The following is a 57671-nucleotide window of genomic DNA, read 5'->3' as shown; positions in this document are numbered from 1 at the left end:
CTTCTTGGCACTCTGGATAATGCATAGTCATCGTACTTTTCTCCGATTGTCAATTCTTCTTCCTTTTTCACGCCTTTCTCCACCCTTCTTTTTTAGTTGTAAATATCAGGCTTTCTATCCCGCAAATAAGAAATTTGGGTTCTAAATGTATTGATTTCATCCAAATCAATTGTTACTACCTCCACAGCCTCCTCGCCTTCAGGAAGCTGCGCTATCACTTTCCCCCTTGGGTTACACACCTTGCTGCCGCCAAATAAATGCAAATCCCCTTCGTGCCCGAAACGGTTTACGCCGATAGTGAAAAAAATATTTTCCAATGCGCGTTGAGGGACATTTAATTCCCACATATCTTTATCTTGGACTCTCCATGCTGATGGCATAAACACAAACTCGGCTCCATTCAGGCATAAGGAGCGACAAGCTTCAGGAAAACCAATATCATAACAAATGGCGATTCCAAATTTTCCATATTTTGTGTCAAAAACTGGGTAATCCGAGCCTTCTTTAAAATACAGCCTTTCCTTCGCCCATAAATGTGTTTTGGCAAAGCTTCCAATCAAATTTCCTTCATCATCAAAAACGAGAGCTGAATTATATAAAATCCCTTCCAAATCCCGCTTTTCTCCAAAAGGAGCAATCACATACACTTTATTTTCCCGAGCTGCTTCCGCCATCTTTTCCACAGTATAGTCATAGAAATTAAGTGCCAATAAGCTTATATCATCTCCGAGCAGGTCAAAATTATAGCCTGTGGAAAAAAGCTCAGGAAGACAAACAATATTGGCTCCCTTTTCAGCCGCCAGCTTGATTTTCCCAGCTGCTTTTTTTACATTGAACTCAACGTCACCAAGCTTACTGTCAAACTGGATGATACCGATATTGACTCTTCTGTTGTTCACTTTTTTCAGGCTCCTTTCAACTTGTTCGAGATCCACCAAGGGTCTGCAGTTTTTTCATTGAACCATATAGTTCTTTCAGCTTTACAAACTCGTCCTTGTTATAAAATTCGCATTTTCCTCTCGTATATTCTTTGGCAACCTCGATGGCAAAACGAACTGCCTCAGCGATATCAACCTCGCGACTCGCTCCTGTTCCACATCCCGGCACTGCCGATTTAGCTGTTATGGCTACTCCGACCACCGGGACATCCGTCGCCACAGAGGGTTGTAAAATACTGTTTAAATGGTATAGTCCATTCCCGTAAGGAGTAATATCCTGCATTGTCACGCCAAAGGTTACCGGAAAATCCCCCGTCGTCATTTCCATGATTCGCAGAAGATCATCACTAAAACGCAATATATAACCTTCTTTTACAGTAGGAGAAATGGCTATTCCCAAATGGTTTATGATTTTATTTCCTTTAGTTGTATCAATCGATAGAATGGCTTCCATTTCCTCGAGTACTTCATGACGGTTCATCTCCATCATGTCAACGGGTGAGCCCATAAAATCAACCGGTTCATGCGGTTCAATCGGAGCATCAGGACAAATATGTGTCGTTACATACACATCCCCAGGAAGACGGTCCCCGTTCGAAGCCATATTCACAAGTTTGAATGCAGCAGTAATGGCAGCGATCGCACCATCCCCGTCAGAAACGGATCCAATCCTAGATGGACGGGCTCCAAGTCCCCCAAGTCTCCCAACAATCCCCATTGTTGGCGCTGATCCACCATCACTTTTTCCATTAGTTCCTTTGATTAAAATTTTGATAAAATCAGTCGAAGCCCCGGTCGCTCCAACAACGGTTTCAAAGGATGATTCACAATGCGGCAAACCTTTAAAAATATTGACAACCTTCTGCCCGTTTATATAAGCTTCATCCAGCAACTCCATCATTTCCATTGTATATTTCAAAGACATCAGACATCTTCATCCATCTAAATATTCTGTCTATTTATTTGTGTGCTATTTAAAAAAATTATAAATTTTATGGATTGTGCTGTATATGTCCAAAGTGGGAAAACATACACACATCTTCCTTCCCATCATGTGCACATAAGAAAAGCGAAAGGAGGGACATCCTGTCGCTTCGCTTGCACTAGTACTTCCTGTACGTCGCAGCTAGACATATAAAATCTTAATTCGAACAAAATATTTCATCTGACTTTATACTTTCTTTTCAAAAAAAAAGGATAAACAAGCCTATTGCTCGTTAACCCTTTTTATTTTAAGACAGAATTGCAATATAAATATATGGTTGGAGTTATCCAAATCCATGTTCAAAAGCGACTTTATTTTTAACAGCCGATTTGTCATCGTTCTCCGATGAATATATAATTTTTCAGCTGCCCTGGACGCATTTCCATTTTCTTGTAGATACATGATCAGCGTTTCCAGCAGCTCCGGATCCCCCTCGCTTTCAAGCGGTCCTAGTATTTGCTGAGCGTATTCCCTTGCTGAGGAATCCTGGCTTAATTTGATAAAAAATTCGTAAATGCCTAGTTGATAATAGGAATATATTTTATTGTCGGGATAATATTCACGACCGAAATCCATCATATTTGTAACGGCCTTCACTTTTGCATCCAATTCGTTAAAATGGTAGAAAACCGGGCTGATTCCTACATATATGTCAGGCACAGGGAAATGATCAGCAATGTTGGATACATCTTCTACTATCTCCTCCATCGACCTTAATTCCGAGAGAATCAGGAGAACATACATGTCTTCTTTTTCAAAAATAAAGGATTGCTCCACATTTGGTATCTGGTCTAGCAAGTCCAACCATTTTTTTTGAAGCATACAATCATAATCAACAACCCTGGAGGATCCTAAAGGGAGTTTTTGATTTTCCTTAAAATAAAGAATTACTTTTGCTTTTAGATTGGAATGGTTTGAAATAGCTCTTTTGAACTCATCCACTCGCGACATGCAATGCTTTTGCATTTCAACCAACTCAGACATGACTGTTTCGTAGAGTTTATGCTGAATCGCTTCAATAGATTTTTTACTCAATGAATTCATCAAGGTCTGGTTATGAAATGGCAAATGAATAAAAGCAAATATTTCCTGCCTTGTATAGAGCGGAATGATCAACCGGCTTAACTTCCCCGGCAAGTATATGTAGAAATGGTCATCCCTCAAGATACGATCTTTCCATCTTCTTAAGTTGTCTTGATACTCAGAATGAGTTGGCGGGGAAAAAACCATGCCCGTTTTTCTCCATGGATCACGATAAAACCGGCCACTTGAATATAAAAGAAGCCCTTGCACATCTTCTATATAAACAGATCCGCCATTCAGGGTCGCAGACAGATACTCCAACGCTTCCTCTACACTATTAAATATCATGTCCTTAAATGAATGAAGAGCATTGTTATCTGCAGAGGCATCTCCTTCCTGGCGCAGTAATCCATAAAGCGGTGTAAGCAGATCAATGTAAGCGACCCATTTGGGAATTGTAATGATTGGAAAATCATGTCTATCAGCCAACTCGATCAATTCATTTGGCAGTTTTTCAACAAATCTTCCGACTTTAATCACTATTCCAGCAGCTTTTTTTTCAATTAAACCCGAGATAATGTCCAACCACCTCTCCGGGTTATCCTTTACTGAGTAAAAATTAGTTATAACAAGCAGCCCTTCTGTAGCCCACTCCTCTACTTCAGGAACTTCCATCACTTCGATAAAGCGAACTTCTTGCTCTAAACCATGGTTTCCTGCTGATAAGCTGCCATCTAATGCTTGTGCAATTTCCAATACATCCCATACTTTCACCGCAATTCTCCTTTTCATTACTGTTTCCACCATTATACAAAATCTAAACAAAAGCCGTTTCATCTACACGACTGAAGTCACGAAGATTCTCGGTTGAATGATATACAAATCACTTTCGATCACAAGTTCATTCGATATCAATGGGGAGTAGCTGTTGGTTTTATTATTTATTATGTCCAGGCCACTTTTAAAACAGAAACCCCTTTTACGATGTCAGCTGTGGATAAATTGCTAAAGCCCAGCTTTAATAGGGGTTCGCTAGGATATTCGGCAATAAAATGAGGCAAGGTCGAGTAGATTTTAACACCTTGTTTTTGAGCCTGTTCTATCAACCAATTTTCTGATTTGCCGAGGTGAACTTGAATCAATAGGTACAGCCCCGATTGCTCACCAATAACAGTTATTTTATCTTCGAACGCCCTGCGGAGCTCTGATGCCATTAATTTCATTTTACGTTGGTAAATTAGCCGCATCCTTTTAATGTGACGAATCCATTCCCCCTCTTGCATCAATTTAGCCATTGTGAGTTGATGAAGTTTTGAAGCTGTATGTTGAAACATACCAAAGGTTTTTTTATATTGGCTTAATATAGGTTCAGGCAATACCATATAGCACATCCGAAGTCCAGGAAGAAAGGCTTTTGAGAAATTCCCAATATATAGGACCCTCGTTGCATCAATGGATGAGAGCGCCGGAAATGGCTTCTGCGTATATCGAAACTCACTATCATAATCATCTTCAATAATATAGCCGTCACGGTTGTTTGCCCATTGAATTAGTGCCTGCCTTTGTTGAATCGGCATCGTGACACCCAACGGACATTGATGCGATGGAGTAACGTAAATAAGTTTCGATTGTAGCTGGTCCAAATGTGAAAAGTCAGCACCACTTTTTTGAATTGGGAGGGTTTCAAGCTGGAACCTATGCAAGCGAAATACCTCACGGGCACCATCGTAACCTGGGTTTTCAACAATAATACTATTGTATTTCGGCTTTAATATATGACCAATATTAAGAAGCATCTGTTGAGTGTTGCTGCCAATAATGACAGCGTCCGAATTCGTCTCGACACCTCGTGATTGAAATAAATATCGGACAATCTCTAATCGAAGTAGCTCTTCTCCAAAAGGATCGCCATAAGTATAGCTTGCTGACATCGCTAATGTTTGATTAGCCATTTTTCTCCATATTTTCACTGGGAAATGTGAGGAATCCACTGCACCTGCTCGGAAGTCCACAAGTATTTCAGGTGAGGTTTGCGAAACCTCTTCCCTCATTTCTGTAAAGGGATTGTTTAACAGTAGAGGTTCTAAGTGATTAACGAAATACCCTCTTCTTCCTTCTCCACGAATATAGCCTTCTGCTACAAGTTGTTCATAGGCCGTAAGTGTTGTATTTCGACTCACTCCCAGTGATTCAGCCAGCCTCCTGATGGATGGCAGTTGTTCATTTGTCTGAATATCTCCTTGTTCAATATATAATTTTAACTTTTCATAGATTTGTTTATATTTAGGCCGCTTATCATTCAAAGCAAAAATAATTTCTTTCATTTTTCCCACTCCTTTGACATGTAAAAAAGATTAAAATTGTATCTTTTAACATGTCAGAACTTACATTACTATAGTATTGCAAAGGCAATGAATTTAACAAATAATCACTAAAAGTACAACTCAACAAAACGAATAAAAAATTTTTCTCCATATCCAAAAAACAAGCTATATCTTGATGAAAGGGGAATGGATATGTACATACCTAAACATTTCAAAATAACCGATAAAGCGGAGACATTCGAGGTAATGAGAAATCATAGCTTTGCAACACTGTTTTCCACGCACCAAGGTTTACCTTTTGCAACGCACCTGCCTTTAATATTGAGTGAAGATGGCAGTCATTTGTCAGGGCATTTCGCCCGACAGAATCCACAATGGACAGACATTGAAAATCAAACAGTATTGGCGGTATTCCAAGGTCCTCATAGCTATATTTCTCCATCTTGGTACGAAACAAATCAAACCGTTCCGACTTGGAATTACGTCGCAGTTCATGTATATGGTGAAATGAAGCTAATCGATAATGAAGAGGAGATAATGTCTGATTTTCGTCAAATGATAGATATATATGAATCAAAAGAGGGCCAGTATCAAATGGAAGATGTAGATCCCAAAATCATTTCCAACTTGAATAAGGGTGTTCAAGCGTTTAAAATCCATATTTCACATATAGAAGGAAAAGCAAAATTAAGTCAAAATCATTCATTTGAAAGACAAAATCGAGTTATTTCTCAGTTGTTTAAAGGGAGTAATGAAAATGACCAGCAGATTGCCAGGTTGATGAAAAAGAATCTGGACATTGATTAAAGAAAGTTAAATGGATTTCTCTGTAAAAAGATCTCTTATTGAATGGGGACCTTATAGATATTTTAGGAAATTTCCGCTGTTTTAAAAGAAAAACTGGCAAAACCCGTTTAGAGGTAAGCCAGTCTTTCTGTTTTAACAAATATAAGTCTTAGATTAGTCAGACTTTGTCGTGTTCCAAAAAACAGGACCCTGGAACCACTCAAAATTTTCCACGTTTGTGCGGGTAGCGGCAACCCTATCATAATTTCCAAATTTAACTGCCGGCAAGTAGTTCCAATATTCATTTTGCAGTTCTCCGAATATCTCTTTAGCCTCTTCATCGGAAGGAGCAACCATCAATTGATCCAACAATTGATCAATTTCCGGGCTATTTGACCAACCTGTATAATTAATTCTGGAGTCCAAAAAATTAATTTGGGTTGGATCAGTAACTGGTATGTTGCCCATTGTCAATAAATCATAAAAGTTATCATCTTCTCTGACTTCCATTAATGTCGCCCAGTCATATATCTGTAAATCAGTCTTAACCCCTATCTTTTTCAGGTTGTCCTGAATAACAACTGCAGTTTGATAATGGGATTCATACTCCCTGGTAGTTAATATTTTCAGTTCCTCTCCGTCATATCCAGCTTCTTTAAGCAACTTTTTAGCAGCTTCCGGGTCATATGCATCATATTTTTCTTTACCCTGTTGGCTATACCAGCTTACATATTCCTTCGATAATAATCCATGTTCTTGCGAAAAAAATTTTTCATCAGTGTATGCGGCCAGCATAACCTCTTTTTTATCAACTGCCAGGTTTAATGCTTGTCTAGCTTTTTCATTGGAAAATAACCCGTTACGCTTGTTAAATATAACCGTGCTGAAACCCTCCGGATGGACAATAGCTTCTAAGTTCCCGTCACTTTCAATTGTAGGCACATTATCGTAAGGGATTTGAAGTGCTATATCATACTCCCCTGTTTGTAAACCGGTGGTTCGCGTAGATGCATCAGGAACCATACGGAAAACCAATTTATCCACCATCGGGTCCTTTTTGCCAACCAACCCATCAGGTTCTTTTCGCGGCGATTGATAATCTCTGTTTTTAACCAGTTTAATAAATTGATCCTTTTTCCATTCTTCAAGCTTGAACGGGCCTGTTCCTATGTACTCCTTAACTCCTGCCTTTGGTGCATTTTCAATCACTTCTTTTGGCATAATTGCCGGGAAGTTAATGTTTGTAGCTAATATATATTTGGCTATTGTAAATGGCTTATCCATTTTTAAAACAACCGTATAATCATCTTCTTTTACAAATTCAGATTTTGAGAAATAGGTGTTCGCCTTGCCATTTAACTGTCTCCACCGCTCCATAGAGGCTACCACATCATCTGCCGTCATTTCTTTTCCGTTATGGAATTTAACGCCTTCTCTTAATTTAAAAGTAATGCTTCTAAGATCTTTACTGGACTCAAATGACTCTGCGAGCAATGGGGAAGCTTCGTTTCTTTCATTGAAGGCCAAAAGTGTTTCAAAAATGTTGCGCCCAATATCAGTTGTAGGTACCGCAACAGTCACATGCGGATCCAAGGTAGGCGGCTGTGCTGGATAGGCGACAGTCAGCGTGCCGCCTCCTTTACCACTATTTCCACTCTTGCCAGCATCTTCAGATGACGAAGCACAGCCAACCAACATAAGGACGATCAAAAAAGATATGAGTATTTTTTTCATGGACTTTCCTCCGGTGTATTTTTTATGATTTTCCACTTATAATAATTACAATGTTACCGCCCTCATACTATCTATTTCTTCAAATGCTCCTTCCTGACCTACACGTAATAATGCTCTTCTTTCCGATAGATTCATAATAATAGAGAAAATTGTTTCTACCTTTCGATATTCTGGTGCGTTTTCATTTTCAAAATGATTAATGGAGCATGGTTTATTCAACGTATCCGATAACCATCTCTCAAACGTTTGTTCATTAATTGGCTCTTTAGCAGCTATGCTTGCTTTAATAAGTTGATCAGCCCTTTTCTTTCGAAGGATTGAATCTTCAAACCGAACATCATTCACATCATTTACATATTGCTTTATGACATTGGAGCAAATATGATTTGTGTGGGTCAACCATCCATCGTCTCCACCTACATAATCAATCCCAAAAGGAGAGACCTCCAGATTCACTGTCATTCCATTTCCATCGCCATCATCATAGCCAATTAAAAAATTTCCGGAAGCAGCTATTTGCCCATTTGATATCTTGGAAATTGCTTCGGCTTGGGAATATGAGTTTAATACGGCTCGATATCCAAGATGCAACGGTACTTTGTTTGTCCCTTTATCTGTAACTAAAGCATTTAGACAAAAACCTACTCCTGCTGAGTTAAAACCAATTTTCCCTATGATCCCTCCTTCGGTTACCATTGTTATGCGTGGGGTATTCTTAGCTTGTATATCAAGTAATAGCAAACTGTTTTTTTGTGATGCCGTCCAATCCCAGGTTTGGCCGATGATCGTGTCTTTAATGATTGGGCTGGAAACCGCCATGGACGTGCAACCATCCGAAAAAACTTCCCCTATATTCGTCAAGGCTATTTCACTTCGGGCGTTTAATGCCAAGATATCTTGAAAATCTACTCCCGCTCCCTCTGCAATCCCTTCCATTTCTTCAATCATCCGCAGATCATATTTCTCAATCGCGTTTAAATGAAGCAAAGCGTGCTCCCTTGCCTCTTGCCAACTCATTTTTTTGGCTACGTAAAATAGCCTTTCATACGCTTCCAGACTATTCATCACTTCTTGCTTCCCTTGGCTCCCATGCTGGAATCCTATTTCCTTTGCAGAGCCTTGGAGATGTAATCTTTTAACCATGAAGTGCATTCCTCCCTAAAAACTAAATATACAAGTGGCAAACTGCCTGGTGCCATTTGCTTTTTGACTGATATGAACACTATAGATGAATGATAAGCACAGCCTGATGGCACATTGTAAATGTTAGATGCAAAATGACAGCCCTTACATTTTGCGTTTCATTCATTTACAAAGCTTGTTTTCACTTCCCTTCATCCTGTTAACTCATTATAAAAAATCTCCTAACAATAAAGTTGCACTATTGTTGGCGCTTTTTTAACTTTTTTGACATCTTTTTACTCAATTTTCATTACCACTGTAACCGTTACCTATTTGATGAAAAGTAAAAAAACAGCGTCCCCCCACTAAGCTTGCTTAGCGGAGGGACGCCTTTTATCATGTAATTGTGGAACCTTTTTCCGTGAATGGATCCGAATTATATTCAGTCGGCCAATAGGGTAGATTAGTCAGACTTTGTAGTGTTCCAAAAAACAGGTCCATGAAACCACTCAAAATCTTTTAGATTTGTACGTATAGCTGCAACTCCATCATAATCACCAAATTTAATGGCAGGTAAGTAGTTCCAAGATTCATTTTGAAGCTTCCCAAATATCTCTTTTGCATCTTCATCTGAAGGAGCAACCATTAATTCATCAAGTAGTTTATCAATCTCTGGGCTATTGGACCAACCGGTATAATTAATCCTGGAATCCAAAAAGTTAATTTGCGTCGGATCAGTTACCGGGTTATATCCCATTGGCATTAGATCATAAAATTTCTTATCTTCTCTCACTTCCATTAATGTTGCCCAGTCATATACCTCTAATTTAGTTTTTACACCAATCTTTTTAAGGTTTTCCTGGATAACAACTGCTATTTGATATTGATCCTCGTAATCCCTAGTGGTCAAAATGGTTAGTTCTTCACCATTATATCCAGCCTCTTTAAACAGCTTTTTAGCGGCTTCGGGATCATGAGCCTCGTACTTATCTTTCCCTTGTTCATTATACCAGCTTACATACTCTTTCGTTAACAACCCATGTTCCTGTGTATAAAACTTTTCATCCGCAAATGCCGCCATCATAACTTCCTTTTTATCGACTGCAAGATTTAACGCTTGCCGAGCCTTTTCGTTGGAGAATATCCCATTTTGTTTATTAAATACAACTGTACTGAATCCTTCTGGATGCGTAATGGCTTCCAAATTTCCATCACTCTCTATTGCAGGAACATTATCGTAAGGAATTTGAAGCGCTACATCATACTCTCCTGTTTGAATCCCAGCCGTTCGGGTAGATGCATCCGGAACCATGCGGAAATACAATTCATCAATCATTGGCTCTTTTTTACCGACTAATCCATCGGGTTCGCTTCGTGGTGATTGATATTCTTCATTTTTTACAAGCTTAATATATTGGTCTTTTTTCCATTCCTCAAGCTTAAAAGGCCCAGTTCCAACGTACTCTTTAACCCCAGACTTTGGTGCATTTTCAATGATTTCTTTTGGCATAATAGCCGCGAAATTGATATTAGTAGCCAGTATATATTTAGCAATTGTAAATGGTTTGTCCATTTTTAATACAACAGTATAATCATCTTCTTTTACAAATTCAGACTTAGAAAAGTAGGTGTTTGCTTTACCGTTTAATTCCTTCCAACGCTCCATAGATGCAACTACATCATCTGCAGTCATTTCCTTCCCATTATGGAACTTCACTCCTTTTCTTAATTTGAAAGTAATACTTTTGAGATCTTCACTTGATTCAAATGTCTCTGCAAGTAGGGGCGCAGCTTCATTCCTTTCGTTAAAGGCCAAAAGAGTCTCAAAAATATTGCGGCCAATATCAGTTGTAGCAACAGAAACAGTGGCATGTGGATCTAAGGTAGGCGGTTGTGCCATATATGCAACATTCAATGTCCCGCCTTTTTCATTGCTGCCTCCACTTTTTCCTGCGTCGTCAGATGACGAAGCACAGCCTACTAGTAAAAAAACGATCAAAAAAGATATTAGTATTTTCCTCATTATGTTACCCCCATTGTATTTTTGTGCTTTTCCAATTACAATGCTGTCTCGGTGATTGTATCTATCTCCTCAAATTCTCCTTCTTGACCTATTCGCAATAATGCTTTCCTCTTAGATAAATTGATAATTATGGAGAAAATTGTTTCCATTTTCCGATGTTCAGGAGCATGTTCGTTTTGAAAATGATTAATAGAGCTTGGTTTATTAAATGTATCGGATAGCCATCTCTCAAATGTTTTCTCATCGATTGGTTTCTTAGCAGCGATGCTTGATTTAATTAGCTGATCAGCTCTTTTCTTTCTAAGAATGGAGTCTTCAAATCTAAGTTCGTTCAAGTCCTTTAACTTCTTTTTTAGAATATCGGAACAGATATGATTTGTATGAGCCAGCCATCCTTCATCACCGCCTACATAATCAATTCCAAAAGGAGAAACCTCCGGATTTACTGCCATCCCGTTTCCATTACCGTCATCGTACCCAATTAAAAAGCTGGCAGAGGCAGCTATTTGCCCGTTCGCAATCTTAGAGATTGCTTCAGCTTGTGAATATGAATTTAAGACGGCCCTAGTTCCAAGATGAAGAGGTATTTCGTTGGTCCTCTTGTCAGTAATCAAAGCATTAAAACATAGACCGACTCCAGCTGAATTGAAGCCAATTTTCCCTATGATTCCCCCTTCTGTCACCATTGTAATACGTGGTTTGGATTTAGCTTGTATATCAAGTAATAGCAAACTATTTTTTTGTGATGGCGTCCAATCCCAAGTTTGACCAATGATCGTGTCGTTTATAATAGGGCTGGTAATAGCCATGGTCGTACAACCATCTGAATATATTTCACCTTTATTCGTCAAAGCGATTTCACTTCGCGCATTTAAAGTCAAAATGTCTTCAAACTCTACTCCAGCACCTTTCGCAACTCCTTCCATTTCTTCAACCATCTGCATGTCATATTTTTCAATAGCATGTAAATGGAGCAATGCGAGGTCCTTGGCTTCAGACCACTTAATATTCTTAAACCCATAGAAAAGCCTTTCATATGTTTCAAGACTATTTACTACTTCTTGCTTTCCTTTGCTGCCATGCTCAAATCCAATTTCAAATGCAGTTCCCTGAAGGTGCAGCTTCTTAATCATAAGACCTACTCCTCTCTATTTATTCTTCACGCCTTGGCGTATTTGCGCCCAGAATTTATCGAGCTTTAGCTCGATAAATTTCCTCTGAAAATCTGTGGCATCCGCCTGAGGCTTTGACTTTATTCAGCCGGGGGTTTGAACCCCCACTGAATGGAATACCAATATACATTCATCTCACCACTTACAGAAGTGGGAGACTTATGCTGAATGAAGTTAAAATAAGCCTAATCATATAAATGGCAAGCAACCTGATGCCTATTAGCTCCTTGGGTTACCGTTGGAACTTCGGTTTTACAACGTTCCATTGCATGTGGACACCGAGTATGAAAAACACATCCTGAAGGCAGATTTGTCGGAGAGGGCACATCTCCTTTTATTACAATTCTTTCTTTTTTTCTATGAGGGTTGGCAATCGGAATGGCAGACAACAATGCTTGAGTATAAGGATGCAACGGATTTTTAAAGAGCTCATCAGTTGGCGCTAATTCTACTATACTGCCAAGATACATAACTCCGATTCGATCAGAGATATGGCGGACAACACTTAAATCATGTGCTATAAATAAATAAGCCTGTTCAAATTCATCCTGTAACTCTTGCAACAGATTGATTACCTGCGATTGTATAGAGACATCTAAAGCAGAAACCGGTTCATCACATATAATGACTTTCGGAGTGACAGCCAATGCCCGCGCGAGGCCAATCCGTTGTCTTTGTCCTCCTGAAAACTCATGAGGATACCGATAGTATTGATCACTCCGCAATCCAACCTTATTTAATAGATCCATCGCCTTTTCCATTCTTTCAGCCTTGGTTCCGATACCTTGAATCTTCATTGGCTCCTCAACACTGTATCCTATTCTTTTTTTAGGATTAAGCGAAGAATGCGGATCTTGAAAAACCATTTGCATTTCTTTTCTAAATGGCATAAATTCCTTGTCTTTTAATTTGAAAATATCCTTACCCTTGTATAATGCAGTTCCGGAAGTAGGCTCCGTCAATCGTAATATCGTTCTGCCAGTTGTACTTTTTCCACAGCCCGATTCTCCAACAAGCCCTAATGTTTCCTTCTCGTATAAATCGAACGTTACATTATTAACGGCTTTTACCTGACCCGTTACCTTACCAAGCGGATTCGTTATCGGAAAATGTTTCTGTAGGTTTTTTACCTGCAGGAGAGGTTCTTGGTTCTCATACGGTTGTTGCATGATGTTTATGACCCTCCTTTTTTAAGAACTCATCAGCTTTCCAACATCTAACCTTTTGTGTTGTGTCAATTTCCGTTAAATCAGGTGCTTGGCCAGTGCACTGTTCATCAGCAAATTCGCATCTCGGTGCAAAACGGCAACCAGTTGGAACAGCAGTTAGAGGAGGGACAACTCCCTTAATTACATGTAGTTTTTCCGTACGGTCTCCGTCAAGCTGTGGAATCGATTTCAACAGCCCTCTCGTATAAGGATGAAGCGGGCGGGAAAACAGCGTTCCAACCTCCCCTTCTTCAATCACTTGTCCAAGGTACATAACCACCACTCTCTGACAAACTTCGGCTACAACACCAAGATCGTGAGTGATCATCATAACGCCCATTTCCAACTCTGATTTCAAATGATCAATAAGGTCTAAAATTTGAGCTTGAATGGTGACATCAAGAGCGGTAGTCGGCTCATCTGCAATAAGTACTTTAGGTCTACAGGCTAAAGCCATAGCAATAAAAACTCTTTGTCTCATTCCTCCAGATAGTTCATGAGGATATTCATGTATCCTTTTTTCCGGTGCAGGTATGCCTGTGAGTCTTAACATTTCTTCAGCTTTTTTATATGCCTCGCGTTTATTAACTTTTTGATGGATAACAATTGCTTCAGCTATTTGATCCCCGATCGTTTGCACCGGATTCAACGAAGTCATAGGATCTTGAAAAACCATCGAAATTTTATTCCCACGAATTTCCCGCATTTCTGCTTTGCTTAGTTGCAGTAAATTTTCTCCTTCAAAAAGAACCTCACCCTCATATTTTGTTGTCTTTTCATTTAGCAATCTCATGATTGATTCGGAGGTTACGCTTTTTCCACATCCAGACTCCCCTACAACTCCAATGGTTTCCCCTTTATTCACTGTAAAGCTAACATCATCAACAGCTGTGACTGCTCCCTCTTCAGTAGCGAAAGTTGTTCTTAAATGATTAACCTTTAAAAGTGACTGATTGGACATCTTGCTATCCTCCTCGTTCTTCATTCAATCGTGGGCCTTTTCGTTATTTTTTTGCTTTATTTGACTGAGGGTCTATCAAGTCACGTATCCCATCTCCAAGCAGATTGGAGCCTAAAACAGCCAATAAAAGAAACATTCCCGGAAATACGGTCATCCACCAAGCCGTCTGAATGACACTTTTCCCATCAAATAAAATATTACCCCAGCTCGGTTCGGGTGCCGGTATTCCAGCTCCTAAAAAGCTTAAAGCTGCCTCTATAATCATAGAAACTGAAAAAACGTAAGTAATTTGAACAATAAGTGGAGTTAGAACATTGGGCGCAATATGTGACCAAATAATCTTCCGTGAACTTGCTCCTTGAGCCCTCGCAGCCTCAATATATGTCTGTTCTTTCACTACTAATGCTGCGGAGCGAACAATTCTTGCCACTCCAGGTGTTTCAACAATGACAATGGCAATCACTACATTTATTGGTTTTGGCCCCATAACTGCCATAATGGCAATAGCCAGTAGAATTGAAGGAAATGCCATTAACCCATCAGCAATTCTCATCAAAATATGATCTAGTACCCGATAGTAAGAAGAATACATGCCAATAAATAGACCAAGGAAACCAGTAATGATTGCTACGGAAAGCCCTACAGCCAAAGACACTCTAGCTCCATAAACCACACGGCTGAAAATATCTCGGCCAAAGTTATCTGTACCAAACCAATGCGTTGCATTAGGTGGTTTTAAACGGTTTACAGCCTCCAAATCATATGGGGTAAATTGGGCAATAAGTGGAGCAATAAGTGCTAATAAGGTGATGAGAAAAATAATCCCCCCGCCAATTACAACCATTTTATTAGCCCAAACTCGTCTGAGAAATAAAGCTCGCCTTTCTTTTGTAATTTCTCTTTTTCGCCCTTCCACATTCTGTTCTATTGCGTTTGAAATCATATCCTCACCCCCTACTTTTTATTTAGCCGAACCCTCGGATCTACGACTCCATATAATAAGTCAACTAATAGATTAATGAATACATAAGTTGCCGCGATTAATAGAACCGTACCTTGAATCAAAACGTAATCTCTGCGTTGTATAGCGTTTACAATAAGTTGTCCTATTCCTGGTATATTGAAAACGACCTCCGTAACTACCGCTCCGGCTACTAAAGTGCCAAAAGCCTGGCCAACCACAGTTAAGATTGGGATCAGCGCATTTCTAAAAGCATGTTTGTAAATGATGACTCTTTCTTTCAATCCTTTTGCATGAGCTGTTTTAATATAATTCATGCTTAATATATCCAGCATGGAGGATCTGGTCATACGGGCAATTAATGCGGCTTGAATAGCTCCAAGGGTAATTGCTGGTAAAATAAGAAACCTCAAGTGATTCCATAATCCTGCACTTAACGGTTGATATCCCGCAGCCGGAAGCCAATGCAGTTCTACTGCAAATAAAAGGATTAGCAGAAGTCCAAGCAAAAAACTAGGGATAGAGATGCCAAGTAATGCGAATACCATGAAAAACTGATCAACTGCAGTCCCTCTCTTCGTGGCTGCCATAATTCCGAATGGAATAGCTATTATGATTGAGATTAACTGTGCCAAAATAGCCAGGGATAAAGTAGGACCTAAATGACTTGCGAACGCTGTCAAAACTGGCATATCCAGATAAAGGGAGTCCCCTAAATCACCCACCAAAATTCCGCTAAACCAATTGAGGAACTGTTGATAAATCGGTAAGTCTAAACCAAGCTCCGCCTGCAGCGCTTTAATATCTTCCGGCAATGCTTCGGGACCCAGAATGATTGATGCCGGATCACCAGGTGTCAGGTGTATTAAGAAAAAAACAACAATTGCCACTACAAGCATTACCGGTATAAGAGAGAGTAATCTCTGTGCTATATAAATTCTCAAATTCATTCCCCTCCTCTTTGTCCATCATCTTTTGTTTTGATAGCTAGAATGATAACCCTTTCATCATCATCTACAACTTGTAATTGCCTCTCATGAACCTATTGTTTGTATTATAAAAAAAGTCCTAACAATAATTTTGCATTATTGTTAGGACTTTTTTAACTTTATTGACATCCTTCTTTGCAGACTACTAATTATTTGCATGATAATCGCTGCTATTACGAGGAGGCTAATTAAACAGCCAAAAAACACATAAATAAAAAGGAGGCTATAATGAAAAAAAATAGTAACTGTTAGAAAAGTGGCTACTAAAATGAACATAAAAGAACTGCTAAAAAATGGCTTTCCTTTTCTTTCATTTACAATTGAAGGAAGCGCATCAATTAATATGATTAGAGTGCTGAAATAAAGGACCATACAAAAAACTTTAAAGATTATTGACGGAGAAAGCTTTTCCACAAGTAAGATGAATAATTCATTCGCTTGACTGTAGTCTAAATTTTGAGTGATAGCAACAACATTCATTGTCGCAAAAGCTAATATAAAAGTGCAATAGATAAAAATTGCCATTAGCAATTTAAAAGTTACTTTATAAAAACTTTGGGCGGTGTACTTATCAATGACTTCTTGTTGAAGCAACAGCTTTGAAAAAAAAGTAATAAAGGCAATCAACAATAACAACCACAGACTTCTTGAATCGTGATTTAGGACATGGGGCTGATAGTACAAAAGGTTATGGTATAAAGACTCCAGGCCTTTTTGCAAATAAATATATGTTGGAAGAAGTATCGCTAGGCCACTAATCAATATAAATCTTATGTCTTTTATACTTTGTCTGAATTTCTTCCCTTTCGGAAGATAAATAGCACATATAAATAATATAAAAGAAGTGGAAAAAACCGAAATGTAAATATTTACGTTAAACGCGGTATGGAAAACCAATCCACAGATAAAAAGATGAAGAATATAAATTTCAAGGAATCTTATTGTTGTAATACATTTTCCCAATAAGGAGCTTTTCTTCAATCTGAATGATGACCTTTGTAAGGCAAAAAAAACTGCAAAGGCTAATAAAAAAGCAGAAACAATCACTAAACTAGAAAAAACACCAAATCGAGTGACGACTTCTCCAATGATAAATATCATGCTGATGGATACCCAGCTTGAAATTAAATAGGTGATGTTTAAAGGTTTTAAGGGTTTCATCTTGAGCTTAAACCACTTTCCTGTTTCGATATTCTTTTGGCGTACATCTGACAATCTTTTTAAAAGCATTACTAAAATAGTGCTGGCTGTTAAAGCCGCATTCTTCCGCTACCCGAAGTATGGACCAATTTCTATTTTGGATCAGCAGTTTTTTTGCATTTTCAATTCGATAATTCAGCAAAAAGTCAGAGAAGTTAACACCTACCTCTTCTCTAAAAAGCCGGCTTAGGTAACTTACATTAATATGAAAGCTTTCTGCGATCAAAGCTAGTCTCAGAGGTTCTTTATATTGCTCCTTTACGACCTGAATGACTGATCGGACAACTTCTGTGTAATTCTCGTACTCAGGACGTGTTTTCAGAAAGGTTTGCAAAGCTTCCACTAACTCTCTTTCAATAACCGGTTTAACGAGATAATCTAAAACTTTTAAATGTATAGACTGCTTAGCATAATCAAAGTTTTGAAATGCTGAAATGATAATAATTTCTAAATCAGGCATTAAAGACTTCATTTTTGCTGCCACTTCTAAGCCGTTTCTTCCAGGGAGTTTTATGTCCATAAGTGCCAACTGAAAAGAGTCCTTTTCAAGCATACTTTGGGCTAATTCGATTGCCTCTGTACCGTAAATGGCTTTATAAATTTTCCAAGTAGGAAAATGCAAATGCACCAGAAATTCTAATTGCTCTAATTCTAAAGGTTCATCATCTAATATTAGAATGTTCATTCATTTCACCTCCAAGTTCATCCATATCCATCACCTTCGGCATTGACACAATCACTTTTCCTCCTCGTTCTTCGTGTTGATGATCCAGAGAAAATGTCATCTGCGCCTCTTCGCCAAACAATAGATGCAATCGTGTAGAGATATTTTTTAATCCAATACCTACCCCGGATTTTTCTTCTAATGGATTTAAAGCAAAGCCCGGTCCATTATCCTTAACAGTGATAAAAAGCCGTTGTTCGGTTGCTTGTATAATGATCTTAACAACTCCCGGTCCTTCAAGGTTTTCAATTCCATGCTTAAATGCATTTTCAACAAGTGTCTGTATTAAATAAGGAATAACGAGTGTTTCCTCCGTCCCCTCTTCAACGTGCCATTCTACACGCAGTCGATTACCAAATCGAAGCTGCTGTATAGCTAAAAAATGATTCGTATACTCAATCTCTTCTTTTAATAAATGAAGCGTTTGTTCCTGATCATATTTTGAACGCAAATAAAGGACCATATGTTCAAATACTTCTGCTAAATGATCATACCTTTTTAACCGTATTAAACTGAACATGGAATTCAAGGCATTAAATAAAAAATGAGGTTGTATCTGTTGATTAAGCCTAACATACTTGGTAGTTTCCAGTTCTTTTTCCAAAAGAACCTTCGAGTTCTCCACCTCCAGCAAATATATTTGTTTTTCAAACGCATTAAATATGATTAAGATAAGTACACCAATCAGAGGCCCTAAAATACTGATTAAGATAAATAAGAAAAAATTTTCATATGAAACCATATCGCTCTCCATAAAAGTGCGCGTTCAAAAAATTCGCCAAATTAGAAGCAAAAGGTCGAGGCGGCTTGTTTTACGCAGCGGAAATGTATGCTATTAGATACATGAGCAGCACAGTAACAAGCCAACGAAGAGATTTTCCGCTTATAATTTGATGGCTTTTTGAACCTCCTCTAAAAATATTTTTTTACCATCATACTAAAACACTGCATTTTTGACTAGCCACAATAAGAAAAGCGAAAGGCCGCAGCCTTAGGCGACAAACACAAGGCGAATTTTGATGAGGAGGTTCCTCAACCACCACAGCAAAGCTGCTCATTTCAATTACATCGTGAAAAGCTTCCTCGAGTATGCTTCATGCAGCTTTCCGACGAGGGAAACTTATGCTTCCTTGAATAAGCTGTGCCGCAGGAGCACATTCTTCCTGAATAAACTTCCGCGTGACTTGATTCTTGCGCCGATGGCGCCTAGCCACCTCAGACCGCCACATCCTGTGGCTTCGGTGGCACTAGTACTTCCTGTACGGCGGCTGGCTCAGGCGCGACGTCCTGTCGCTTCGCTTGCACTTGTACGTCCTGTACGGCGTAGCTAGACACAGAAAAACTTAATTCGAATTAAATATTTCATCTGATTTTATACTTTCTTTACTCAAAATAGGAAGAACAGCTATTTTCAGCTGTTCCTCCTGTTTAATATCCTTATTCAACTACTTGTTTCATCCCATTATTTGATCAGCTTCGTCCACTCCAAGATCAGTAATATCTTTCTTGAATACCTTGGACATGATGAACATGTAAATGACCCCGATGATTACCCATACAATACCTCCGATGAATGCATCGGCATGCAAGTGAGCCCATAAAACCCCTGTAAAAGCTGCACCAAGCGTAGGCATGACAATGTATGAGAATACTTGCTTTGGAGTTTGGTATTGTTTCTTTTTAAATACAAAGTATGCGATAACAGATAAATTAACGAATGTGAACGCTATCAAAGCACCGAAGTTAATAACAGCGGAGATTAGCTCGAGACTCGGCCCCATCGCCAGCAGACTGACAATCCCTACGAAAATAACATTGAAAAATGGCGTTCTGAATTTCGGATGTACATATCCAAACAGTCTTTTAGGCAAGACGCCATTTCTTCCCATAACGAACAGAAGTCTAGAAACACTTGAGTGTGAAGCCAGTCCAGACGCGATAGTCGCAGCAAATGCTCCGGATAGGAAGATCAATTGGAATACAACTCCGCCGACATATAACGCAATTTCAGGGAGCGTATCATCAACGACATTAAAAACTGAGACGTCTGGGAATAATGTTTGTGCAAAGTATGCACCTACGAAGAAGACAGCTCCTCCGATCAGGACAGTGAAAGCAATTGCTTTTGGCATGATATTAATATCCTTAGCTTCTTCCGTGTACATGGTAATCGCATCAAAACCGATGAAGGAGAAACATACCACAGTTGCCCCGGTTAAAACAGCTGTAATATGCATATTCGCCTGGAACAATGGTTGGATCGTCAATAAAGTTCCTGTTCCCATTCCTTTATATAGCTGGATTGAACCTAATACAACGAATGCAGCCATTAAAACCAAAGTGAAAACAACTAAAATGACGTTGACACCTGATGTTGATTTCATACTGATTGCATTGATGACTGTTACAAAGGCGACATATATCAACACCCATATCCACGCAGATGTGTCTGGGAAAAGCGATTCCATATACAGCCTGATGATGACAGCGTTTACAAGAGGCAGAAGTAAATAGTCAAGCAGTGAAGCCCAGCCGACAAGAAATCCTAAACGGGGTCCCATTGTTTCCCGAGTATATGTGTATGCTGAACCGGCACTTGGAAAAACCTTTACCATTTTTCCATAACTGATTGCCGTAAAAAGCATAACGATTAAACCTACGACGTAGGCCAAGGGGACAAGCCCGCCTGTTTGCTTGGAAACGATTCCAAATGTATCAAATACAACCGTAGGTGTCATGTAACCTAAACCTAGAGCAACGATTGCCCACAATCCCAGTGATCTTTTCAATGATGTGTTTGTCCCCATGTAACAGCCTCCTCAATCCTTTTTAGTTTTATAGTTCCTTATTCGCGATTCTTAAGTACCATATAGAGACAAGCCGATATTTTCGAATTAGCATTGTGCTAATCCGAAAATATCAATTTATCACTTTTTTATCAAATACGCCTTGGCGTATTTGCGCCAAGATTTTATCGAGCCNGCATTGTGCTAATCCGAAAATATCAATTTATCACTTTTTTATCAAATACGCCTTGGCGTATTTGCGCCAAGATTTTATCGAGCCTCGCTCGATAAATTTCCTCTGAAAATCTGTGGCATCCGCCGGAGGCTTTAACTTTATTCAGCCGGAGTTTGAACTCCCACTGAATGGATTACCAATATACATTCATCTCACCACTTACAGAAGTGGGAGATTTCTGCTGAATGAAGTTAAACGGTTACATCAACTTGTAATCCGGATTTTTCCACTCCATTAAAGCTCCATATTTCAACGATTCTGCATCAGTTGGCAAGTAGTTTGGCATAACTGCTTTGAATTCAAATCCATTCTTCAATTGGAATGTCATAACTGGATCATAGAGTTCTCCACTAACTACCTTCGCTGCATATTGTTCTGGCGTCAGTTCGTTTGCATGTTTGTGATAGTTTGGAATACGTCCTCCAAAAAGGATACTTTCCAGGTTGAATTCTTGTGTAATCGCTCTTCTAGCTTGATATAAACGCTTTCCTATCTTTAGGCCCCTATACTCAGGGTGTACGACTACTTCCGTTCCATAAAGGTTTTTACCTTGTGGATTGTGATTTCTAATATATCCATTGTCCGATATATCATCAAAATTGTGATATACACCATAATCTTCAAAGTTAACAATGACACTTGAACAAGAACCTACGATATTTCCATCCTCATGCTCTATGACGACTTGGCCTTCAGGGAAAATCTCAATTTGGCTAGCCAAGTGCTCAGGCTTGAATGGAATATCTGGGTCTCCGAATCCGATGGCTGCCATCTCATTCACTTTATAGATGTCGTCTAAGGTCATTAGTCTTGCTCCTGCTGCTTCTATAGCTTTAAGAAACTGGGTTCTCATAGACAGCCCCTCCTTTTTTTAATGAGATTGTGCGTAAAAGATTCACGCACAATCCTTTATGTTACTGTTAGCTCCAACGCTCAGCGACTAGCAAACTTAACTCACTATGAACAATCTCACCATTTTCTGCTAAGTCAACATCACTTTTAATCTTGGCCAGGCTGATCAAGGCGTCTGCCTTTCTGTTAGTTTGCCATCGCTAAACGGGCCCCTTGCGCTTTTCTTATTAGTTTTCGTAAATAGATACAAATTTTTCTTCCAAATACTCTTCCAGACCGAACTTTCCGCCCTCTTTACCCATGCCACTCTCTTTGATTCCGCCGAATGGAGCTTGAATGACGATTGGAGCCGGGTCATTGATTCCAATGATTCCAAACTCAAGTTCTTTCATCATTCTTAAGCCGCGGCCTAAGTCTTTTGTATAGCAGTAAGCTGCAAGTCCATATAATGTATTGTTCGCTTTTTCAATGATCTCTTCTTCACTTTCAAATGTGAATACTGGTGCGATTGGACCAAACGTCTCTTCTGTAGCAATGACCATGTCGTCCGTAGCATTTAAGAGGACCGTTGGCTCGAAGAAGTATCCGTCACCGTTGTCGTAATTGAAAACTTTTCCTCCTGCAACGACTTCCGCATTGTTCTTTACAGCATCTGCTACTTGGTTTTTCATTGTCTCAAGTGCTTTTTCATTGATTAGAGGACCGACATCGGTTCCTTCTTCCAGTCCATCACCAATTTTCAATTCAGCAGTTCGTTTAGCAAGCTTTTCTGCAAATTCCTTTGCAATGCTTTGATGTGCATACACACGGTTCGTGCTGATACATGTTTGACCTGAGTTTTTAAACTTAGAAAGCATAACACCTTCAACTGCCAGGTCTATATCCGCATCGTCAAAAACGATGTATGGAGCATGTCCGCCCAATTCCATTGATACTTTTTTCATCGTATCAGCTGAATCGCGAACGAGCTTCTTCCCAATAAATGTTGAACCTGTGAATGTAAGCTTGCGCACATCCGGGCTGGAAGTCAATGCTTTTCCAATTTCTTCAGCAGGTCCAACCACAAGGTTTACAACACCTTTGGGAAGTCCTGCTTCATGGAAGCATTCGAACACTTTGATTGCAGATAGTGGTGTCTGCAATGCAGGCTTAAGGACAATTGTGCAGCCTGCTGCAAGTGCAGGAGCAATTTTCCTTGTAATCATTGAAAGTGGGAAATTCCATGGTGTAATGGCTCCGCAGACTCCGACTGGCTGTTTAATCACCATAAGGCTTTTATCTTGATGGGAAGCAGGAAGCACTTCTCCATATATTCTTTTCGCTTCTTCTGCATACCAGTCAAGATAGCTGATTGCGCTGAGCACTTCTCTTTTTGCATCCGGAAGCGGCTTCCCGTTTTCCAGCGTGATGATCTGTGCAAGCTCGTCCACTCTTTCTTTCATTAACTTGACTGTTTTGAAAAGATAGGCGCTTCTTTCATTTCCTGTGGTCTTCTTCCAAGTTTTAAAAGCTTCTTTTGCAGATGCGATTGCCGCTTTTGTTTCTTCTCCTCCACAAACTGAGATTGTGTCAATTACTTCCAATGTTGCAGGGTTTGTAATTTGTTCTTTTCGATCAGATTCATGCCACTCTCCGTTAATGTAGTACATGGAAAATCCCCCTTCAGACAAATTAAAATAGATTAAATGATTTAGTCTCAATGATTAACTCATTTGTTCGAAAAAACTTTTCCGAATCGAAGTCAGTCACCCAATATTATCATGCAATTACCATGCCAACGTTTAAACAGTACTATCTCTTTGAAAACGCCGTCATTTTAGAGCGGTTAATAGTTTAAAGCCCTTTCATTTTAACAATAATTTATTCTATTTTCAATAGTTTTATTCAAAAATGCATAACTTGTTGCATTCCAAAAATATTAAAAACCCCCTTATCCTCCTATCCCCTGTTTCCGGCTGACGATTTTTTGGTACTTCCTGCTGACAGAGGATTGACTGATCCCTAGTGCTGTCGCTGCTTTCGTTGTGGTTTTATATAGATTCATCGCCTGCGTTATAAGCTGTTCTTCCACAGCCTCAAAAGCTTCTTGCAAAGGCATGATATTGGTGATAATTGGTTTCACCTTTGTCATCGGCTCATTCAATTTTAAAACCTGTCCAACCACACTAGCATCGATCATTTCATCATCAGCCGTGACTACCAAACGCTCAACGATATTCTGTAGTTCCCGAATATTTCCAGGCCAGGTATATGCCTCCAATAGATTAAGAGCATCCGGCGTCAAATGGTAGCTGCTATCATGTCTTTCATTAAATTGTTTCAGGAAATGGAAAGCAATTAATGGAATATCCTCATGCCTTTCCCTTAATGGCGGGACATGAATTGGAATGACATTTAAACGATAGAAGAGGTCCTCGCGAAACGACCCATCCGCCACCATTTCTCTCAGATTTGTGTTCGTCGCCGCTATTATTTGCACATCAACCGAAAAGGTCTGAGTACTTCCAACAGGAGCAACCTCCCTCTCCTGAAGGACACGAAGAAGTTTCACCTGAAGTCGGAGTGGCAGTTCGCCAATCTCATCTAGGAACAACACCCCCTGGTCAGCCTGCTTGAAGTAACCATCTTTCCCGCCGGGATCCGCTCCAGTGAAGGCACCTTTCACATAGCCAAAAAGCTCGCTTTCCAAGAGCGGCTCTGGAATAGCTCCACAATTCACCTTTAAAAACGGCTGGTCCTTCCGACCTCCCAATTGATGAATAGCATGGGCAATCACTTCTTTACCGACACCAGATTCTCCTTGGATCAGCACAGTGGAAGAAAATTTAGCCACTTTATGGATCTGCCCCACAATATCTTCCATTTTCTGACTGCGGTATATTAGCTTCCGACTTAACTGTTCTTGCATTTTCATCTCATCAAGCTCTTGCTTGTACTGCGCGGATATTTTCTTCATCTCACGGAGTTCGTCACGCAGACGAGTCGCCTCTGTAATGTCTCGGGAAGCTACGATTATTCTTTCAATCTCGCCATTATCATCAAGCACTGGATTACCGACAGCCAAAACTTTCTTGCCGGCTGGGGTTTCCTGTACAACAGAGACTTTTTTCTTTTTCTCAATGACAAGCCGAGTAACCGAAGGCATAAACCGCCCCTGCTTTTCTAGTTCGATAATATTTTTCCCGACCAGGTCTTTTAAGTCCACTCCCCAAAATTCAGGAATAGCGTTTTCACTATATCGGATCAATTCTCCTTTGGAATTCACTACTAGAATTTCATCATAAATACTGGACAGGATAGCATTCAGATCCTTGTTCAGATTCTTGACGGATTCAAGTTCCATGGCCATCTGCTCGACCATCGGAAGATCCTGAACAATGACAATGATTCCCTCTACATTTTTTTCATCATTTATAATCGGACTGTAATCAACAAGAATTCCCGATTCATTCGTGACTTGCAATTGATTTAAAACGGTTTCACCAGTCTGAAAAACATGCTTCAAATGATCGGCATTAAATATTGTTTCGGCCGGATAATTCAAAACCTGTCCCGCTTTAAGCCGGGTCATTTCCAAGGCCGATTCATTGCAGTCAACAACCATTCCATGATTATCAATAATGACTATCCCCATCGGGATGGACATGAGAAGGATCTTCAATATATTGGCATTTTCATTTTCCTGCCTAAAAAGCTCAACAATCAAATCCTCGCGCAATACATAGCCAGTGATTGAATCGCTTTCATTTTTAATTAAAGATAATTCCTTTCCCAACACTTGAAAAATTGAAGAAAAAGACAGATTTTCAGATAGCGTGCTCAATTCAGTAATAGGCAAAGCATATTCCTTAATTTGATCAAGCTCCAACTCCCCGTGTTCACGCTCACTTACAGGAAGTTCCTTCAAATAGATGTAGGAAGTGATTTTTCCGTCTTCCTCCAAAAATATAAACCGGTTCTTTTTATCAGACAAAAGGGCTCGCCATTCTTGCTGAGGCCGATCCACAGAAAGCTTGACTATTGATTGGATAATATCTCTTGAGATTAAAAACACGCCACTCTCCCCCTTCCGCTTTTGTCAGTTTTTGTCGCTTCTACTTATTCATTATAGCAGAAAATCCACATTCATCTATGAATATTTTCATTTTTTATTCACAAATGAATTACCGAGGTATTTGATGCATAATCTTTACCATTTAAATACATTCCAAAAAGGACAAAATTTCCGTCTCCTTATTCTATTTCGAATAAATTATGCAAAATCTCATAAACCTTTCTCCTTTTCATAAGATTTTTACTTATCAATTTATATAGATTGGGCATATAACTTTTGGCATATAATTTGCATTAATATTTTATAAGTTTTGTCGACGCTTAATATTCTGACTAAACGAATAGCAACTAAGACTAAAGGAGTGGTATTATTTTGAGTGAATTGATGGTGACATTGAACAATGTAGTCAAAAACTTCGATGACAACGTTGTGGTAAAAAATATTAACATGGATATCAAATCCGGAGAGTTTCTCACCCTTTTAGGACCATCAGGGTGCGGAAAAACCACAACCCTTCGCATGATTGCAGGATTTGAACAGCCAACTGATGGAGAAGTCATTATAGATGGAAAAGAAGTCAGCAATATCCCCCCACACAAGAGGGATGTTAATACAGTTTTCCAAAGTTACGCCTTATTCCCTCATATGAATGTTTCTGATAATGTCGCTTTTGGTCTTAAGATGAAAAAAATAAACAAGGATGATATTAAGCGCCGTGTAATGGAAGCGCTTAAATTAGTCCAACTTGAAGGCTTTGCCAAACGCAAACCCGATCAGCTCAGTGGAGGACAAAAACAGCGTGTCGCTATCGCACGCGCCTTGGTCAACAGCCCGAAGGTTCTGCTTCTTGATGAGCCCCTTGGGGCACTAGATTTAAAACTCCGAAAGCAAATGCAGGTTGAATTGAAACATTTGCAACAAAAGCTAGGCATTACCTTCATTTATGTAACACATGACCAAGAAGAAGCGCTGACTATGTCTGATAGGATTGCCGTTATGAACGGCGGTATTATCGAACAGCTTGGTACACCAGATGAAATTTACGACCGTCCAGCTTCTCGCTTCGTTGCAGATTTTATTGGTGAAACGAACTTATTTGAAGGAAAAGTGGTCGGGTTAGACGAACAACATGCTTATCTCGACCTTTCCGGGCATAAAGTACCAATCATTCCAACAACCAAAGTATCGCTGGATGAAGAAGTGTCAATGGCCATTCGACCTGAGCGTGTGCAGCTGCATAATGAATTGAACGGAGCCGGATTCGCCATTCCAGGTAAGGTCGTAGAGCATATTTATGTAGGATCCATTATCAAAACGGTCGTGTCCCTTCCCGGCGGGGATCAAGTCACTGTCAACAAAACCCCGGAAGTGGCTCATTCGTTCGCTGTTGATCAAGACGTATATGTGAACTGGGAGCCTGACAAGGCGGTGATCATTGCATGATGGAAACCAACGTTGCACCAGCTGATAAAACTCCGGTGATGTCCAAGAAGAAGAAGCGTCCAAGCGGTCGATTGTTCGGAATGGCATGGACACTCTCTCCTGTTACGTTTTGGCTTGTATTGTTTTTTATTTTTCCACTTCTTTTCATATTACTCATCAGTTTTGCCACAAGGGGATTATATGGCGGAGTGGAATATAGCTTTACATTAGAAAACTATACCCGTTTTTTTGACCCCCTCTATTTGAAAATTTTGTGGGACTCATTGGTTATAGCTGGTTTTACAACCATCTTATGTCTAGTCTTTGGTTACCCATTCGCTTATATCATTGCAAGAGCACCAAAGAAATACCGAGCATTTCTAGTAATGCTTGTCATGGTGCCTTTCTGGACAAATTCACTAGTCAGAACGTATGCATGGATTGTCCTTTTGCGTACAGAAGGAGTCATTAATATATTACTGATGAAGATAGGCATCATTTCCGAGCCATTGGCCATGTTGTACAACCACGGTGCTGTAATGGTCGGTTTGACCTACACCCTATTTCCATTCATGGTATTACCGCTTTACGCATCCATTGAACAGTTGGATAAGTCGTTGTTGGAAGCATCAAGCGATTTAGGGGCGAAACCTTGGCAAACGTTTATAAGGATCACTCTTCCGCTCACAATGCCTGGAGTAGTTGCCGGCGCCCTGCTTACATTCATCCCCACACTTGGGTTGTTCTTTATCCCGGATTTAATGGGGGGTTCCAAGTCACTCTTGATCGGAAACCTGATAAAAAACCAGTTCCTGACAGCAAGGGATTGGCCGTTCGGCTCTGCTGCATCTATGATTTTGATGGTGCTGACACTAATCTTTATCCTCATCTATCTCAGAATCGGCGGTAATAAAAAAGGACTCGAGGTGTTGTAGATGAATCTTCGATTGAAAAAGTTGCCATCGATTCTATATGCATTATTCATTTATGGGTTTTTATATATTCCGATTATTATATTGATCGTATTCTCTTTTAACAAATCAAGGTTGAATGCCGTATGGACGGGTTTTACCTTTGAGTGGTATGGGAAATTAATGCAAAACAGTGACATTCTGGCAGCAGCAAAAAACAGTTTGACCGTCGCTTTCGTTTCAACCATTGTTGCCACAATGATCGGAACGGTCGCCGCCGTCGGAATGTATCGCTTTCATTTCCGTGGCAAAACTGCACTCGATGGGATGCTGTACCTCCCTATCGTCATTCCGGAAATTGTCATGGGGATTTCTTTGCTGGCCTTTTTCGCACTTGTCAACGTTCCCCTTGGCATTACAACATTGGTGATCGCCCACATAACATTCTGTATTCCATTTGTTGTCGTTATCGTCAGGGCGAGGCTGGAAGGCTTTGATCCATCAATGGAAGAAGCCGCAAGGGACCTAGGGGCAAATGAATGGCATACTTTTACAAAGGTGACCCTGCCCATCATCGGACCTGGGATCATGGCAGGTGCGCTTTTGTCCTTCACTCTTTCGCTTGATGATGTGATTATCAGCTTCTTCGTAGCCGGGCCAAGCAGTACTACTTTACCTTTGAAGATCTTTTCGATGGTGAAGTTCGGCGTATCACCTGAAATTAATGCACTTTCCACAATACTGCTTGTCATTACCTTGTCAATCGCAGTCTTCTCTCAACTTAGACTAAACAAATAAATAAAATAGCCGATTCAATAAAATATAGCCGGTACTCAAAAGGTACCGGCTATTTAAGGAAAAGAGAATTCCAAAAAATATAAAAGGGGGAAATATTTTGAATTTTACAAAGGATACTGGCAAATATATCGTTCTTTTCATTATGGCAGTGTTTGTCGGGACCTTCGCTACCGGATGTGGTAAAAGCAGCACATCTGGCGAGAAAGCTTCAAAAGACAATGGTGACGGAGAGCTTAATTTATTCATCTGGTCTGAGTACATGCCCGATCGGGTGATTAAACAGTTTGAAAAAGAGACCGGAATCAAGGTCAACTATAATGTTTACTCATCCAACGAAGAAATGCTGGCAAAAATCAGTGCCGGTGCAGCTGGATACGATATTTCCGTTGCAAGCGATTACATGGTTGAGATTATGAGAAAGCAAGATTTACTTGAACCTATTAATAAAGACAATATTCCCAACATGAACAATCTGGATGAACAGTTTTTAAATCCGACTTTTGATCCGGGCAATGAACATTCTGTTCCTTATATGTGGGGGAATGTTGTTATTGCCGTAAACAAAGACGCAGTGAAAAAAAATATCAAAAGCTATGAAGACCTATGGGATTCCGAGTTCAAGAACTCCCTTGTTGTTTTGGATGATCAAAGGATTTTGATCGGAATCGGAAATAAGCTTCAGGGTGAATCAATGAACTCAACGGACACGAAAGTGATCCAAAAATCAAAAGACCTTCTGATTGATCTTTTGCCAAATATTAAAGCATATGACAGCGACAGCCCAAAAACAATGCTTGTAAACGGCGAAGCGAAAGCCGGTATTGTATGGGGTGCCGAAGCATATCTTGCTTCAGTTGAAAATCCAGCCGTTGAAACTGTCCTTCCTGAAGAAGGAACCAATATTTGGATGGACAATTTTGTAGTTCCAAAAGGAGCACCAAACCAAAGGAATGCTGAAGCTTTCATCGATTTTATTTTACAGCCTGAAGTGAGCGCCGAGATATCCAAAGACTTCCCTTATGCGAACCCGAACCTTTCAGCCCATGAATTTATTGACGAAAACATTTTGAACGATCCTGCGGTCTATTCGCCCAAAGAGTTTTTGGATAAAAGTGAATTTTTCACAGACATTGAGGATGCTATTCTGGAATACGACCGTGTCTGGTCGGAGATAAAGCAGTAAGAAAAGCGGAGGGCGACGTTTAGCGGCGTACAGACTGGAGTGACTCCGACGAGATAAAGGAAAACGAAGTGCGAGAGTGCCTGCTTATCGGCGCAAAGCTAGACGAACGGTGAAGAAGGCGTAGTTTGCCTTCATCAAAGATTGCCTTATGACCTCGAGCCGATGTTGACTTATTGCAGGAAGGAAAAGAGAGTCCACTTAGGCCTAAAGACGACAAGTCAGCGCTAAACCACAAAAATGGAAGCAGTTATCAAATGCGCCCTGGCGTATTTGCGCCCAGATTTTATCGAGCTCCGCTCGATAAATTTCCTCTGAAAATCTGTGGCATCCGCCAGAGGCTTTGACTTTGTTCAGCCGGGGGTTGAACCCCCGATGAATGGAATACCAATATGCATTCATCTCACCACTTATAGAAGTGGGAGACTTCTGCTGAATGAAGTTAAACCAATCAGACAAGGAGGCATTTTATGAATCGAGGAGGCAATATTTTTGCAGGCATGGTCATTACTGTCCTGCTAGTAAGCATCTTTTTATCAGGCTGCGGATCAAGCAGTACTTCTGGAGGAAAAGAATCAAAAGAGTTGAATGTTTTTAACTGGACAGAGTACATTCCTGAGGTCACCATTAAAAAATTTGAGGAAGAATATGATGTAAAAGTAAATTACAGCATGTTCTCATCTAATGAAGAAATGCTGGCAAAGGTTGCAGCAGGTGGAGGCATATATGACCTGACAATGGCAAGTGATTATATTGTCCCTGCCATGGTTGAACGGGATATGATTGAACCGATAAATTTAGAGAACATATCGAATTTCGATAATTTGTTAGATGACTATATTGATCAGGATTTTGATTCGGGGAATAAATATTCCGTACCGTTCATGGGAAATACTCTATCCCTTGCTGTAAATCCTGATTCAATCGGAGTCGATGTATCCGAAATAAAAAGCTACACCGATTTATGGAACCCGGAATTGAAAAATAAATTGGTTGTTCTCGATGACCAACGCATGATTATCGGGATGATCCTTAAGTCTCTCGGGTACAGTGCGAATGATACTGACCCGAAACATCTAGAGGAAGCTAAGAAGAAGATGGTTGAACTCCTTCCAAATATCAAAGCTTTTGACAGCGACAGTCCAAAACAAATGATGGTGAATGGGGAAGCTTCAGGAGGACTGGTATGGGGTCCTGAGATTGCCTTAGCTCAAAGAGAAGGAGGAAACTTTGAGACCATTATCCCTGAAGAAGGTCTTCTTATTACGATGGACAACTGGGTCATACCAAAGGGTGCCAAAAATAAAGACCTGGCTGAGAAGTTTATCAACTTTATTTTAGAGCCTGAAATCAGTGCGGAAATCGCACAACATCAGCCTTATATTAATCCAAACAAAGAAGCACGCAAGCTGATTGACGAAGAAATCCTCAATAATATTGCCATTTATCCACCTGAAGAGGAAATCGAACGCCTCGAATATATCAAGGATATTGGAGAATCGATCCAATTATATGACCGAGTCTGGTCAGAAGCAAAAGGTTCACAATAATTAGACGTATAGAGGAGGTTCCCCTCCTCTATATTTATCAAATACGTCTTGGCGTATTTGCGCCCAGATTTTATCGAGCTCCGCTCGATAAATTTCCTCTGAAAATCTGTGGCATCCGCCGGAGGCTTTAACTTTATTCAACCGGGGTTTGCCCCCCCTTGAATGGAATACCAACATGCATTCATCTCACCACTTTCAGAAGTGGGAGACTTCTGCTGGATGAAGCTAAACGTGAATTAATAGAATATTCACTACACAAAAATAAACTTTTTTTACATTGGAAAGGAGTCGGCAAATGACAAAAATGGGATATCAGCGATTTGCATGGTCAGTTGTTTTTTTATTATTGATCAGTTCGATTTTAGCAGGATGCGGTGGAAAAAGCCCTCCTGAATCTCAGAAAGCATCTAGTGATGCAGACAGTGAAGAGGATCAAATCACAGGAGAATTGAATCTATTTAACTGGTCTGAGTACATGCCGGACAACGTAATCAAAAAATTCGAAAAGGAATACGGCGTCAAAGTGAATTACAGTGTATACTCTTCCAATGATGAGATGCTGGCAAAAATAAATGCTGGTGCCTCCGGTTACGATATAGCCGTTGGGACAGATTATATGGTGGAGGTCATGCGGAAAGAGAACCTGCTTGAGCCAATCAACCTCGATAACATTACCAATCTCAATAACATTGATGATCAATTTTTGGATAAGTCTTTCGATCCCGGCAACGAGTATTCGGTACCCTATATGTGGGGAGGCGCATTTATCGCTTACAATAAGGATACAGTAGATACTGAGATTACGAGCTATAAAGACTTATGGAAACCGGAATTCAAAAATTCTCTAGTCATATTAGATGACCAGCGCATTATGCTCGGCATCGCCAATAAAATGCAGGGTGAATCCATGAGCTCGACTGACCCGAAGGTCATTGAGAAATCGAAAGAACTTCTTATCGATTTACTACCCAATATCAAAGCTTTTGACAGCGACACACAAAAAACAATGCTTCTGAATGGCGAAGCCAAAGCAGGAGTCGTATGGGGTGCCGAAGCTTATCTTGCTTACAACGAAAATCCTGCTATCGAGACCGTACTTCCTGAAGAAGGCATGTACCTGGGAATCGACTGCTTCATCATACCAAAAAATGCTCCCAATAAACGTGCGGCAGAAGCCTTCATTGATTTCGTACTGCGACCGGAAGTCAGTGCTGAAATAACAGAGGATTTTCCATATTCGAACCCTAACAAGGCTGCGCATGAACTGATCGGTGAAGAAATCATGAACCATCCCGCTGTCAATCCACCTGAGGAAGAATTGGAAAAAGGAGAATTCTTGAAGGATCTGGGTGAAACCGTACTGGACTACGACCGCGCCTGGTCCGAGGTGAAACAGTAAATATGTTGAAAATCCTAAAGGAAGGAAAGCTTCTTTTAGGATTTTTTTGGTCCATATACAATACGATAATTAAGGAATTTGGGCAGAATATATACTGGTTGAATATACTAATCAACCCCGAAAAACCGCACAACCTTTTCCTTTTGCCCGCTATTCAAATGTTTGATCAAATACAAAGTTCAGCAGTAGAGAAATGCTATGATTGCTAACCAAACGTTTGATTAATAATACACATACTTTCGATTAACTCCGAGAAAACAGAAAATTACAGTCTCCCCTCTTTCCTAGTGAACAATCAAAATCAAATGCGCCTTGGCGTATTTGCGCCCAGATTTTATCGAGCTTGGCTCGATAAATTTCCTCTGAAAATCTGTGGCATCCGCTGGAGGCTTTGACTTTATTCAGCCGGGGTTTGCCCCCCACTGAATGGAATACCGATAGGCATTCATCTCACCACTTACAGAAGTGGGAGACTTCTGCTGAATGAAGTTAAAAGACTTTACAAACTGTCATCCACATATTATAATGCACGTTATATAACATATGTTATATAACGACCTTAACATATAAAAGGAGAGACTATCAATGCCCCCAAAGAAGAAGTTTTCAAAAGAACAAATAATAAATTCTGCTTTCCATATAGCCAAAACAGAAGGTATTGATAAAATAACTATCCGAAAAGTCTCTGATTATTTAGGCTGTTCCAGTGCTCCTATATATGTCAATTTCAATGATGTGGAAGAGCTCAAACAGGCAGTGGTCAAAAAGATGGTTGATTGGAGCCAGCAGTTAATTCATGAACAAAATTCCGGCAACCCTTTTGCCGACATAGGAATTGCCAGCCTAAAAATGGCAACGGAATACCCTGTTCTCACACAGGATATTGTGCTGAAATCAAACAGATACTTGAAATATTATGACCAAGATATGAGCGGTGAATTTGTGGCCCTTATGAAGCAAGTTCCAGAGCTTGAAGGTTTTACTGAAAAAGAACTTATGACCATCTTATTGAAGATGAGAATTTTTCAAATTGGCCTCACACTCATGGTAGCGAATAGACTGCTTCCCGAAGAATTTAACTTAGACAAAATGATTGATATGTCAAACAGCGTAGCTGAAGATATCGTCATAGCATCTCGCATGCGCAAGGAAGAAAACAAAGACAATATTTAGGGAGGGATTACGATGGTAAAGACATTGGAAAAATCATTTATTGATCAATCCTTATTAAATCAAGCAGTGAAACAAATGGTGAAAAATAAAAACAATTTTGGTGCTGTGTTATGTGTGGAACAAGGAAATGATTTTTCTTGGATCAATTCAGCAGGCAACCTTAAAGTTAATGATCAGTTCTTTATTACCAGTGTCACGAAATTATTTGTTACAGCCGTCATTTTAAAATTAAGAGCAGAAAATCGGTTGCATCTGGATGATAAAATATCGATCTATCTTTCCAATGACATAATGGATGGAATACACGTTTTAAATGGGGTGGACTATTCAAATGAAATTACGGTTCAACACCTTATCTCCAATACCTCAGGCATAGCGGACTATTTTTTTCAAAAGCAAGCCAATGGTAAAGCAGGAGGTTCAAATCTCTTTAAAGGTCAGGATGAAGCATGGCCATTAGAAAAAACACTGGAGAGTATTAAGCAAATTAAACCACAATTTAAGCCAGAACAGAAAGCAAGTTATTGCGGAACAAACTATCAACTCTTAGGGAGAATCATAGAAAATATAGCAGGCATGAGTATCAAGGATGTCTTTAAATCTTATATTTTTGACGAGCTGAACTTATCGAAAACATATGTTTATGAAAATGAAAATGATACGAAGCCCGTTTCGCTCTACTACAAATCCCAGTCTTTACATCTTCCTAAATTCATCTCATGTCCTTCTTTTACTCCTGAAGGGGGCATTGTATCCACAGCTCAAGAAACAATGACCTTTCTGAAGGCTTTTTTCAACGGACGTTTTTTTCAAAAAGAGGAAATTGAATCTCTAAAAAAATGGAGACTTATCTTCCGTCCCTCACTATTCTACTATGGAATTGGCTTGGAGAAGTTATGGGTACCTAGAATTGTATCTCCGTTTAAACCTATTGGGGACATCCTCGGATTTTGGGGTCAATCAGGTGCTTTTGCCTTCTATCACCCAAAACGGGACCTATACTTTACAGGTACGGTCAACCAATCCAGTGGAATAGGCCATAATTCGGCCTTTAACGCTATGATTAAGATTATCAAAGCAGTAGATGATAGAGGTCACAAATCAAATGCGCCTTGACATATTTGAGCCCAGATTTTATCGAGCTCCGCTCGATAAATTTCCTCTGAAAATCTGTGGCATCCGCCGGAGGCTTTGACTTTATTCAGCCTGGGTTTGAAACTCCACTGAATGGAATACCAATATGCATTCATCTCACCACTTACAGAAATGGGAGACTTCTGCTGAATGAAGTTAAAACTAAACAACAAGCCAGTGAAAAAACGGCATGCCTTCTGCCCCTCGAATGCTAATCAAACGTTTGATTAAAAAATAGACGCTTTCTTCGCTGAACCTCAAAAAACCGCACTTCTCCTGCCTTTCTATAACGAATCAAATGTTTGATTAGATCATTTGTTCAGAAGTAAAAAAAGCTGATCATTTTAACCAAATGTTTGATTAGATTCATTTTCTCTCAAAATATTTTCTCAATCTTGGCTACACCAATGTCGTACAATGTTTGTTCCCACCGCTTAAAGACCACTCCCTTGTCGGCAGAACAGATGACTGGCATTTCCTTATACTTAACTAACGTATTTATAACAATGACAGCGGCCTTTTGAACGGGCTTTCCCCCATTCCTGAAAGCGAACCTTTTTTAAGGCCAAAAGAGGATACGTTTTCTCCATTATTATCCCTGCTTCTTTTCCTAGTTGAAGTTCAAAGACGTATTGTTCGCCAAACAACAATACGTCTTTGCTAATTATGATTCAAGGCGCAGAAACGGGTTTTTCCACTCCATTAATGCTGCATAGTTGCAAGACTCTTCATCTTCAATGTAATTCGGTAAAACTTGGATTGGGCTACGCCCGCAGTGCAGCAAAAAAGTTACAACGGGGTCCTTGATATTTCCCTCCATGACCCGGTTCAAATACTCCTGAGCGCTCATATCATTTTGATACTTATGGTAAAAAGGCATTCGAGCCCCGCCAAGCAGCCGTTCCAGCCCCTCATGCACAACCACTTCATACATAGACTGCATCAGCCACTTGCCGAGACCCAGCTTTCGATATGCAGGTTTGATACAGATATCCACAATGTATATGGCATTTCCGCCTGGATCATGATTACGGATGTACCCATCATCCGTAATCACCGACCATGTATGCTCCGGCTGGGCTGGATCAAAGTCGATCACCAGCCCCGTTATTGAACCCGCCATTTCCCCTGCAATTTCCACACATAAAGCACCTTGCGGGAACCTCTCGACATGCTCTTTCAGCTGTTCTTCGTTCCACCAGAGATCAGGCGGAAAAGGCGGAGGGAAGCTTTCCTTTTGTACATCGATCAGTGCCTGAAAATCATCCTTTGCGTAGTTTCTGACAACAGCCTGAACAGGCTGGTCCCCATCGAAGACATACCATTTTTTATACAAACGAAACGCCCCCCTTAAGAAACTTTTTCATCAAAGCTTAACTCAGGCGGTTTTTCCCTGAACATTTTTGTTAAATAGGCGAGGTACACAGCTCCTATAACAAACCAACTGACTCCCAGCATAAATGCCTCCTTGCTTAAGCTGGTCCACAACCAGAGACATAGCACGATTCCAATCAAAGGAATTACCAAATAGAGAATGGAATCTTTCGTGGACCGCCGTTTGTTTTTAAAGAAGTAATGAGCGATAACAGATATGTGGACAATCGTGAAAGCTGCAAGGGCCCCAAAACTGATAAAAGAGGCAACTGTATCTAATGAAAATACCAATGATGACAACGCTAATAGACTCACAATAACTGTACTGTACACCGGTGTTCTGTATCTGGGGGAAATATATCCAAATATCTTTTTGGGAAGGATTGTATCGCGTCCCATAGCGAACAGAAGCCTGGATACGCTGGCATGGGAGCTTGTCGCTGATGCGAAACAGCCCAATATATATCCGGCTAGGAACATGGCTTTAAATAGATTTCCTCCGATAAAAACAGCAATCTGAAGAGGAGCAGAGTCCGGATCTTCAAATGACATATAATCCGGATAGACCATTTGCCCAATATAAGAAACAATGATGAATAGAATACCGCCGATAATAGTTACTAGAAAAATAGCTTTGGGAATATTTTTTTTTGCATTGACTGTTTCTTCCGATAATGTTGTGACCGCATCAAATCCTAAAAAGGACAGGCATAAAATGGCAGCCCCTGCAAAAACTAAGGAAGGCGATCCTTCAGGATTGAAAAAAGGTAAGGTCGAAAATAAAGTCCCGGTTCCGCCTCCGCTTAAAATCGTTTTAACAGAAAGAACCAAGAAAAACGCAATCACAATGATTTGAAAAGCGATTAAAAAGAAATTGACATTCGTGACAACTTTTATTCCCCTTATATTAATAAACGTTACGATTAAAATGGCCAAGATTACCCAAACCCAATTTGGTACCGAGGGAAACTCGGCATTTAAATAGATTCCGATAACAAGATAATTGATCATAGGAAGAAATAAGTAGTCCAATAACAATATCCAGCCTGTAAAAAAGCCAACATGGGAATTAAGTGACTTTTGCGCATAAGTATAGGCAGATCCAGTATACGGAAATGCTTTTACCATTCTCCCATAGCTGTATGCGGTGAACAGCATTGTCAATAAAGTGGCAATATATGCCGCCGGCAACATTCCCAATGTCAGCTGCGATACGATGCCGTATGTTGTAAAAACGGTCATCGGTACCATATACGCCAACCCAAAAAGTACTACAGGAAACAGGGTGAGCACCTGTTTAAATTCAGTTTCTGCTTTCATCAATTGTCCCCCTTTTACTCTCTATCTTGATAAACGACTTTCCCATCCATAACCGTAAGCTTTACCTTTGCTTCTAGTAGTTGCTCGGGCTCTATGGCGAACAAGTCTCTGTCCATCACAATTACATCCGCCAGTTTTCCTTTTTCCAATGTTCCCAGCTTACTCTCCATAAAATTGCCAAAAGCAGGGCCGGCAGTATAATGCTTCAAAGCTTCTACTAAAGGGATTTTTTCTGTTGAATTCCAGCCTTCTTCCGGCTCTCCATCGTTAAACTTTCGTGTAACAGCACGGTAAATCTCTAGCATCGGATTCAATTCGACGACAGGAAAATCACTCCCAAACGCCATGGGCGCCCCTGATTCTCCCAAAGTCTTAATCGGCCACATATATTGATCCCTTTCTTTCCCCATGCGGGACAAATATACATTGTCCTCATATTTTTCGGTAATCGCCATATGCTCAGGTTGCATGGAAGCAACCACGCCAAGTTTTGCAAAACGATGGATATCATCCGGATGAATCACTTCAATATGCTCAATTGCATGCCGTGAATCCCGCTGGCCGTTTTGCTCTTCGGCTTTTTCACATAGATTCAGCCCAAGTCGTACCGCACCGTCTCCACATGCATGCAAGCGAACACGAAAACCCTCACGGTCAGCCTCCGCCACCCATTGTTCCAAAAGCTCAGGCGGCAGGAATGCTTCCCCTTTTTCTGACGGATTGTCGGAATACGGTTCGACCATTAATGCTGTGTATGTTGTTGCAACACCATCCAGAAATTGTTTTAACCCTGAGAACTTTAATACATTTGACTGATATTCCTCACGCAGTCTTCTTGCCTGAGTCAAATCCCCATTTAGCGGACTGAGGAAAAAGGTTCTGACCGTCAACTTATTTTCCTTTTCAAACTTCCGGTAAAGGGCGAGATCCCCCACTTCAAAACCCGGAAGAGGCAGCATATCGCTGACTGATGTAATTCCCAGTCGATTCGCTTTGGCTAAGAAACGCTCCATTAATTCAACTGCCTTCTTTTCCGGAATTTTAAACGCCTGATCAACCGCAAGCCTCATAGCCGTCTCCAATAAAATCCCCGTCGGCTTCCCGTCTTCATCTTTCATAATCATCCCGAATGGCGGGTTTTCCGTGTTTTCATTGATCCCCGCCAGCTCCATCGCTTTACTGTTGAGCCAGGCCCCATGGCATTCAGCATTTAACAGAAATACAGGGCGGTCCGGAATCACTTCATCCAGAATAGTCCGATCGGGCATCTCCTTTTTATCCCAGAAAATATGGTACCAGCTAAAACCTAGAATCCATTCATCATCCGGACGGCTGTCAGCAAACTCTTTTACCTTTTGGGCTGTTTCTTCAGCTGAACGGGCATCAGCAAGATTTACATAATCCTCAAAAAAACATCCCAGTGTCAAATGGATATGGAAATCGTGAAAGCCAGGCATAATCGTTTGATTATCAAACTTGTAAACTTGCGTATCATTTCCTATATATTGTTCTGTGCCGTCTTGTTTACAAACATCGATAATCTTTCCATCCTTGATAGCTATACCGCCTTCCATCATCTCCTTACCTGTAAAAATACGATTTCCCTGAATAATCATATCTGCTACTTTGACCAATTGCATTTCCCCCTTGAACCGCTACTTTTTCGTAACCCCCTGTTGAATCTACTCAATACTAGAAATCAATCCCCCCTTAACTCTACTGTTTTACCTCAGACCAGACACGATCGTACATCTGCAGAGCTTCGCCGACGTCAATTGCATGTGCCGCTTTTGGATGATCAATACCTTCTCCAACAGTCATTTCAATCTCTTGCCTAATGTCATCAGGAAGCAATGTCATTGCTTCTTCATTCGGATTCACATAAGGATGGTCAAGAGTGATCTCCTTGCTGACTTTAGGATCAAAAATGAAGTTGATGAATTTTTCTGCATTTTCTTTGTTCTTCGCTCCCTTTGGAATGACAAAGTTATCCTGCCACAGGCTGAGGAAGTCTTCAGGAATAATGACTTTGATGTTTGGGTTTTCCCTCATGGCAAGAGCTGCTTCGGCACCATAAACGACTCCGGCCTTTACTTCGTTACTGATTAAAAGATTCTTCGCATTATCACTGTCGTAAACCTTAATATTCGGCTTCAGTTTTTTCAATTCTTCACCTGCTGCCACAATTTCATCTTCTTTCGTACTGTTTGAGTTATATCCAAGCATGCTCAGCATAGCACCTAGCATAGTACGCGGGTCATCCAAAATGACAAGACTGTCCTTGAAATATGGATTAAACAAGTCTTTATAAGATGTCACTTCAATGTCCTTATCAACCAGCTCTTCGTTTACAACAATGACCTCTGTTCCCCACATATATGGAAGTGAATAGTCATCATTCGGATCGAAGTCCCATCCAAGATAATCTTTACCTATATATTTCAGGTTCGGTATATTCTCTTTAGTGATCTTTTCCAATTTATCTTGATTGATCAGAACTTCAATAAAATAAGTGGATGGCACAGCAAGGTCAAATTCTCCGCCGCTGACGTTCAGTTTCGCGATCATTTCCTCATTCGAAGAGATCTCGCTATAGTTCACCTTGATTCCGGTTTCTTCCTCAAACTGCTCAATTAAATGCTCAGGCAAATATTCAGACCAGTTCATAATATTGACGACTTCCTTTTTCGATCCACCCGTACTGCTGCCGCATCCTGCCAAAACAACGCCAATTAAAATGACAGCGGTTACAAAAATAGCTGGGTTTTTCAAGCGTTTCCCCATTACTGCCATCCCCCCCCTGATTTTTATATTTGAATCAAAAGGCCGAGCAATAGCCCAGCCTAAAGAAAAAGCAACGGCGATACATTCGTATATACGAGCTACTTTCATACGTTGCTTGTTCCAATTTGATGAACCTTTCTTGCGTCATACAATGGATGCGGATTCCGGCTCCTGTTTTTGAATTCTGTCATGAAACGGCGTTGCCGATCCTGTCTTGCGGTTTTTCCGCAATGTTTCCAAATCAACATCTCCGACAACGACAGCTTCTACATTTGGTCGGCTTTCAGCCACGACTCCTGCATTCGGGAAAGAGAAATCAACCGGAGAGAAAATGCCTGATTGTCCATACCTTGCATCTGCGAGTGTAACATTCGTCATATTTCCGGACGCCCCAGAAATAGCGGTATACACCTGGTTTTCAATAGCTCTTGCTTGAGAACAATAGCGAATTCGCAAATAGCCTTGTTCATTTTCTTCTGCAAATGGTGTAAATATGATTTGTGCCCCTTGATCGGCTGCTTTACGAGCAAGTTCCGGAAATAGAATGTCGTAACCGATCAATATCGCGATTTTTCCGCAGTCCGTATCAAATACCTTCACATCATTCCCCGGCCTAATACCAAGCCAGCTTTTCTCTGAGGGAGGCACATGAAGCTTGTATTGCCTATTAAATGTACCATTACGCCTAAATAGATAAGAAACATTATAAATCTCGTTATCTTCTTCCACATAATGTGATCCGGCAATGATATTGATATTGTATTTTAGAGCTAAATCAGAAAACAGCTGCAAATAATCTTCCGTATAGGTAGTCACCTTCTGGGCCTGTCCACTCGGAAACCTTTCATTTGAAAAAGCGGCCAGCTGCATTGTAAGCGCTTCAGGTAATAAGACGAAATCCGACCTTACCTTGGAACTACTGCGAACGTAATACTCACATTGTTTGGCAAATTCCTCAAAAGACCGGACTTCTTTATAATCATATTGAATGGAAGAAATACGCACAGGTAAAGAATGTCTGTAATCCCTGTCTGAAGGAGGGACATAATCTTCATTCACCCACTCCATTAATGTTGCATTTTCTAAAGAGGCTTTATCGTCGGGGAGATAGTTTGTCAGCACTTTCTTAAATTTAAATCCATTCATGGTTTGAAATACGATGACAGGATCATATATCTTCTTCTTGATTACCTGGTTAACGTATTCTTCTGGCGTAAGCTTATCAGCATATTTGTAATAATTGGGCATGCGGCCGCCAAATAAAATACTTTTCAAATTAAACTTCCGGCAAAGCTTCCGTCGTTCCTCATACAACCGGCGTCCAATCTTTAATTTCCTATAATCCGGATGCACCACAACATCCAATCCATACAGATTCTTTCCACTTGGGTTATGGTTTTGGATATAGCCGTTTCCGGAAATTTGATCAATAGTGTGGTCTTCACCATAGTCCTCAAAATTGATAATGATGCTGGAGCACGCCCCTATGATTTTTCCACCATATTCAACACAAAATTGTCCCTCTGGAAAAATATTAATATGGCTCCTGTAATGCTTGGCTTCAAAAGCAACTCCCGGAAGCCCAAAACTTAGATTGGCAACCTTTACAACTTCTTCAATATCCTCTTCACGGATATTGCGGATGGTGATTTCATTCTGATACTTTGCAGTGTCTGCTTCACTCATAAATACACTCCACTCCCTTTCTTTTACAAAAAGGAGAGAAAAACTCTCTCCTCATTTAAATTAACTGTATCAATTTAACTAATCTCACTTAACGCCCCTCGGTGGTGCTTTTTTCAGGCAACTGCTTCAACCAGACTGAAGTTTGATAGGGCATACGGTCATTCATTAAACCAACGCATGGTTCAGTTGTATAGTTTACCCCTATACGACCGCCCAACAATCAGATCCTCATCTGATCGTACAGGGAATCAACCGTAATTAAATACGCCTTGGCATATTTGCGCCCAGATTTTATCGAGCTCCGCTCGATAAATTTCCTCTGAAAATCTGTGGCATCCGCCGGAGGCTTTAACTTTATTCAGCCGGGGTTTGAACCCCCACTGAATGGAATAACAATAGGCATTCATCTCACCACTTACAGAAGTGGGAGACTTCTGCTGAATGAAGTTAAATCTCTTCATATGCGCCAATTGTTGGTTTACCTGCACAAAATAGAGTTTTCTTTTGTGATAGATTCATAATGATAGAGAATACCGTTTCTGAGCGGCGGTGCTCCGGCGCCTTTTCATTAGGGAAATGATTAATGGAGTTCGGATAATTATATTTATCGGTAAACCATCTCTTAAAACTATCCTCATTAATCATTTCTCCCTTTGTCAGAGCCGTATTGATGAGCTGCTCGGCACGCAGCTTCCGGATCATCGAATCTGTGTATTTAAATTCATTCAAATCTACTAGGTTCTTCAACAGCTCTGGTGAAAGGATATGGTTTGAATGAACGGCTGTACCATTTGGTTCCGTAATCAGGTCGATGCCAAATGGCGACACTTCAACGTTGGCCGCTAAAGACATGCCTTCACCTTCATGGCTTGCAATCATAAAATTGGCAGCAGAAGCCATTTGGCCATTGTTGACTCTTGACAAGGCTTCATGGAAAGAAGAAGAGTTCAAAACAGCCCTTAGACCTAGATGAATAGGAACTTCATCGGATTTTTTGTCCGTAATCAAAGCATTCAGACAAACAGCCAAACCGGCAGAGTTACAGCCGATTTTTCCAATAATCCCGCCTTCTGTCACCATTGTGATATCAGGCTTATCCTTTTGTTTGATTCGGAGAAGCAACAGACTGTCAATCTGACTGCCTTTCCAATCCCAGTTTTGGCCTATGATCGTTTCATCGCAAGCAGGAGCCGTTACGGCAATGGATGTGCATCCATCAGAAAAAAGCTTGTCCTTTCGCCCCGTAAGAGCTATTTCACTTCGTGCATTCAATGCTAAAATGTCCTCGAAGTCTACGCCTGCGCCACGTGCCACCCCTTCCATTTCCTCTATCAGCTCAGGATCATATGCTTCAATTGCTTTTAAATGGTCAAGCCCACGGTTACACGCTTCTTTCCAACTGATTTGATGATATCCGTAGAAGAGCTTCTCATACGTTTCCAAGCTGACTTGGATTTGCTCTTTTCCTTCACGACCATGCTTTTCACCTATTTCACGCGGCGTTCCTTCCAAATCTAACTGTTTAATCATAGACGCTGTTCCTTCTTTCTCTTTAGGAAATATAATCCAAAAACTTAAAGTAATATTTCATGATTCCCAATCCAGTGGCGTTCATATTATGGAACGGGATGGGTTTCAGGTTTGAGCGATCAAGAGGATTGTTTTTATCCCCTTCATTGAGCATATTCATAGCCACAATTTTCCCTAAAAGCGTAGACATTGCCGCTCCATGCCCTGCATATCCAAAAGCAAAGTGGGTACCGTCATCCAATTGGCCAACATAAGGAATCTTTTCGATGGTAAACCCTACTTTTCCGCTCCACTTGTAATCCACTTTAGCATCTTTCAACGCAGGAAAGACGTCTACCATGCCAGCCTGTAGATTCTCAAAGAGTCTTTGGGCATCCCGCTTGCTCGTCGTACGTCCCGATCCGCCGAATACCATACGATTGTCAGCGGAAAGCCTGAAATAATACAACAGGTTTTTCGTGTCACAGGCAGCACGGTTATGCTTCATCAGATTCTTGCACAATTCCTCAGGAAGTGTCTCGGTAGCAAGAACAATGCTTTCAACCGGTACAATTGATTTCTTGATCAGTTTATGAACATCAGTCGTATAAGCGTTAACAAACATTCCCACCTGCTTGGCAATGACCCGGCCATTGTTTGTCTCAACAATCACTCGATCATGTGATTCGCGCTTAATATTGATAGCTTCCGAATGTTCATAGATTGTTCCGCCGTTTTTTTCCACCGCGTTAGCCAAGCCGAGACAATAGTTCAATGGATGAAAAATGGCACTTTTTTCATCGATATGGGCTCCATGGTAAAAATCAGAATCCATTTCGGTATGCATATCTTGTTTTTCCACAATCTTTGTTTCAAAGTTATAATTTTTATATAAAAACTCTTGCTCCCGTCTCAGCCCATCCAAATGTGATGGCTTGTATGCGGCAAGCAAGTTTCCGTTTCGGAAAAAGTCACACTGGATGTCCTCTTTCTGAATGATGCCTTCAATCAGGTCGATACTGTCCAAAGACATTTGAAACATTTGCCTTGCGGCATCACTGCCGTATTTTTCAGTCAGCGCACGCATTGACTCGACATAGCCGATCAGGACTTCCCCGCCGTTCCTTCCACTGGCCCCGGACCCCACAGTATTGGACTCCAGTACTACAGTTTTCACATTCCTCTGTTGCAAGTGATAGGCTACGGAAAGCCCAGTAAAGCCGCCTCCTATGATAACGACGTCACATGTTTCCTCCCCTTGCTGGACAGGTCTTCTCTTCAGATCATTTGCTGTTGCTTGCCACAACGATTTGATACTCATGCTTCCACTCCTTCGAATTTAGCAGCTATCATTATATATATTACTGTTTAACTTCAGACCATGCACGGTCATAGTACTTGATCGCTTCTCCGACATCCTTCGCATGCACGCCCCGCTCAAATTCTTCATCTGTCAATTCCAGTTCTTGTTGTACATCATCAGGAAGCAATTCAAGTGCTGCCTTATTCGGGTTATGGTATGGATAATCCAATGTGATTTCTTTACTTATTTCAGGACGAAGAATGAAGTCAATAAATTTTTCTGCATTTTCTTTATGTGGTGCACCCTTAGGGATAACAAAGTTATCTTGCCACAAGCTGAGATGATCTTCAGGAAGGACCAGCTTAATGCTTGGATTCTCTCTCATGGCAAGCGCAGCTTCAGCTCCATAAACGACTCCTGCTTTCACCTCTCCGCTGACAAGAAGGTTTTTTGGGCTGTCACTGTCAAACGCTTTGATATTTGGCATCAGCTTTTTCAATTCCTTACCAGCCTTCATGATCTCATCTTCGTTTGTACTATTTACGGAATATCCCATCATTTCCAGCATGGCTCCTAGCATGGTACGGGGATCGTCAACTACAACAAGACTATCTTTCAGCTTTGGATTAAACAAATCTTTATAGCTCTTTATCTTAAAGTCTACCAAATCTTCATTATACGCAATGATTTCAGTACCCCACATGTACGGCACTGAGTATTCATCTTCCGGATCAAAATCCCATTTCATAAACTTTTCATCAATATTTTTTAAGTTTGGAATATTATCTTTATTGATTTTCTCAAGCTGACCTTCATTGATCAGCACTTCGATAAAATAAGTCGAAGGGACAGCTATATCATAAGTAGCATTCCCAACGTTCAACTTTGCGACAAGCTCTTCATTAGAAGAGATTGTACTGTAGTTTACTTTAATCCCAGTCTCTTCTTCAAACTGCTTAATCAATTCTTCGGGCAAGTATTCAGACCAATTTAGAATATTGACCACATTTTCATCCTTGCCCCCAGCCCCGCTGCCTCCGCATCCAGCGACCAGCAGAACAAACACCAATGCTGATACAAGTAAACCTGCCTTTTTGAATCTCATTTGGACATTCTCCTTTAGATGTTAGAAATTTCTATCTGGTTCCCCGCCTGTGATACCAGCCAGAAAGCTTGTGATTAGATTGTGCTGCCCTAAATTTCGAGAGCATATTCCTCCACATAAGCCAAGACCATTCCCTTGACGACTTCCTCTCCTTCCCGAACCTCCACTGAAGATATCTTTCCTTGATAGGTCTTTTTAATTTCCAGTATGGTATCATCCTTTAACCTGATTTTAAAAAATGTATTACAGCGTTTTTGGGTAAGATTTTCTTGAATACGGAATGTGACCAGGACTCCGTCACAAGGGCTTAAAATCATTTCTTCCATTAACACTATCCTCCCCCTCTTTAACCGATTTTTCAGTTCCCTCTAAAGGAATCGCTTTCATTTTTGAAAAAACCAAAGTTTCAATAAATTCTTCTTAAAAGAGCATGCAGTAGTTAACGATGTTAACTGACTGCATGTTGTTCTCTCTTGCTTTTGGCTTTTTCAGCTACTTCATCCTTGTATTCTATTTTAAATCCTGTCATCCCATAAATAATGGAAATGACTGGGCTGATCAAACATAGGAATGCAAATGGCAGATAGTCTAATGTCGCGACGCCAAGCGTAGTCGCCATAAAGGCTCCGCATGTATTCCAAGGAATAAGCGGTGAAGTCATCGTTCCTGCATCTTCAAGTGTACGGGACAGGTTTTTTGCTTTTAGTCCACGCTTTTCATATTCCGCAGCGTACATTCGTCCAGGAACAATGATAGACAGGTACTGATCACAGCCGACTATATTTGCTGATATACAAGTCGCAACCGTAGCTGCAATTAGACTTCCAGTCTTTTTAGCAAGTTTTAAAATACCTTGGACAATCGCTTCGAAAATTCCCGTTCTTTCCAGAACACCCCCGAAACACATGGCTATGATAATCAGAGAAACCGTATACAATACTGATTCTATACCGCCATTGTTCAATAGATTATCCACAATCTCGATTTCTGTGTTGATAGAATAGCCATAATATAAAATGTTTATGGCGTCTCCGACAGGAACTTTTTGGACTACGATAGCACAGATTGCTCCAAGCAGCGAGCCGATTGTCAATCCCGGAAGAGCTGGAATCTTAAAGATCATCATCACAATAATGAATGATGGAACCAGCAACAGCCAAGGTGATATTGTAAAAATTTCTCCAAGCTGGGACTGAAGCAGTTTCACCTCTGAAATTTCAGTGCCTTGTCCCGCAAATTTAATACCCATCACTGCATAAATGATCAATGCAATGACAAGAGCTGGGATGGTCGTATAAAGCATGTGCTTGATATGTTCAAACAACTCAACTCCGACAATACCTGGAGCCAGATTCGTCGTTTCGGAAAGAGGAGAAATTTTATCCCCGAAATACACGCCGGAAATGACAGCGCCTGCCACCATAGCCGGATTCATGCCAAGACCTTGACCGATTCCCATAATTGCAATCCCGATAGTTCCTGCAGCCGTCCAAGCATTCCCCGAAGCAATAGAAACGATACAGGAAATAGCGCAGGCAGCAACTAGAAAATATCCAGGAGCTAGAATATCCAACCCATAATAAATCATGGTCGGCACAATTCCACCAGCTATCCAAGAACCGATAATTGCACCGATTACCATTAATATAGTGATCGCTTGAAGCGCCATCCTGACTGCATCAAGCATGCCCTCTTCGATTTCTTTCCATTTATATCCGAGCCTTAACGCAACAATTGCAGCAACACCCGCACTTAAAAGCAACGGAATATGGGGGTCTGCCTCATATATGAATATCCCTGTAAATAGAGCAATCACCATAAACCCAATTGGAATCAAAGCTACAAGCAAAGTAGGTTTTTTCACATCTTGCCGTTCTCGTTGTTTTTCCAAATTTATGTAACCTCCCGATGAAAAAAAAGCGTTATCATTACACTTGCAATATTTGTGCCAAGAATGAAAGGGGGTTACTGATAACGTTTTCTTTATTAAAGCTGCTTAAGGTTATTCAAAAATGAATAATGATTGCTGATTTGCATGGATTTTTGAAAGTTAATCTTTTTTCAGAAGAAGCTCCGCTTCTGCAATCGAGAAGCGGAGCTTTATTTACAGCTTTCCAATCACTTTTTCATAGGCGTCCAACGTTTGGTCAATTTCGTCCTGCCCATGTGCACTTGAAATGCTATAACGGTTCAACGGCTTTGTATAGATTCCCTCATTTATTAATTGGAAATCTAATTCTCTTCTTAATTCAAAGTCAGCACTTTGCAGATCCCGGTAATTCAGGATTTGGTCTTTTTCGGTGAAAATCAAGTTGAAAATGGAACCCAAGCCCAATGTCTGTACCGCCATTCCCCTCTGGGAAAAAAGCTTGCTGATTCCTGTCTTCAACTTTTCAACCGTCTCATTGATTCGGCTGATCTCTTCCTCCAAAACTGCAATTGTTTCAAGGCCTGCTGCCAGAATGGAGGGATGCCCATTATACGTTCCGCTATGAAAAAGCACATCCCTTGCCTTGGAATTTTTGCTTTGACTATTGTCAAACACGTCTGAAGCAGCCTTTGGAAGACTTACCTCCATAACATTTTTTCGGCCTCCTGTAATACCGATCGGGTATCCTCCGCCAACTGCTTTGCCAAGCGCTGTCAAATCTGGTTTAATGTTGTAATATTCTTGGGCACCTCCCATTCCCAGCCGGAAACACGTTTTAACTTCATCAAAAATCAGGAGAATATCCAATTCCTCTGTCAATTTCCGAAGGCCTTCCATAAAACTTCTCTCGGCTGGAATGAACCCGCCTTGAATCGGCTCCACAATAATCGCAGCTAGTTCATCTTTCCTTTTCCTCAGAATATCCGAAGCTGCATCTAAATCATTAAACGGCAAAATGATTGTATGTTCTTCATGATAGTGATCCATCCCCTTGGATTCAGCAACCGACTTTGGCTGATGGGGATTCCCGGCTTCTTCTAATGACGGATTCACACTTACTAAAACCTGATCGTATCCGCCATGGTAATGCCCTTCAAATTTTGCAATTTTATTTTTACCCGTATAGGCGCATGCCAGGCGAATCGCCAGCAAAGTTGCTTCTGTTCCTGAGTTTGTATAACGCAGCAGCTCAATGCTTGGATACAGCTGTTGAATTTTCCTTCCCATTTCAACTTCCAGCCGGTGCGGAGTTCCAAATAAGTAGGTGCCATTATCATTTAATTGCTCTTGTACCGCCTGGAGTACTCTGGGGTGTCCATGTCCAAGAATCAATGCTCCATAAGAAAGCAAATAATCAATATATTCATTTCCATCTAAATCATACAGGCGGCTTCCTTTCCCTTTTTCCATAATAATAGGATAAGGTGCAAAGAACTTAATATTGGCCGTCGTCCCTCCCGGCATGACCTTAATTGCTTCCTTATAAAACTCCAATGATTTCGGAGTTTTTGCTGCAAAGCGTTTGATCCCCATCCCTCTTTCACTGATTGCCACTTATAAACACCTCTTTCGAGTAATTTAAATTTCTTATTTAAATATATTATGAAATATTTATTTCATTATATCCTATAAGCGCCTATTTAAAATAAAAATTTCTTTATTTAATTTAAATGTAATAAAAATTGCATAAATGCGTTAAATGTAATATCTTTAATGAAAAGCATAAGGATGTGTTCATATTGTCCATTCTGGTGGCCGCCATCCAAATGCATTCTGTGCCAAACCAGCCTATGAAAAATTTAAATACCGCTTTAAAAATGGTTAGAAATGCAAGATCACAAGGGGCAGGGATCATCGTGCTTCCGGAGCTTTGGAAAAGCGGATATTACTTATCGAAAGAGGAATTTGGCTTTCTGGGTGAAAACAAAAAAGGGAGCACTGTTCGGAAATTTCAAGAGCTTGCAATGGAATTAGGTGTTGTATTAGTCGTACCTTTTATTGAAAAAGAGGAGAAAAACCTCTATATCTCCACTGCCGTCATTGAAAAATCCGGAGATCTGCTGGCTTGTTACAGGAAATCTTTCTTATGGGGAAGGGAAAAAGAAATTTTTTCACCAGGAGAAAGAGAATACGAAGCTGTCCAAACATCAGTCGGCAAAATTGGAATATTGATTTGCTATGACATTGAATTTCCAGAACCAAGCCGTCACTTGGCACTGCAAGGGGTCGAGTTGATTATCGTGCCGTCCGTGTGGAGCATTCCCGCTGAGCCGAGATGGGATATACAACTCCCTGCCCGCGCCCTCGATAACACCGTATTTGTTTTGGGCGTAAACACAGCGTATGAAGGAAGCTGCGGGAAAAGCAAGCTGATCGCCCCTGACGGAAGAGTACTGGCTGAAGCACCAGCCAATGAGCCATGCATATTGATCCATGAGGTAAACTTTGATCTGATCCGCGAAACAAGAAAGAAGATTCCTTATTTAAGAGATTTGAACAATAGTCAGCCGATCTGAAACCTTGTTACAGAAAAAAATAGAGAGATTCAACAGATATTAAGGGTGAAATAAATGGAAAACTATAACGTATACAATCAAATTGCGGAAAAAATACCGGAAATGAGCAAATCTCATAAAAAAATAGCCAGTTTTATTTTAAACAACACAAATGTCGTTCCTTTTTTTAATGTGGCCACTCTCGCAAAAAAAACCGATGTGAGCGAAGCGACTGTCGTAAGGTTCGCTTCCTTTCTCGGATATTCAGGCTATCCGGAGCTGCAGTCCAGGATGCAAAGCTCAATTCAGAAGCAATTGACCACAACGGAACGGTTGAAGATGACAACCGATATATATGATGATCGCGACCAATCGATATATGACATTTTTTACGACGATATCGAAAATATCAAATCGACTATGGAGAAATTGGATATAGAAAAGTTTCATCAGGCGGTCGGCCTTTTACAGGAAGCGGATAAAATATATATCGCTGCCAATCGAAGTGCCGCAGCTTTGGGGATTTTCCTTCAATATTATTTAAACATCATTCTGGGGCATGCGGAGATGGTCCGTTCTGTGGAAAACCTGTCTGAACAATTGTATAACCTCAATGAAAAAGACGTGGTCATTGGCATTAGCTTTCCCCGTTATCCGAACAGCACGATTCAAACGCTCGCTTTTGCCAAGGAAAGAGGATCAAAGACCATTTGCATCACGGACAGCTTGCTTTCACCCATGATTCCCCATTCCGACGTCGCTTTGACTGCAACAAGCCAGATGCCGACATTCATTGATTCGTTCACTGCTCCACTCAGCCTAATCAACGCGATTGTGGTCAGTATCGGAAAAGGACGCATGGAAGAGGTCGAATCCCGCCTGGAAAAAATAGAAGAAGCTTGGGAGCGATTCGATGTGTTTCATAAGAGAGGGTCTTCTGAATAATTATTAGAAAAAGAACAGGGGCTCGTCCCCCGTTCTTTTCATTACTATGGATTTACCGTTTCCTTTAAATCTTCATATACGACATTCCCATCAGCTATCGTAAGCTCCACTCCTGTATTGGGAATGTCCTCTGCAGGAATATCAAACAGATTTTGTTTTAATACAACAATATCAGCGAATTTTCCTTCTTCAAGCGTTCCGAGTTCGTTTTCCCGGAAAGTCCCGTATGCCGAACCGGATGTATAAGCTTTCAATGCTTCGGATAACGAAATACGCTCATGCAGATGCCAAACATCATTCCCACTGCTGTCAATCCTTGTCACTGCGCGGTAAATTTGCAAAAGCGGGTTAAGGACATCAATGGGGCAATCTGTACCAAACGCTAACCTTGCTCCAGCTTTTTGCAGGGTATTAATCGCAAATACAAATCTTTCCCGTTCATCCCCAATCCGATCAGTGTAAACCCCCCGCTCTGACATCGCAAAATGGTCCGGCTGCATGGAAGCAGTGACTCCAAGCTCTTTAAAGCGGTGAATGTCATCCGGATGAATGACTTCAATGTGTTCAATCGCGTGTCTTGAATCCCTTACTCCATTCATTTTCTGTGCTTCCTCATACGCATCCAACGCAAGACGGATGGCCCCGTCTCCAATTGCATGGAATCGAATACTGAAACCTTCCTTATCCGCATCAGCAACCCACTTTTTGATCGTTTCCGGAGAAAATGAAGTGTCCCCCCTGCTTTCCGGCTGATCGGCATACGGCTCAAGCATATAGGCCGTACGGGAAGTGACGACGCCGTCTATAAATTGCTTAAGTCCTGCTACCTTTAATTTTTCGGATTGGTATGTTTTCTGTAACTCTTTTGCACGCTGCAGATCCCCATTCAATGCAGGCCATAAATGTATGCGGGTTGTCAGCCTGCCTTGATCCTCAAACTCTTTTAACAGCTCAAAATCATCAAGGATTGCCAGTGATTCGGTTGCATAAAGGTCATGCATGGCAGTCACACCAAGACTCGCTGCATGGTCAAGGAAGTTATTGAACATCTCCCTTTTTTGTTCCTTCGTAAAATCATAGGCGTGATTGGTCACAAGAGCCATTGCCTTTTCATATAAAATGCCATTGGGTTCACCATTTTCATCTTTGCCGATAATCCCATAGGACGGGCCCTCCGTATCCCGATTAATATTGGCAATTTCCAGCGCCTTAGAATTCACCCATGCATAATGGCCTTCTGCATGGAACATGATTGCAGGACGGTCAGGCAAAATTCGATCCAATGAGTGTCTGTCCGGCAATTGTTGATTATCCCAATATCCAGCATCCCATGTGAATCCGATGACCCAAGGGTTGCCCGGATTGGCCTTCGCAAAGTCGGTAATCATCCTGATTGCTTCTTTTTCCGAGCGGGCGGAAAATAGATCCACACTTATCAGCGATAAGGCACTTTGCATCACATGGAGGTGAAAATCATGAAAACCCGGCATGATTAACTGGTCATCAAAACGATAGGTTTTCGTTTGCTCCCCCGAATATGGTTTTATATCCTCCTCCGAACCAATGGCTACGATTTTATTTCCAATTATTGCAATAAATGCGGATTCCGGTTTATCAGACAGTCCTGTAAAAACTGCATTTCCTGAAATAATGATATCTGCTTTTTGTTGAGTCATACTAAATAGTCCTTTCTTTGGTGTTTAGCAATCGAAAGCTGCTTAAACAGCTTCCGATTCATCTATATTTTCAAGATTCATTTGCGGGGTCGACTTGCGGAACATGTTTGTAAGATAGGCCAAATAAATCAGACCGATCAGAAGCCAGCTTCCCCCAAGGATTAACGCGCTTTTTTCAAGGTTGGTCCATAACCATGCGTTGATACAAAATCCTATTAATGGAATGACCAAATATAGGATTGTATTTTTAACAGTGCCTCGATGGCCTTCCCTTATAAAATAATGTGAAATGACAGACAAATTAACGAACGAAAATGCAACAAGCACCCCGAAGTTGATGAAAGCAAGTAAAAGGTCCATGGACAACATCAATGCCAACAGAGAGAGGACTCCTACCAAAAGGATATTGAAAAGCGGGACTTTCAACTTCGGACTCAAGTATCCAAAGAAGCGTTTCGGTAACACTCCATCTCGTCCCATAGCAAATAAGAATCGGGAAATACCTGCATGTGAAACTGTAGCTGATGCGAAGCAGGCCACGATATACCCTGCCAAAAACAGAGAAGTGAACAGATTGCCAGTAACAGCCGACACAACCTCAAATCCGGCCGCATCCACATCATTAAAACTCATGAAATCAGGGAATACCATTTGAATGATGTACGAAATAAAGATGAATAGGCCTCCGCCAATTAATACAACGGCAAACATAGCCCTTGGAATGGTCTTTTCAGGATTAATTGTTTCTTCACTGAATGTAGTGATCGTATCGAAACCAAGAAATGACAGAAATAAAATTGCTGCTCCTGCAGTAACTGCTGAAAATGGGACATCCGGATTGTAAAACGGAAGTGCTGAAAATAATGTCCCTGTTCCCATTCCTCCCATAACCTGCTTGATACATAGGAAGGCGAAAATAGCCACAACCGAAAATTGAAAAATAACAAGTAAGAAATTGATATTTGCGGCAATTTTTACCCCGAGAACATTAATTGTTGTAATAACGATGATAAATAGTATAATCCATAACCATGCAGGAATCGCAGGAAAAGCCGTAGATAAGAATATCCCTACAACCAAGTAGTTAAGCATTGGTGTTAATAAATAATCCATCATAATCGCCCAGCCGACAAAAATCCGGCATTCGGATGTATTGCTTTTTGTGCATACGCATAAGAAGTTCCTGATGACGGAAAAACTTTCACCATCCTGCCGTAACTATAGACATTGAACAGCATAGCGACCAAAACGATCATATAGGCGGCCGGCACCATCCCTTGTGTCACCTGCGACGCAATGCCATAAGTGGTAAAGATGATCATCATCGTCATAAAGGCCAGTCCTAGAAATACAAGATGCCTGAAGGACAGTGTACGTTTCAATGAGTTTTGGTTCATCATATTCCCCCCCCATTTTTTACAATTCATGAAATCGCATACAAATGATTTATTATTTTTTTATATTTTGGTCCCTTCTCTTCAAAGCAATCAGCGAAACCATTTCATAGATGATATTGGCCGCAGCAGCTGCAGTGATGTCACCGCTGTCATATGCAGGCAGAACTTCCACCAAATCAAATCCGATAATGTTCAGTCCATCCAGCCTTCTAACAAACTCCAGACCTTCAAAGCTCGTTGGTCCCCCAACCTCCGGTGTTCCTGTTCCCGGTGCATAGGATGGATCAAGAAAGTCAATGTCATATGAAACAAATACTGGTTTATCCCCCACTCTTTCATGGATTTCTTTTATAACGCTTTCAAAACCTATATTCCTGACCTCTCGCATTGTCAGTACTTTGAAACCGAGTTCAATTGCGCCGTCAACATCTTCGGGCTCAAAAAGCGATCCCCGCATGCCTATTTGAATGGAATGCTCAACATCAACCAAACCTTCTTCAACTGCCCTGCGGAATGGGGTGGCATGCGAATATTTCTCCCCGAATAATTCATCCCAGGTATCACAGTGTGAATCAAAATGAACGAGAGCAATTGGACCATGATGTTTTGCTGCAGCTCGTAAATGGGCCAAAGTAATCGAATGATCTCCACCCATCATCACCGGAATAATGTTTCTTTTAAAAATTGGATCAAGCTCCTTCTCAATATTTTGATAGGTTCTATGAATATTACCAGGGATCACTTCAACATCTCCGTAATCCACGCCAACACAATAATCAAAGACCTTGATCCGTTGATCCGGATTATACGGACGAATCATGCCCGAAAAGTTCCGAATGTGCTGGGGACCATATCTTTGTCCCGTCCGGTTTGTGGCCGCCATATCAAACGGGACACCAATAATGGCAAAATCAACCCCATCGACAGCTTTTCTGCGCTCCAACTTCATGAAGGAGTAGGCCGGCGTGATAGAAGAAACAACTGGATTGTACATAAAAAACCCTCCTAATACCCTATATTTTTTAGGAAACTCATATAGTTTTTATAGTTTCCAAACTTATAAATCTAGAGAATAAAAGATTTTGCAATCATTTATTCTCTGTTTTAAGGCCATCTATCAAAATAGAAACAATATCATCCATTGCATCAACTGGTGCAATGTTATTTTCTAAATAAAAGCTTTGCTCAAGAGTCGTATTGATTGAAACAATGATCACCTTCATAATCAAAGCGACATTCATATTTTTAATGATTCCCTCTTCAATCCCCTGCTCTACAAGGATTCGGATTTCTTCCCAATCACTTTGAAGAAAGCTGTCCACTTTTGCCCACTGTTCTGGAAAGAATTTCTTCATTTCGTTTAAAATTCTTATATCAGTGAGTTCGAGATGGTCCGGAACGATAGCGATAACACCTCTGAGCCTTTCGATTAAAGGCAGCTCTTCATTACTTTTGATTGCACGGGCTTTTTCTTCCATGTTTTCGAGGGTCATGTCGATCAATTCATCCAGTATTTCAGCTTTGGACGAATAATATTTATACAATGTTTTTTTGCTGACACCCAACCTTCGGGCCAGATCATCCATCGAAAACCTTAAACCCTGCTGTTGAATTTCCTTTCGGAATCCCTCTAAGATACGTTCTTTAATTTATCTCACACCTTTTTAAAAAGCTACAGGAAACTGAAGAAACTTATTTGGTTTTTATTATAGTACCATCAGCGATACTATTAAACAAGAAAAATTTTTCAGATTTTTGATTGTTATAGACCAATAGTTTGACAGCCTATAGTACAATTAACAAACTGGAATATATTGAATTTTTTGGATAGCCTAATCAAAACTTTCGGTTACGAAAGTGTTCTTAGGAATCTCCCACTTCAAACAGACCATAAGTATGTTAAGTGGGAGTAGTTCAAACTGTTTTTATGTGATTTTATGTAAGTAGTCTGTTCTTGCGTTTGTGACTTTTTCATGGAGGCGTGCTACTTTACGTTTTTGTTTTTGAACATTTTTTGCTTCATCTAATTGACATTCTCGTTTGAATGCTAATTCTTGGCGTCTGGAAAGAATACGTTGTGCTTTCACTAATTTTTCTTCCAGTTTGCGAAACCATTTAGGATTTTCGTATTCTGTTCCGTTAGAAAGAATCGCAAAGTTCTTTAAGCCGACATCAACGCCAATAGAAGAACCTGTCTTAGGCAACTCATGTCCTTCTGTTTCAACCAATACGGACACAAAGTATTTGCCACTTGGATTACGCCTAACAGTTGCGTTAAGAATACGACCTTCTATTTCACGACTTTTTGCAAAACGAACAAGACCAAGTTTAGGTAATTTAATTTTGTTACCTACAATGGCGATATTACCATTCGTGTGCTTGGTTGTGTAAGATTGCACTTTGTTCTTTTTAGATTTGAAGCGAGGTATCCTGTTTTGTTTCTTGAAAAATCGCGAATACGAATCAGCAAGGTTTTTAAGTGAAGATTGAATCGCAGTGCTGT

At 40.5% G+C, this 57671-nt stretch carries 50 protein-coding genes and 2 pseudogenes (1 of these 52 running past the window's edge); 11 read left to right on the top strand and 41 right to left on the bottom strand.

What is annotated here, in order from left to right; genetic code table 11:
* From D5F11_RS22550 to pdxR, 5 genes are all read right to left on the bottom strand, one after another.
* Positions 1-71, bottom strand: the 5' portion of a protein-coding gene (locus D5F11_RS22550; protein WP_185830864.1) for a purine-cytosine permease family protein. It extends 1258 nt beyond the left edge of the window; only the first 71 of its 1329 coding nucleotides appear in the window; its start codon is at positions 69-71; its stop codon lies off the left edge, out of view.
* A gap of 21 nt (positions 72-92) precedes the next feature.
* Entirely contained in the window at positions 93-899 is an 807-nt protein-coding gene (locus tag D5F11_RS22545) for a nitrilase-related carbon-nitrogen hydrolase (protein ID WP_120118391.1), read from the bottom strand.
* 16 nt (positions 900-915) lie between these two features.
* Positions 916-1863, bottom strand: coding sequence for a DUF1177 domain-containing protein (locus D5F11_RS22540; protein WP_120118390.1), 948 nt, complete (start codon positions 1861-1863; stop codon positions 916-918).
* A gap of 282 nt (positions 1864-2145) precedes the next feature.
* Positions 2146-3738, bottom strand: coding sequence for a PucR family transcriptional regulator (locus tag D5F11_RS22535; RefSeq protein ID WP_185830863.1), 1593 nt, complete (start codon positions 3736-3738; stop codon positions 2146-2148).
* Positions 3739-3890: 152 nt separating this feature from the next.
* Positions 3891-5270: a MocR-like pyridoxine biosynthesis transcription factor PdxR gene (gene pdxR / locus D5F11_RS22530; protein ID WP_120118388.1), complete on the bottom strand. Its 1380-nt coding sequence runs from the start codon at positions 5268-5270 to the stop codon at positions 3891-3893.
* A 192-nt stretch (positions 5271-5462) separates the two neighbouring features.
* Here pdxR and D5F11_RS22525 point away from each other — a divergent pair, with 192 nt between their 5' ends.
* Positions 5463-6077 (top strand): FMN-binding negative transcriptional regulator, encoded by a 615-nt coding sequence (locus D5F11_RS22525; protein WP_120118387.1) that lies wholly within the window; start codon positions 5463-5465, stop codon positions 6075-6077.
* Positions 6078-6230: 153 nt separating this feature from the next.
* On the opposite strand, the gene D5F11_RS22520 is transcribed toward D5F11_RS22525, so the two are convergent.
* From D5F11_RS22520 to D5F11_RS22450, 15 genes are all read right to left on the bottom strand, one after another.
* Positions 6231-7790 carry an ABC transporter substrate-binding protein gene (locus D5F11_RS22520; protein WP_120118386.1) on the bottom strand — a complete coding sequence of 520 codons (1560 nt, stop codon included), beginning with the start codon at positions 7788-7790 and terminating at the stop codon, positions 6231-6233.
* Between the two features lie 45 nt (positions 7791-7835).
* Positions 7836-8933 carry a C45 family autoproteolytic acyltransferase/hydrolase gene (locus tag D5F11_RS22515; RefSeq protein WP_120118385.1) on the bottom strand — a complete coding sequence of 366 codons (1098 nt, stop codon included), beginning with the start codon at positions 8931-8933 and terminating at the stop codon, positions 7836-7838.
* Positions 8934-9375: 442 nt separating this feature from the next.
* Complete coding sequence (locus tag D5F11_RS22510) at positions 9376-10935, bottom strand: ABC transporter substrate-binding protein (RefSeq protein WP_120118384.1); 1560 nt, start codon at positions 10933-10935, stop codon at positions 9376-9378.
* 35 nt (positions 10936-10970) lie between these two features.
* A complete protein-coding gene (locus tag D5F11_RS22505; RefSeq protein WP_120118383.1) occupies positions 10971-12068 on the bottom strand; it encodes a C45 family autoproteolytic acyltransferase/hydrolase in 1098 nt (365 codons plus the stop codon).
* A gap of 224 nt (positions 12069-12292) precedes the next feature.
* A complete protein-coding gene (locus D5F11_RS22500) occupies positions 12293-13276 on the bottom strand; it encodes an ABC transporter ATP-binding protein (RefSeq protein WP_120118382.1) in 984 nt (327 codons plus the stop codon).
* Positions 13260-14276, bottom strand: coding sequence for an ABC transporter ATP-binding protein (locus tag D5F11_RS22495; protein WP_120118381.1), 1017 nt, complete (start codon positions 14274-14276; stop codon positions 13260-13262). The genes D5F11_RS22500 and D5F11_RS22495 overlap by 17 nt, the downstream gene beginning before the upstream one ends.
* Before the next feature lie 43 nt (positions 14277-14319).
* On the bottom strand, positions 14320-15219 hold the full coding sequence (locus D5F11_RS22490) for an ABC transporter permease (protein ID WP_120118380.1): 900 nt from the start codon (positions 15217-15219) through the stop codon (positions 14320-14322).
* 11 nt (positions 15220-15230) lie between these two features.
* The gene (locus tag D5F11_RS22485; protein WP_120118379.1) at positions 15231-16181 is read right to left on the bottom strand and encodes an ABC transporter permease; all 951 of its coding nucleotides are present in this window, start codon (positions 16179-16181) and stop codon (positions 15231-15233) included.
* Positions 16182-16328: 147 nt separating this feature from the next.
* A complete protein-coding gene (locus D5F11_RS22480; protein ID WP_120118378.1) occupies positions 16329-17387 on the bottom strand; it encodes a hypothetical protein in 1059 nt (352 codons plus the stop codon).
* A 7-nt stretch (positions 17388-17394) separates the two neighbouring features.
* Positions 17395-18111 carry a response regulator transcription factor gene (locus D5F11_RS22475; protein WP_120118377.1) on the bottom strand — a complete coding sequence of 239 codons (717 nt, stop codon included), beginning with the start codon at positions 18109-18111 and terminating at the stop codon, positions 17395-17397.
* Positions 18089-18892: a sensor histidine kinase gene (locus D5F11_RS22470; RefSeq protein ID WP_120118376.1), complete on the bottom strand. Its 804-nt coding sequence runs from the start codon at positions 18890-18892 to the stop codon at positions 18089-18091. Before D5F11_RS22470 ends, D5F11_RS22475 begins: the two co-directional genes overlap by 23 nt.
* A gap of 712 nt (positions 18893-19604) precedes the next feature.
* A complete protein-coding gene (locus tag D5F11_RS22465) occupies positions 19605-20957 on the bottom strand; it encodes an APC family permease (protein WP_120118375.1) in 1353 nt (450 codons plus the stop codon).
* A gap of 413 nt (positions 20958-21370) precedes the next feature.
* The gene (locus tag D5F11_RS22460; RefSeq protein ID WP_120118374.1) at positions 21371-22024 is read right to left on the bottom strand and encodes a GNAT family N-acetyltransferase; all 654 of its coding nucleotides are present in this window, start codon (positions 22022-22024) and stop codon (positions 21371-21373) included.
* A 226-nt stretch (positions 22025-22250) separates the two neighbouring features.
* Positions 22251-23672: an NAD-dependent succinate-semialdehyde dehydrogenase gene (locus D5F11_RS22455; RefSeq protein ID WP_120118373.1), complete on the bottom strand. Its 1422-nt coding sequence runs from the start codon at positions 23670-23672 to the stop codon at positions 22251-22253.
* Positions 23673-23953: 281 nt separating this feature from the next.
* Entirely contained in the window at positions 23954-26077 is a 2124-nt protein-coding gene (locus D5F11_RS22450) for a sigma 54-interacting transcriptional regulator (RefSeq protein WP_120118372.1), read from the bottom strand.
* Between the two features lie 372 nt (positions 26078-26449).
* Between D5F11_RS22450 and D5F11_RS22445 the strand changes: the two genes are divergently transcribed.
* From D5F11_RS22445 to D5F11_RS22430, 4 genes are all read left to right on the top strand, one after another.
* Entirely contained in the window at positions 26450-27520 is a 1071-nt protein-coding gene (locus D5F11_RS22445; RefSeq protein WP_120118371.1) for an ABC transporter ATP-binding protein, read from the top strand.
* Between the two features lie 80 nt (positions 27521-27600).
* Positions 27601-28434 carry an ABC transporter permease gene (locus D5F11_RS22440; RefSeq protein ID WP_185830867.1) on the top strand — a complete coding sequence of 278 codons (834 nt, stop codon included), beginning with the start codon at positions 27601-27603 and terminating at the stop codon, positions 28432-28434.
* A gap of 12 nt (positions 28435-28446) precedes the next feature.
* A complete protein-coding gene (gene potC, locus D5F11_RS22435) occupies positions 28447-29208 on the top strand; it encodes a spermidine/putrescine ABC transporter permease PotC (protein ID WP_373316407.1) in 762 nt (253 codons plus the stop codon).
* A gap of 97 nt (positions 29209-29305) precedes the next feature.
* Positions 29306-30391 carry an ABC transporter substrate-binding protein gene (locus tag D5F11_RS22430; protein ID WP_120118368.1) on the top strand — a complete coding sequence of 362 codons (1086 nt, stop codon included), beginning with the start codon at positions 29306-29308 and terminating at the stop codon, positions 30389-30391.
* A 204-nt stretch (positions 30392-30595) separates the two neighbouring features.
* Here D5F11_RS22430 and D5F11_RS22425 read toward each other — a convergent pair whose 3' ends face one another.
* Positions 30596-30790 (bottom strand): hypothetical protein, encoded by a 195-nt coding sequence (locus D5F11_RS22425; protein WP_126646661.1) that lies wholly within the window; start codon positions 30788-30790, stop codon positions 30596-30598.
* 68 nt (positions 30791-30858) lie between these two features.
* On the opposite strand from D5F11_RS22425, the gene D5F11_RS22420 reads away from it, so the two are divergent.
* Positions 30859-31938: an ABC transporter substrate-binding protein gene (locus D5F11_RS22420; RefSeq protein WP_120118367.1), complete on the top strand. Its 1080-nt coding sequence runs from the start codon at positions 30859-30861 to the stop codon at positions 31936-31938.
* Here the strand turns inward: D5F11_RS22420 and D5F11_RS26955 are convergent, their stop codons facing one another.
* Positions 31939-32112 carry a hypothetical protein gene (locus D5F11_RS26955; protein ID WP_185830862.1) on the bottom strand — a complete coding sequence of 58 codons (174 nt, stop codon included), beginning with the start codon at positions 32110-32112 and terminating at the stop codon, positions 31939-31941.
* A gap of 121 nt (positions 32113-32233) precedes the next feature.
* Here D5F11_RS26955 and D5F11_RS22415 point away from each other — a divergent pair, with 121 nt between their 5' ends.
* A complete protein-coding gene (locus D5F11_RS22415) occupies positions 32234-33337 on the top strand; it encodes an ABC transporter substrate-binding protein (protein WP_120118366.1) in 1104 nt (367 codons plus the stop codon).
* Positions 33338-33580: 243 nt separating this feature from the next.
* On the opposite strand, the gene D5F11_RS22410 is transcribed toward D5F11_RS22415, so the two are convergent.
* Positions 33581-33760 (bottom strand): hypothetical protein, encoded by a 180-nt coding sequence (locus D5F11_RS22410; RefSeq protein WP_126646660.1) that lies wholly within the window; start codon positions 33758-33760, stop codon positions 33581-33583.
* 162 nt (positions 33761-33922) lie between these two features.
* Here D5F11_RS22410 and D5F11_RS22405 point away from each other — a divergent pair, with 162 nt between their 5' ends.
* On the top strand, positions 33923-34510 hold the full coding sequence (locus tag D5F11_RS22405) for a TetR/AcrR family transcriptional regulator (protein WP_120118364.1): 588 nt from the start codon (positions 33923-33925) through the stop codon (positions 34508-34510).
* Positions 34511-34522: 12 nt separating this feature from the next.
* A complete protein-coding gene (locus D5F11_RS22400) occupies positions 34523-35626 on the top strand; it encodes a serine hydrolase domain-containing protein (protein WP_120118363.1) in 1104 nt (367 codons plus the stop codon).
* On the opposite strand, the gene D5F11_RS26950 is transcribed toward D5F11_RS22400, so the two are convergent.
* The 13 genes from D5F11_RS26950 to D5F11_RS22345 form a co-directional block, all read right to left on the bottom strand.
* A complete protein-coding gene (locus D5F11_RS26950; RefSeq protein ID WP_185830861.1) occupies positions 35605-35760 on the bottom strand; it encodes a hypothetical protein in 156 nt (51 codons plus the stop codon). The two genes, D5F11_RS22400 and D5F11_RS26950, sit on opposite strands and share 22 nt — an antisense overlap.
* A 548-nt stretch (positions 35761-36308) precedes the next feature.
* Positions 36309-36980 carry a GNAT family N-acetyltransferase gene (locus D5F11_RS22395; RefSeq protein ID WP_120118361.1) on the bottom strand — a complete coding sequence of 224 codons (672 nt, stop codon included), beginning with the start codon at positions 36978-36980 and terminating at the stop codon, positions 36309-36311.
* 14 nt (positions 36981-36994) lie between these two features.
* Positions 36995-38338, bottom strand: a complete 1344-nt coding sequence (locus D5F11_RS22390) for an APC family permease (RefSeq protein WP_120118360.1) — start codon at positions 38336-38338, stop codon at positions 36995-36997.
* A 14-nt stretch (positions 38339-38352) separates the two neighbouring features.
* On the bottom strand, positions 38353-39972 hold the full coding sequence (locus D5F11_RS22385) for an amidohydrolase (RefSeq protein ID WP_425470899.1): 1620 nt from the start codon (positions 39970-39972) through the stop codon (positions 38353-38355).
* Between the two features lie 82 nt (positions 39973-40054).
* A complete protein-coding gene (locus D5F11_RS22380) occupies positions 40055-41122 on the bottom strand; it encodes an ABC transporter substrate-binding protein (protein WP_120118358.1) in 1068 nt (355 codons plus the stop codon).
* Positions 41123-41266: 144 nt separating this feature from the next.
* Positions 41267-42808, bottom strand: coding sequence for a bifunctional GNAT family N-acetyltransferase/carbon-nitrogen hydrolase family protein (locus tag D5F11_RS22375; RefSeq protein WP_120118357.1), 1542 nt, complete (start codon positions 42806-42808; stop codon positions 41267-41269).
* A 248-nt stretch (positions 42809-43056) separates the two neighbouring features.
* Positions 43057-43215, bottom strand: coding sequence for a hypothetical protein (locus tag D5F11_RS26945; RefSeq protein WP_185830860.1), 159 nt, complete (start codon positions 43213-43215; stop codon positions 43057-43059).
* 40 nt (positions 43216-43255) lie between these two features.
* Complete coding sequence (locus D5F11_RS22370) at positions 43256-44338, bottom strand: C45 family autoproteolytic acyltransferase/hydrolase (protein WP_120118356.1); 1083 nt, start codon at positions 44336-44338, stop codon at positions 43256-43258.
* A 22-nt stretch (positions 44339-44360) separates the two neighbouring features.
* Entirely contained in the window at positions 44361-45638 is a 1278-nt protein-coding gene (locus tag D5F11_RS22365) for an NAD(P)/FAD-dependent oxidoreductase (RefSeq protein ID WP_120118355.1), read from the bottom strand.
* 40 nt (positions 45639-45678) lie between these two features.
* Positions 45679-46725 carry an ABC transporter substrate-binding protein gene (locus D5F11_RS22360; protein WP_120118354.1) on the bottom strand — a complete coding sequence of 349 codons (1047 nt, stop codon included), beginning with the start codon at positions 46723-46725 and terminating at the stop codon, positions 45679-45681.
* An 89-nt stretch (positions 46726-46814) separates the two neighbouring features.
* Positions 46815-47051, bottom strand: a complete 237-nt coding sequence (locus D5F11_RS22355) for a hypothetical protein (protein ID WP_120118353.1) — start codon at positions 47049-47051, stop codon at positions 46815-46817.
* Between the two features lie 122 nt (positions 47052-47173).
* Positions 47174-48616 (bottom strand): Na+/H+ antiporter NhaC, encoded by a 1443-nt coding sequence (nhaC, locus tag D5F11_RS22350; RefSeq protein ID WP_120118352.1) that lies wholly within the window; start codon positions 48614-48616, stop codon positions 47174-47176.
* A 213-nt stretch (positions 48617-48829) separates the two neighbouring features.
* Entirely contained in the window at positions 48830-50209 is a 1380-nt protein-coding gene (locus D5F11_RS22345; RefSeq protein ID WP_120118351.1) for an aspartate aminotransferase family protein, read from the bottom strand.
* A gap of 185 nt (positions 50210-50394) precedes the next feature.
* Between D5F11_RS22345 and D5F11_RS22340 the strand changes: the two genes are divergently transcribed.
* Both D5F11_RS22340 and D5F11_RS22335 read left to right on the top strand, forming a co-directional pair.
* The gene (locus D5F11_RS22340) at positions 50395-51171 is read left to right on the top strand and encodes a nitrilase-related carbon-nitrogen hydrolase (RefSeq protein ID WP_120118350.1); all 777 of its coding nucleotides are present in this window, start codon (positions 50395-50397) and stop codon (positions 51169-51171) included.
* 54 nt (positions 51172-51225) lie between these two features.
* Complete coding sequence (locus D5F11_RS22335; RefSeq protein ID WP_120118349.1) at positions 51226-52095, top strand: MurR/RpiR family transcriptional regulator; 870 nt, start codon at positions 51226-51228, stop codon at positions 52093-52095.
* 44 nt (positions 52096-52139) lie between these two features.
* Here the strand turns inward: D5F11_RS22335 and D5F11_RS22330 are convergent, their stop codons facing one another.
* The 5 genes and pseudogenes from D5F11_RS22330 to D5F11_RS22310 form a co-directional block, all read right to left on the bottom strand.
* Complete coding sequence (locus D5F11_RS22330; protein WP_120118348.1) at positions 52140-53771, bottom strand: amidohydrolase; 1632 nt, start codon at positions 53769-53771, stop codon at positions 52140-52142.
* Between the two features lie 42 nt (positions 53772-53813).
* Positions 53814-55093, bottom strand: a pseudogene (locus tag D5F11_RS22325) (APC family permease).
* Positions 55094-55220: 127 nt separating this feature from the next.
* Positions 55221-56162 (bottom strand): agmatinase, encoded by a 942-nt coding sequence (gene speB, locus D5F11_RS22320; protein ID WP_120118347.1) that lies wholly within the window; start codon positions 56160-56162, stop codon positions 55221-55223.
* A gap of 94 nt (positions 56163-56256) precedes the next feature.
* The gene (locus D5F11_RS22315) at positions 56257-56805 is read right to left on the bottom strand and encodes a TetR/AcrR family transcriptional regulator (RefSeq protein WP_281277109.1); all 549 of its coding nucleotides are present in this window, start codon (positions 56803-56805) and stop codon (positions 56257-56259) included.
* Positions 56806-57096: 291 nt separating this feature from the next.
* A pseudogene (locus D5F11_RS22310) lies at positions 57097-57671 on the bottom strand (RNA-guided endonuclease TnpB family protein); the annotation flags it as partial.

It is taken from the genome of Siminovitchia terrae (genome assembly GCF_003605405.2).
Classification (GTDB): Bacteria; Bacillota; Bacilli; order Bacillales; family Bacillaceae_C; genus Siminovitchia; species Siminovitchia terrae.
The sequence above is the reverse complement of the archived record's forward strand: the minus strand, read 5'-3'. Positions and strand labels throughout refer to the sequence as shown.

Coding starts and splice junctions, on each gene's coding strand:
- D5F11_RS26945 (WP_185830860.1), bottom strand. CDS start 43,215: ATGAATGCCTATTGTTATTCCATTCAGTGGGGGTTCAAACCCCGGCTG.
- D5F11_RS22535 (WP_185830863.1), bottom strand. CDS start 3,738: ATGAAAAGGAGAATTGCGGTGAAAGTATGGGATGTATTGGAAATTGCA.
- D5F11_RS22505 (WP_120118383.1), bottom strand. CDS start 12,068: ATGATTAAGAAGCTGCACCTTCAGGGAACTGCATTTGAAATTGGATTT.
- D5F11_RS22455 (WP_120118373.1), bottom strand. CDS start 23,672: ATGTACTACATTAACGGAGAGTGGCATGAATCTGATCGAAAAGAACAA.
- D5F11_RS22500 (WP_120118382.1), bottom strand. CDS start 13,276: ATGCAACAACCGTATGAGAACCAAGAACCTCTCCTGCAGGTAAAAAAC.
- D5F11_RS22390 (WP_120118360.1), bottom strand. CDS start 38,338: ATGAAAGCAGAAACTGAATTTAAACAGGTGCTCACCCTGTTTCCTGTA.
- D5F11_RS22480 (WP_120118378.1), bottom strand. CDS start 17,387: ATGAAACCCTTAAAACCTTTAAACATCACCTATTTAATTTCAAGCTGG.
- D5F11_RS22420 (WP_120118367.1), top strand. CDS start 30,859: ATGAATCGAGGAGGCAATATTTTTGCAGGCATGGTCATTACTGTCCTG.
- D5F11_RS22510 (WP_120118384.1), bottom strand. CDS start 10,935: ATGAGGAAAATACTAATATCTTTTTTGATCGTTTTTTTACTAGTAGGC.
- speB (WP_120118347.1), bottom strand. CDS start 56,162: ATGTACAATCCAGTTGTTTCTTCTATCACGCCGGCCTACTCCTTCATG.
- D5F11_RS22365 (WP_120118355.1), bottom strand. CDS start 45,638: ATGAGTATCAAATCGTTGTGGCAAGCAACAGCAAATGATCTGAAGAGA.
- D5F11_RS22490 (WP_120118380.1), bottom strand. CDS start 15,219: ATGATTTCAAACGCAATAGAACAGAATGTGGAAGGGCGAAAAAGAGAA.
- D5F11_RS22460 (WP_120118374.1), bottom strand. CDS start 22,024: ATGAGAACCCAGTTTCTTAAAGCTATAGAAGCAGCAGGAGCAAGACTA.
- D5F11_RS22470 (WP_120118376.1), bottom strand. CDS start 18,892: ATGGTTTCATATGAAAATTTTTTCTTATTTATCTTAATCAGTATTTTA.
- D5F11_RS22440 (WP_185830867.1), top strand. CDS start 27,601: ATGGCATGGACACTCTCTCCTGTTACGTTTTGGCTTGTATTGTTTTTT.
- D5F11_RS26950 (WP_185830861.1), bottom strand. CDS start 35,760: ATGAATGCATATTGGTATTCCATTCAGTGGAGTTTCAAACCCAGGCTG.
- D5F11_RS22425 (WP_126646661.1), bottom strand. CDS start 30,790: ATGAATGCATATTGGTATTCCATTCATCGGGGGTTCAACCCCCGGCTG.
- D5F11_RS22525 (WP_120118387.1), top strand. CDS start 5,463: ATGTACATACCTAAACATTTCAAAATAACCGATAAAGCGGAGACATTC.
- D5F11_RS22330 (WP_120118348.1), bottom strand. CDS start 53,771: ATGACTCAACAAAAAGCAGATATCATTATTTCAGGAAATGCAGTTTTT.
- D5F11_RS22355 (WP_120118353.1), bottom strand. CDS start 47,051: ATGGAAGAAATGATTTTAAGCCCTTGTGACGGAGTCCTGGTCACATTC.
- D5F11_RS22520 (WP_120118386.1), bottom strand. CDS start 7,790: ATGAAAAAAATACTCATATCTTTTTTGATCGTCCTTATGTTGGTTGGC.
- D5F11_RS22335 (WP_120118349.1), top strand. CDS start 51,226: ATGGAAAACTATAACGTATACAATCAAATTGCGGAAAAAATACCGGAA.
- D5F11_RS22405 (WP_120118364.1), top strand. CDS start 33,923: ATGCCCCCAAAGAAGAAGTTTTCAAAAGAACAAATAATAAATTCTGCT.
- D5F11_RS22465 (WP_120118375.1), bottom strand. CDS start 20,957: ATGGGGACAAACACATCATTGAAAAGATCACTGGGATTGTGGGCAATC.
- pdxR (WP_120118388.1), bottom strand. CDS start 5,270: ATGAAAGAAATTATTTTTGCTTTGAATGATAAGCGGCCTAAATATAAA.
- D5F11_RS22400 (WP_120118363.1), top strand. CDS start 34,523: ATGGTAAAGACATTGGAAAAATCATTTATTGATCAATCCTTATTAAAT.
- D5F11_RS22360 (WP_120118354.1), bottom strand. CDS start 46,725: ATGAGATTCAAAAAGGCAGGTTTACTTGTATCAGCATTGGTGTTTGTT.
- D5F11_RS22475 (WP_120118377.1), bottom strand. CDS start 18,111: ATGAACATTCTAATATTAGATGATGAACCTTTAGAATTAGAGCAATTA.
- D5F11_RS22495 (WP_120118381.1), bottom strand. CDS start 14,276: ATGTCCAATCAGTCACTTTTAAAGGTTAATCATTTAAGAACAACTTTC.
- D5F11_RS22375 (WP_120118357.1), bottom strand. CDS start 42,808: ATGAGTGAAGCAGACACTGCAAAGTATCAGAATGAAATCACCATCCGC.
- D5F11_RS22415 (WP_120118366.1), top strand. CDS start 32,234: ATGACAAAAATGGGATATCAGCGATTTGCATGGTCAGTTGTTTTTTTA.
- D5F11_RS22370 (WP_120118356.1), bottom strand. CDS start 44,338: ATGATTAAACAGTTAGATTTGGAAGGAACGCCGCGTGAAATAGGTGAA.
- D5F11_RS22380 (WP_120118358.1), bottom strand. CDS start 41,122: ATGGGGAAACGCTTGAAAAACCCAGCTATTTTTGTAACCGCTGTCATT.
- D5F11_RS22515 (WP_120118385.1), bottom strand. CDS start 8,933: ATGGTTAAAAGATTACATCTCCAAGGCTCTGCAAAGGAAATAGGATTC.
- D5F11_RS22540 (WP_120118390.1), bottom strand. CDS start 1,863: ATGTCTTTGAAATATACAATGGAAATGATGGAGTTGCTGGATGAAGCT.